Consider the following 55705-nt stretch of genomic DNA (forward strand, 5'->3'; position numbering starts at 1 on the left):
CGCTCGAGACGTGCGTGATCCGCGAGATCCGCGAAGAAGTCGGCGTCGAGGTTCACGACGTCCGCTACCTGGGCAGCCAGCCCTGGCCGTTCCCTCGGTCGGTGATGATCGGTTTCGCGGCCGTCGGCGACCCCGCCGCCGCGTTGACATTCGCGGACGGCGAGATCGCCGAGGCCCACTGGTTCACCCGCGACCAGGTCCGGGCCGCGCTCGGTGCGGGCGACTGGGCATCCGGTGCCCGCGAGGCGTCCGATGCCGAACTGCTGCTGCCCGGGTCGATCTCGATCGCCCGGGTGATGGTCGAGTCCTGGGCGAAAGCCGACTAGAGCCCGAGGGCCTTCTTGACCTGCGAGAGCGACGGGTTGGTGTCGGTGCTGCCGTCCGCGTACTTGACGGTGGGGACGACGTGGTTGCCGCCGTTGACGCTGCCGACGAAGTCGGCGGACGCGGGATCGTGCTCGATGTCGATCTCGGTGTACGAGATGCCGTTCTCGTCGAGCTGCTTCTTGAGGCGACGGCAGTATCCACACCAGGTGGTCGAGTACATGGTCAGGGCGGGAGCTTCGGTAGTCACGGCGCCTATAACACCACGGTCGGTTCGGACTGTTCCCGTGCGGGCGCACGTCACATCCGAGCGGGTGAGATCGGCCCCTGTCGGTGCGCCCTGAGAGTATGGACGGCATGTCAGCGGATGCCTTCCCGGAAACTCGGCCCGACGAGGGTCTGGATCCGCAGCAGTCGGCCGCGGTCCTCGCGCCGCGCGGCCCGGTCTGCGTCCTCGCGGGAGCCGGCACCGGCAAGACCCGGACCATCACGCGGCGGATCGCGCATCTCGTCGCGGGCGGGCACGTGTCGGCGGGGCAGGTACTGGCGGTGACGTTCACTGCGCGTGCGGCCGGGGAGATGCGCGGACGCCTGCGCGCCCTCGGCATCGGGGGCGGGGGCCCGCAGGTGCAGGCCCGCACGTTCCACGCCGCTGCCCTGCGCCAGCTCAAGTACTTCTGGCCGCAGGTGATCGGCGACACCGACTGGCAGCTCCTGGACCGCAAGTTCCAGATCGTCGGGCAGGCCGCGAGCCGGGCGGGACTGTCCACCAGCACCGAATCGATCCGCGACCTCGCGAGCGAGATCGAGTGGGCCAAGGGCTCGTTGGTGGCACCCGAGGATTACGCGGCGGCCGCCGCGCGTGCCCGACGCGACATTCCGGCCGACGCCGCCAAGGTCGCCGCGGTCTACACCGGCTACGAGGAACTCAAGGCCCGCAACTACGACGGCATGCTGCTCGACTTCGACGACCTGCTGCTGCACACCGCCGCCGCGCTCGAGGAGCACTCCGCGGTCGCGCAGGAGTTCCGGGACCGATACCGCTGCTTCGTCGTCGACGAGTACCAGGACGTGACACCGCTGCAGCAGCGCGTGCTCGACGCGTGGCTCGGCGACCGTGACGACCTCACCGTCGTCGGTGACGCGAACCAGACCATCTACTCCTTCACCGGCGCCACCCCGAAGTACCTGCTGGACTTCTCGCGTCGGTTCCCGGACGCCACCGTCGTCCGCCTCGAACGGGACTACCGGTCCACGCCGGAGGTCGTCGCGCTCGCCAACGGGGTCATCGGCGCCGCGCGCGGACGCATCGCCGGAACCCGGCTCCAACTGATCGGGCAGCGGCCGTCGGGGCCGGAGCCCACGTTCGCCGAGTACGACGACGAGCCCGCCGAGGCCGCCGCGGTGGCACGGCAGATCAAGAAGCTCATCGACAAGGGTGTCGAGCCGGCGGAGATCGCGGTGCTGTACCGGATCAACGCGCAGTCGGAGGTCCACGAGCAGGCGCTCACCGAACTCGGGATCCCGTACCAGGTGCGCGGCGGCGAAGGATTCTTCACCCGCCAGGAGGTACGGCAGGCCATCAACGCGCTCCGTCAGGTGGCGGGCCGCGACGACCTCCCCGACGGCGCCGACTCCGGCGAGTCGCTGGTGACCCTGGTGCGGGCGGTGCTCGTCCCGTTGGGTCTCACCGACGAGGAACCCGCCGGTGTGCAGGCGCGGGAGCGGTGGGGATCGCTCACCGCGCTGGTGGCGCTCACCGAGGAACAGCTCGCGCACGACCCGCAGCTCACGCTCGGTGGGCTGCTGACCGAGCTCGCGGCGCGCGCCGAGTCCCGGCACCCACCGGTCGTGCAGGGCGTGACGTTGGCCTCGCTGCACGCCGCGAAGGGCCTCGAATGGGACGCGGTGTTCCTGGTCGGGCTCACCGAGGGCACCCTGCCGATCGCGCACGTCCTCGGCGACTCCAAGTCGCCCGACGACGAGGCCGGGGTCGAGGAGGAGCGGCGCCTGCTCTACGTGGGTGTGACGCGACCGCGGGAGCATCTGGCGCTGTCGTGGGCGCTGGCCCGCAACGAGGGCGGGCGCAAGTCGCGCCGGCGCTCGCGGTTCCTGCACGGACTGATCCCGGACGACTCGCCGGCGTCGAAGGTCGCCGCCCCGCCGCCGTCCCGCAAGCAGCGTCCACGCTGCCGGGTGTGCGGCAAGCAGCTGATGGGGACCGCGTCCACCATGCTGGGACGCTGCGAGGCGTGCCCGTCGAACCTGGACTTCGAGCTGTTCGAGGCGCTCAAGGACTGGCGCCGGGAGAAGTCGCGCGAGCTGAAGGTTCCCGCGTACGTGGTGTTCAGCGACAACACGCTGACGGCGATCGCCGAGCAGCAGCCGAAGGACGATCAGGCCCTCGTCGCGATCCCCGGGATCGGGGCCAAGAAGCTCGAACGGTTCGGCGAGGAGGTCCTCGCGGTGGTCCGCGGCGAGCGCCCGGCGCCGGCGCTGGATCTGACATGACGGCTACGTCGCGGTAAAACCGCAGGTCAAAAATAACTTGTGTGGTCTGTTCGGGTTGCATACTCTGGACTGCACGCCACGGGGAGACTCGTGTGCGGTGACAATGTCGGCAACGAGATGAAAGGGAGGTGGCAACGATGAACGACTGGAACGCAACTGCGGCACGTGCATCGGTGCCCGCATTCGCATGCGCATACCTCCCCGCAGCCGAAGAGGCCGCCGCGAGGTACGCGGCGAGCGCACCGCACGCAATCCGTCTGCGCGCAGCAGAGATCCGCGCAGCAGCACGTGCAGCAGCAGCCCCCGCATCCGTGTCCAGGAGCAGGCACCGAACTCTCATTCGGTAGGCACTCCCGCCCTTCCTCCCGAGGCCACGGATCGCACAGCGAACCGTGGCCTTCGTGTTTCGAGCTTCATCGCTCCAGGCCTTCGCCCGCGGTTCGCGAAACCCCGACAGCCGGCACCAGCCGCGAACGAAATACGCGAACGAAACAGAGGAGAAGACGTGTCTACCGTGACATGCCGAGTACAGACCGAGAACAGCACCGTTTCGAACGGATTGTCAGTCGTCGGCTCGGCACTCCGGGAGCAGTTGCCCTGCCGAGTCGGGAACCCCGACCTGTGGTTCGCCGAGACACCCGCCGACCTGGAGCAGGCCAAGTCGCTGTGCGCGCAGTGCCCGATCCGCAGCCGGTGCCTGAGCGCGGCGCTCGACCGTGCCGAGCCGTGGGGTGTCTGGGGCGGTGAGATCTTCGATCAGGGAGTCGTCATCGCACGCAAGAGGCCACGAGGTCGGCCACGGAAGAGCCCGACGCCCGGGAAGACCCTGGTGTGTGCCTGACAGCGAGCAACGACCGTGCCCGTGGGCATCCATCTCCGGATGCCCACGGGCACGGTCGGAGGCGCAGCAGTCTCGGGTATCGGGGCCTATGCGCCGTCGAGGCTCTCGGTGAGATCGTCGACAGGGGCGTTTCCAGGATCGTCGGTGAACCCGGGCAGCCATCGGGTGAGGATCGCCATGTACGGCGCGTAGGCGTCCAGCTGTGCGCAGATGCCGACGGAGCCGAGTAGCACTCGGAAGATCATCACGTACTCGGCCGGCAGGTTGAGCGCCCGGGCGGTGCGGAACTGTGCACTCGAGAAGTCCGTCGCGGTTCCGGCGGCCTTCTGCAGCCAGGCGCGGGTGAAGTGGAACGACTCGGTGCGGATCGGGTCGGTGAACGGGCGCAGGTAGTCGGCGATCTCCTGATCGGTGACGGTGCGTCCGGGTAGCACGAAACCGTTGTCGCGCAACAGTTCCGTGAGTTCGTCGAACTGCTCGTTCAGTGACAGGCGCACCATCCGGCCCAGCACCGGCGGCAGCCCTTCCGGCATCGGCGCGGTGGCGCCGAAGTCGATGATCCCGAGACGTCCGTCGTCGTGCAGCATGAAGTTGCCGGGGTGCGGATCGCAGTGCAGCAGTCCGACGCGGGCGGGGGAGACGAAGTGGAACTCCGCGAGCAGCGCGCCCGCGGTGTTGCGCTGCTCGGTGGTGCCGCTGCTGATGATCGCCGACAGCGGGGTCGCGGCCATCCACTCGGTGACGACCACCTTCGGCGCGCTGGCCACCACGTGCGGCACCACGAACTTCGGGTCGCCGTCGAACACCTTCGCGAACGCGCGCTGGTTGTCGGCCTCGATGCGGTAGTCCAGTTCCTCCTCGGTGCGGGCGCTGAGCTCGTCGAGGACCGGCTTGATGTCGGTACCCGGCATCACCGAGGTGAACAGGCCCGCGAACCGGGACAGCGTCTTCAGGTCGGCGCGCAGGGCCTCGTCGGCACCCGGGTACTGGACCTTGACCGCCACCTCGCGACCGTCCGACCACACGGCGCGGTGGACCTGGCCGATGCTGGCGGACGCGGTGGGGGTGTCGTCGAACTCGGCGAACCGCTCGTGCCACTTGGTGCCCAGTTGCTGGTCCAGCACCCGGTGCACCTGCCTCGCGGGCAGCGGGGGCGCCTCGGCCTGCAGCTTGGTGAGTGCCTCGCGGTACGGCTCGGCGAACTCCTCGGGGATCGCGGCCTCCATCACGCTGAGCGCCTGCCCGAGCTTCATCGCGCCGCCCTTGAGCTCGCCGAGCACCGTGAACAGCTGCTCGGCGGCCTTCGCGGTCAGCTGCGCGTCGATCTCGTCCTTGTCGCCTCCGGCGAGCCTTCGGCCGAAGCCCATCGCGGCCCGTCCGGCGATACCCAGCGGAATGCTCGCGAGCTTGGCGGTGCGGGCGGAGCTTCTGCGGGGAATGTCGGGCACCAGACCATCATGGCCGAAGATTCGGGGGTTCGTCCAAGAACATTGCCGAACGTGAGCATCCACACCGCGGGTTCCGTGGCCACGGCCGGACCGAGAATCGGTGGCTGACCAGGTCGATCTCCAGGGTCGCGTCGAGGCTCGCGGGCACCGGGTGGGACGCGCCCGACAGCGCGAGCTCCAGCTGCCCGAGGGCGACGGCGGCGGTGGCCATGACGGTCGCCGGGCTCGCGTGCCCGACCCGGCCCAGCAGTTGCGCCGCCACGTGCGGCCATTCCTCGTCGGCGGCGCAGCGGGTGAGGTCGGCGCACCGCAGGCAGCTGGTGCTGCCCGGGAGGACCAGCGGCCCCACCACGCCCCGGCCGTCGCGCAGCCGGACCTGCAGGTGCGGGATGCGGGCGTCGAGGAGCGCCTCCACCAGGCGCGGGTCGGCGATGAGATCGTCGGTGAGGACCACACACGTGCAGTTCCACCGCGTGACGTCGGTGTCGGCGGTGAAGTGGGTGGATCGGGACACCCGGGCCCGGCCCGACCCCAGGCCGGTGGCGATCGTGTCCGCGAGCGGGCCGCGCCCGTGGACGCGGATGGCCGGGGGCGCGTCCTCGCGGGGGACCGAGGCCCGGAGCAGCCCGGCGTCGTCGAGCTCTGCGAGCAGCATCGACATGTCGGTGGGCGTGATGCCGTGCTCGACGGCGCGCCACACGACGTTGGGGCGGGAGGTGCGGCCGTCGAGCAGGTGGAGCACGGCGACGAGCGCCGATGGCTCGACCGATTCGGGTGGGGTGAGGATCAGCGCGGTGTCGGGGTCCCAGCCGATCTGGATGCGGCCGCTGGGACGGATCACGATGGGCAGCCGCGGATCGAGTGCGGGTCGGCTGGTGCGCGCGACGGATACGCGTGTCATGTGGGGGACGATCTCACCTCCGGGCCCGCCGAACCCCCGCACGGGACCCGTTGTCCACAGGTCTGCACGCAGGTTGACGTGGGGTTTCGGGTGCCGGCGCGGATTCGTCCGAAATGCGCCGACGGCGGTGTCGGAGCGGGCCGCTAGCGTGGTGCCCCGTGACTGGGCCAGCGAGTATCGACGGCGACCTGCCGGAGGTCGAGATCCGGCGCAGCGCCCGCCGACGACGGACGGTGAGCGCGCGCCGCGAGGGCGACAAGGTGGTCGTGCTGATGCCGACCGGGCTGTCGAAGAGGGCCGAGGCCGACCTGGTCGCGGAGATGCTCGGAAAGCTCGAGCGCGCCGACCGCCGTGCCGCGGCGCGGGCCGAACGCAGCGACGTCGAGCTGACCGAGCGGTGCGCTCGACTGTCCGCGCGGTGGCTGGGCGGCGCCGCGGCCCCGGTCTCGGTGCGCTGGGTGCCGTCGATGAAGACCCGGTGGGCGTCGTGCACGCCCACCGACGGCACCATCCGGGTCAGCGAGTTGCTGCGGACGGTGCCGTCGTACGTCCTGGACTATGTGCTGGTCCACGAACTGGTACACCTGTACGTGGCGGGCGGGCACAACGACCGGTTCTGGAGCGAGGTGCGCCGCTACCCGCGTACGGAGCGCGCGATGGGCTACCTGGAGGCGTACGCCGTCGTCACCCGGCAGCCGGGTCTGGTGGACGTTGTCGACGACTGCGCAGCCGCCGACGACATCGCGAGCCCTACAGGTTAGGAGTCGCCCTCGGTATCGGTGGTGCCGGTGCCGCTCTCACGGTTCTTCTCTTCCCGCTCACGGGCCTCGGTCTGCTCGAGCTGCGCGATAGGGTCGTGGAAGGTGCCCGAGTCGCCGCCGAGGATCCGGTCGACGAACGCGGCGGGGTTGTCGAGGTCCGAGGAGTCGGGCAACAGGTCCGGGTGCGCCCACACGCCGTCGCGGGCGTCGACGCCGGTGTCGGCAGTGAGTCGACGCCACAGCTGCGCGGCCTCGCGCACCTTGCGGGGCCGCAGTTCGAGTCCGACCAGGGTTGCGAACGTCTGCTCGGCCGGCCCGCCGGTGGCGCGGCGACGGCGCAGGGTCTCGGTGAGGGCGGCGACGCCGGGGAGCCGTTCCCCGAGAGCCTCGGTGACGACGGTCTCCACCCAGCCCTCGACCAGCGCGAGCAGCGTCTCGAGACGTTCGAGTGCCTGCTTCTGCTCGGGCGTGGTCTGCGGCTCGAAGGCGCCCTGTTGCAGGATCTTCTCGATCTGCGACGGGTCGGTCAGCGCGGACGGGTCGAGGCCCTGTGCGGCCTCCTCGATCGCGGAGAAGTCCATCTTGATGCCGCGCGCGTAGTCCTCGACGGTGGCGAGCAGACGCTGCCGCAGCCACGGCACGTGCGCGTAGAGGCGCTGGTAGGCGGCCTCGCGGGCGGCGATGAAGACGAGCACCTCGCGGTGCGGCTGCTCGAGACCCTCGCTGAACGCCTCGATCGCGGCGGGTAGCAGCGCGCCGGTCCCTGCGGGGCCGAGGGGCAACCCGATGTCCGTGGAGGTGAGAACCTCCTTCGACAGCTGGCCCAGTGCCTGACCGAGCTGCGAGCCGAACGTGAGTCCGCCCATCTGGGTGAGCATCCCGGCCATCGGGCCGATCATGTTGCGGGCTTCCTCGGGCAGGCCCTGGACCCACATGCCGGAGACCTGCTCGGCGACGGGGTCGCACAGGCGCTTCCACGTGTCGAGGGTGCCGTCGAGCCAGTCGTTGGGCGTCCATGCGACGGTCCGGGTGGCGCCGGCCGGCAGCGTCGTGGCGCCGTCCAGCCAGAGCTCGGCGAGGCGGGAGGCGTCGGCGACGGCCGACGCGGTGCCCTCCGTGATGGGGGTGATCGTGCCCATCTGCTGGCGCGCGAGGTTCTTCGCGATGTCGTAGTTGACGGGACCGGCCTGGCCGGTGCCCATCGCGCTGCCCATGCCGCTGAGCATCTGGCCGAACTGGCTGAGCATCTGGCCGAGCGCGGCCGGATCGAAACCACCACCGCCGGGTCCGCCGGCGGCGCCGAAGGCGCTCGGATCGAAGCCGAACGGCATCCCTCCCGGTCCACCCTGACCCCCGCCTTGTTCGCGGCCCGTCGGATCCTTCTTGTGGTCCGGGTCGTCGTCGGAGTTGGAGAAGCCAAAGGGCAGATCGCTCATAGTTCAACGGTACAAGGCGCGACCGCGCATGGCCCGTACGGAGATCACGCTCACGGCGAACACCGCCGAGGGTTCCGAGGGTCGTCACCGCAGGCGCTCTATCCTGGGCCTGGTGAACCGACGGATCGTAACCCTGCTGGCAGCGTTGACCCCGGTTGTGGCGCTGGGAGTCCTCGGGACGACGGTGAAGGTGCCGTTCGTCGCGCTCGGTCCCGGCCCGACGTTCAACACGCTCGGCGAGGTGGACGACGAACCGGTGGTCGACATCGAGGGCACCGCGGTGGACCCCACCAGCGGAAACCTCAACATGACGACGGTCGCGGTGCGCGACAAGCTCACGTTGTTCGACGCGCTCGGCCTGTGGGCGAGCGGACGTCAGGGGCTGGTGCCGCGTGAGGAGGTGTACCCGCCGCAGAAGTCGAAGGACGAGGTGCAGGAGGAGAACGCCGCGCAGTTCGCCAACTCCGAGAACGCCGCCGAACTGGCGGCGCTGCGGTACCTGAACCTGCCGGTCGCGGTGGAGATCGGGACGGTCGGCCCGAACGGGCCGGCCGCCGGTGTGCTGCGTGAGGGCGACGTGGTGCTGCGCGTCGGCGCTACCCCGGTCGACACCGTGCAGGGACTGCAGGACGCGGTCGGCGCCGCCGGGGCCGGAACCACCGTCGACATCACGTACGTGCGCGACGGAGTGGAGACCACGACGCCGGTAACGCTCGGGTCCAAGCCGCAGGCCGACGGAGCTTCCGCCGAGGACGCGAACCGCGGCTATCTCGGCGTCGGTGCCAAGGAGGTGCCGAACGTGCCGTTCACGATCGACTTCAACCTCGCCGACATCGGTGGCCCCTCGGCCGGTCTGATGTTCAGCCTCGCCGTCGTCGACAAGCTCAGCCCCGGCGAACTCAACGGCGGCAAGTTCGTCGCCGGTACCGGCACGATCGACCCCGACGGCGACGTGGGACCGATCGGCGGCATCCCGTACAAGCTGACCGCGGCCGAGGAGGCGGGCGCGACGACGTTCCTGGTCCCCGCCAAGAACTGCGACGAGGCTCTCGCGAACAAGCCGGACGGGCTGACGCTGGTGAAGGTCGAGACCCTGAGCGGTGCCATCGACGCCCTCGCCGCGATCAACACCGGCGGCACCGCCCCGAGCTGCTGAGTGGCCCGGCGGCGCGGCTCGGGCGGCCTGGACTGTCCAGCCCGTTCAGGCCGCTCGATCCTCGTTAATCCTCGGTGGCGTCGAGCGTCGCGTACAGCGCGCCGACCAGGTTCGGTGCCAGGTTGTCGTAGGTGAGCAGCTCGATGCCCTCGTACGGGTCGCTGTCCTCGTCCGGGCGCATCTGGAGCAGCGCCAGCGACGGACCGTCGCGCAGGACAGCGGCGATCAGCCGGGCCTCGCGGCGCTCCGGATGGGATTCGGCGGCTGCCCGCGCGGCCGCGTCGGCGGCGTGCCGGTCGGCGAGTAGCGGCGTGAGCGCATCGTCGAGGTCGGACTCGGCGTCGGGCGGTAGGACGATGATCTCCTGCACGAGGGCGCAGCCGACCACCTCCGACGGCCAGCTGGTCGTGGCGAGGAACTCGTCGAGTGCGGGGGAGCCGCCTTCGACGTCGTCGGGCAGGGCGGCCTGCTCGATGGGCGTCAGTTCGGCGCCGTCGGCGAGCTGATCGAGCAGCGCGGGCTCGGCCGCGGCGACCAGTGCGGTGGGGACGATAGCGAACATCGTGGGCGGCTGACCCCAGCCGCCGGCGTCGACGAACTCCACCACTTCCTGCACACATCGGCTCAAAGACTCGCTGGACAGGCTCACATTCGCGCCGTTCCCGGGGAAGTGATCCCCGTAGAACCCGCCATCGCTATCGATCACGTCCTTATCCTTGCACCATGGCGTAACGGAGGCGCGGCTCGGTCGCTGGCGCGACATGGCCGGTCGGTTACGTAGAGTGGGACGAAACGGTCACTCCCAGGTGACGCTGGACGGTGCCATTGGCTGCGGCGCGAAGGCGTCGCCGGATTGTTGGGAGAGTGGCAAGTGGGCATGCGGCCCCCCGCCGGTTTACCTTCGTTGTCGAAACGCACACGTGTGCTGCTGGTTCTGGCGTTGGTCGCCGCAGCACTGTTGCTGGTCGGCCCTCGATTCATCGACATCTATACCGACTGGCTGTGGTTCGGTGAGGTCGACTTCCGGACTGTGTTCAGCAAGGTACTGATCACCCGGATCGCGTTGTTCCTGATCGTCGGGCTGGTCGTCGGCGCGATCGTGTGGCTGGCGTTGCTGCTGGCCTACCGGTCCCGGCCGATGTTCCTGCCCTCGCCGGGCGCGAACGATCCCGTGGCGCGGTACCGCACTGCGGTGATGACCCGCCAGAAGCTGTTCGGGATCGGCATTCCGGTCGTGATCGGCCTGTTCGCGGGTCTGGTCGGGCAGGCGAGCTGGTCGACCGTGCAGATGTTCTTCAACGGCTCCTCGTTCGGGATCACCGACCCGCAGTTCGGCAAGGACATCGGCTTCTACGCGTTCGACCTGCCGTTCTACCAGTTCGTCCTGAACTGGTTGTTCGTTGCGGTGGTCATCGCGTTCTTCGCGAGCCTGGTGACGCACTACATCTTCGGCGGGCTGCGGCTCAGCGGCCGTCAGGGCGCGCTGACGCGGTCGGCGCGGGTGCAGTTGGCGGTCCTCGCGGGCACCTTCGTGCTGCTCAAAGCGGTGTCGTACTGGTTCGACCGGTACGCGCTGCTCTCCAGTAGTCGTAAGGAGCCCACGTTCACCGGTGCCGGTTACACCGACATCAACGCGGTCCTGCCGGCCAAACTGATCCTGATGGCGATCGCGATCATCTGTGCCATCGCGTTCTTCGCGGCGATCTTCCTGCGCGACCTGCGCATCCCGGCGATGGCAGTGGTGTTGCTGGTGTTCTCGTCGATCCTGGTCGGTGCGGTGTACCCGCTGATCGTCGAGCAGTTCTCGGTCAAGCCGAACGCGGCCGACAAGGAACGCGCGTACATCGAACGGAACATCGCGGCCACCCGGCAGGCGTACGGGATCACCGACGAGACCGTCGAATACGTGCCCTACCCGGGCTCGACGAAGAAGCAGCCCAAGGACGTGCCGGCGGACGTCACGACGATCGCGAACACGCGTCTGCTCGACCCCAACGTCCTCTCGCCCACGTTCACCGCGCAGCAGCAGTTGAAGAACTTCTACGGATTCCCGAAGTCCCTCAACATCGACCGCTATGAGATGAACGGTGAGCTGCGTGACTTCGTGGTCGCGGCGCGTGAGCTGTCCCCGTCGAGCCTGCAGGGCAACCAGACGGACTGGATCAACAAGCACACCGTCTACACGCACGGCAACGGCTTCGTCGCGGCCTACGCCAACCAGGTGACGGCGGTCAGCGGCGACACCCAGAACAACACCGGCGGCTACCCGATCTACAGCGTCAGCGACCTGGAGACCAAGCCGGCGGACCCGGCGCTCGAGGTCGAGAACCCGCGCACCTACTACGGCCCGGTCATCGCGTCGTCGGATGCGGACTACGCGATCGTCGGTGGCGCGCCCGGCAGCGCGCCGCGCGAATACGACACCGACTCGCAGAAGTACACCTACACCGGTGAGGGCGGCGTCGGGATCGGTAACTGGTTCAACCGGCTTGCCTTCGCTGCCAAGTACACCGAGCGCAACATCCTGTTCTCCGGTGCCATCGGGTCGGATTCGAAGATCATCTACAACCGCGACCCGGCGGAGCGCGTCAACAAGGTGGCGCCGTGGCTCACCACGGACGGCACCGTGTACCCGGCCGTGGTGAACGGGCGCATGCAGTGGATCGTCGACGGGTACACCACGCTCGACAACTACCCGTACGCGCAGCGTTCGTCGCTCGAGGGATTGGTGCAGGACAGCACCAACCAGGCAACGGGACGGATGCTGCCGAAGAAGGAGGTCTCGTACATCCGGAACTCGGTGAAGGCGACCGTCGACGCGTACGACGGCACCGTCACGCTGTACCAGGTGGACGACCAGGACCCGGTGCTCAAGGCGTGGATGGGGGTGTTCCCGGACTCGGTGCAGCCCAAGTCCGCGGTCACCGACGACCTGCGTGCGCACTTCCGCTACCCCGAGGATCTGTTCAAGGTCCAGCGCGAGATGCTCGCGAAGTACCACGTGGACGATCCGGGCGAGTTCTTCAGTAACAACGCGTTCTGGTCGGTGCCCAGTGATCCGACGGTGGATACCGACAAGAACCAGCCGCCGTACTACGTGCTGTCCGGCAACCCGGATACCGCGAAGCCGCAGTTCGTGCTGACCAGCCCGATGGTGGGCTACCAGCGTGAGTTGCTGTCCGCCTATATCTCGGTGCAGTCGGACCCGGAGAACTACGGCAAGTTCCGGGTGTTGCAGTTGCCGACGAACACCCAGACACAGGGCCCACAGCAGGCGCAGTCGGCGATGACGTCGGATCCGCGAGTGGCGAGCGAACTGTCGTTGCTCAAGCAGTCCAACAAGCTCATCTACGGCAACCTGCTGACGCTGCCGATCGCGGACGGCGGCATCCTGTACGTCGAACCGCTGTACACGCAGCGCAACTCGGCCAATGCCTTCCCGCAGTTGGCGCGCGTCCTGGTCAGTTTCACCGACACGACGGGCATCCGGGTCGGCTACGCGCCGACGCTGGCGGAGGCCCTGGATCAGGTGTTCGGCTCCGGGACCGGGAACGTGGCCACGGCGCCGAGCGGCGAACAGGGTCCGTCCCAGCCGGAACAGAACGGGCAGACTGCCCCGACCACGCCGACGCCGGCACCGCCGCAGGGCGGCCAGGCCCCGAACAAGGAGGCCGCGGTCGCGGAACTGGATGCGGCGCTGAAGAATCTGCAGACTGCGCAGCAGGGCGGCGACTTCAAGGCCTACGGTGACGCGCTCGACCGGCTGCAGAAGGCTGTTCAGGACTACCAGACGGCCAGTCGCTGATCGGTAGATCCCGACCCGAGACGAGCTGAAGGGACCCTTCGTGCGCTGCGAGCGCGCGAAGGGTCCCTTCAGCTTGCGGGCCTAGTTGGTGAGCGCGGCCTTCACGTCGGCGATGGTGCTGCCGTGCTGATCGAGGAGCTGCTGGAACTGGTCGGCGTAGCCGTGCTGGGCGGCGGTGTCGCCGGCGACCTGCAGGGCCTGGTCCACGTATCCGGCGGCGGCGACGCGCCACTCCGCGTGCACCTGGCCGACGACGGCGGGGGCCGGGACGGGCTCGGCGATCGGTGCGGGTGCGGGTGCCGGAGCGGGCTCGGGGGCGGCCTCGGTCAGGTACTGGCCGCAGGTGGGCCAGGCGCCGGGGCCCTGCGAGGCGAGGGTGTTCTCGGCGACGCGGATCTGCTCTTCCTTGGACGCGTTGTGCGGTGAGCCGGTGCCGCCGTTGGCGGTCCAGGTGCTCTGCGAGAACTGCAGGCCGCCGGAGTAGCCGTTGCCGGTGTGGATGGCCCAGTTGCCGCCGCTCTCGCACTGCGCGACGCCGTCCCAGTTGTGGGTGGCGGCGGAGGCGGTGCCGGTCGACAGGCCGAACGGGACGGCGACGAGGGCGCCGGTCATGGCGGCCCAGCCGAGGGCGCGCTTACTGAAGCTGACGTTGGTCATGCGGGGTGGATCCTCTCCTGCGCCGACGCGAGCGGCCTGCGGGCGACGTGGTCGTCTTCCCGGGCGTGCGATCTTTCGCGTCCCTGCCCCTCGAAGGGTTTGGTTGTGTCCGATCCCGCGGGGGCAGAGCTGGCAGCGGCGGGTCGGTCCTCCACTCGAACATCACGAGCTGATCACGAACGTACGTCAGTGATCCGCGGCCGGTCACCTCGATGAAACGGGCCGGTCGACCCGTTTCCCGGCCGGCGGTCGGCGCGTTTCCGCAGGTCGTGACGGCCCGTTGCCGTATCGCGGCCGGAGCGTTACATGCGCGTTATGTGAGATGGATTACCGGGTTTTCGTGAACTGCGTCACGACCGCGGGTGCAATCTCGGATTGCCGGACACTCGATTCGGTCCTGCCGCAGGCGATTTGCCTTCCGTTCCCCGGCTCGTGTAACTTCGTTCATGCAACGCGGGGTGGAGCAGCTCGGTAGCTCGCTGGGCTCATAACCCAGAGGTCGCAGGTTCAAATCCTGTCCCCGCTACCAATGGAGAACCCCCGTCCGGATTCTGGACGGGGGTTCTTCGCTTTTGTGTGTCCCGGAGTGTTACTCGGGCTCGACTTCCATCTCGATCAGCACCCGGCGCAGAAGCTTGCCGGTGGCGTTGCGGGGCAGCTCCTCGATGAAGATGACGTCGCGCGGCACCTTGTAGCGGGCGAGGTTCGACTTCACGTGCGTGCGGATCTCGCTCGCGTCCCGCGCCGACGACGCCGCGGGCACGACGAATGCGCGTAGGCGGTGGCCGAACTCGTCGTCCTCGACGCCGATCACCGCGGCCTCGAGGACGTCGGGGCGTTCGGTGATGAGGTTCTCCACCTCGAGCGGGTACACGTTCTCGCCGCCGGAGACGATCATGTCGTCGTCGCGGCCGTCGACGAACAGCAGGCCGTCGCGGTCGAAGTGCCCGACGTCTCCGGTGGAGAGCATGCCGTCGATGCGCTGCTTGTCGCGGCCGTCGGTGTAGCCCTCGAAGCTCAGTCCGCTCTTGGCGAAGATGCGGCCGACGACGTCGGGTTCGGTGATCTTGTTGCCGTCGTCGTCGATCAGCGCGATGTGGCAGGTGGCCGGCACGCGTCCGGCGGTGCCGGGGGCGCGCTCGAGGTCGTCGGGGGTGGCGATGGTGACGGCGGCGACCTCGGTGGAGCCGTAGAAGTTGTAGAGCACCTTCCCGAACGCCTGCTGGGTGCGGATGGACAGGTCGGGGGCGATGGCCGAACCGGCCGCGAAGATCACCTTCAGCGAGGAGGTGTCGTACTTCGAGAGCACCTCGGGGCCGAGGTCGATGATCCGCTGCAGCATGGTCGGTACCAGCACCATGGTGTCGGCGTGGTGTTCGGCGAGTAGGTGGACGGTGGTCTCGGGGTCGAAGCGACGCTGCATGACGACGGTGTTCTCGAGTGCCAGGCCCAGGCCCAGCTGCGAGATGCCGGTGCCGTGGAATGCGGGCGCGGTCATCAGCATGGTCTGCTTGGGGCGCAACGGGATTCGATCGAGGAACTGTGCGGTGACGAACGGTGACGTGCGCCCGCGGGGCGCGCCCTTGGGGGTGCCAGTTGTTCCGCTGGTGAGCAGGATGAAGACGCCGTGGTCCTTCGGCGCGGGCACCGGTTCGGTGGACTGCCCGGCGATGAGGGCGTCGAGGGTGCGCGGCGGTGTCTCGGCCGGGGGAGTGGGCGGCGCCTGGTCCACCCACGACAGGAATGGGGTGACGTCGGAGGGCAGCGCGTCGGCGATGTCGGCGAACTCGCTGTCGAAGACGAAGTGGTGCACGCCCTCCCTCGCCGCGACGTCGACCAGTTGGGGGCGGGCGAAGCCGGTGTTCATCATGACCAGACGCACCCCGCTCTTCGCGGCGGCGAGCATCGTGAGGATGAGGCCGCGGTGGTTGCGGCACATGGCGCCGACGCAGGAGCCGACGCCGATGCCCTCGGCCTGCCATGCCCGAACCAGCGCGTTGGACTGTTCCTCGAGTTGCCGGTACGTGAGTGGACCGCGTTCGTCGATGATCGCGACGCGACCGTGGCCGTGGGCGGCGCGGGCGTGGACGGATCCCGCGAACGGCCCGTACTTGCTGACGGCCAACAGCACTCCGACGCCCTCGTCGACGCGTGGGAACGGGATGAGGCCGGAGCGCGCCATCACCCGCACCGCGCTGAGTGTGTCGGTGATCTTCGTCAGTGCGTCCTGCATGGTTACCCCCAAAGAGCGACGTCGGTCTACCTGCGGGCAGCCCCAGCCTAATGGTGATGCACCTCACAGTGGGGTGATTGGTCCGGTGCGCTGCTCCCGACGTGTGTACTAGCCGCTGTAGTAGGCGCTAATCTCTCGGGGTGAATTCCCGGACCGATGCTGTCGCGCGCACGCGCGGCATGTTCGTCGGATCGGCGTCCGGCGCGGTCAGTATCGCCGCGCACGGACTCGGCGGCGGGGTCGCCGTCCCCAGTGAGCAGGCAGTGGTGCTACTCCTGGCCGGCAGCGCCGTGGTGGGTGCGATCACCGCGTCGGCACGAACCGTGGGGCATCCGTTGCTGTTCCTCGGTGCTGTGCTCGCGGCCGGTCAGGGCATCGGGCACCTCACGCTCACTCTGGCATCCGACCACGGTCACGGTCTGCACCTGACGCCGCAGATGCTCGCCGCGCACGCGGCGGCCACGGTGGTCGGCGCGATGCTGATCCGGGCCGCCGAGCGCGCGCTGCTGGGCGTGATCACGTCGGTGCTGCGCATCGTCGTCGCGGTGCTGTCGGCGCCGCCCGTCCCGGACGTCCGACGGTGGACGCCCACCGTCGTCCGTCGTCTCGACCCCACGATCGGTTGGATCACCCGGTCGGCCGGCGGCACACGGGGACCTCCGGCTCTTTCCCGGTAGCCGCCGCGCGCACCCTCGCGTGCCCGCGTCGGCTCTCACCTTCACCGCTGTCCACGCCCGGTCACCTCTCGTGCCGGGCGTGCTCGGCGTGTCTTTCTCGGCGCCACCTCCGGAGACCCGCGTGAACCGCGTGGTCCGCGTGCGCCGAACCGAAACCTCTTCAGGGAAAGAGCCTTTGTGATGAATGCTCCCGAGAGCGTGGGGATCACCCCTGCGCATCTTCCGAACGATCCGTCCGCCGAGTCCGACTCGAAGGACTCGTCGCCGCCGGGTGCGCTGCGCCGGCTGGTCCTGCGGCTGCACTTCTACGCCGGCATCCTGGTGGCGCCGTTCCTGATCGTCGCCGCCGTCAGCGGTGGTCTGTACGCCGTCGCTCCCACTCTCGAGCAGTTCGTCTACCGCGACTACCTGCACGTCGAGACGACCGGACCGGCCGCACCGGTCAGCGACCAAGTCGAGGCGGCCCGGGCGCAGCGGCCCGATCTGGCGGTGTCGGCGGTCCGCCCGGCCGTCGAGTCAGGGGACACCACCCGGGTGTTGTTCACCGATCCCACGCTGGGCGAGTCGGAGCGGCTGGCGGTCTTCGTCGATCCGGTCACCGCGCGGCCGGTCGGCGAACTCGTCGTCTACGGCAGCAGTAGCGCCCTGCCGATGCGGACGTGGATCTCGCAGCTGCACCGGAACCTGCACCTCGGTGAGCCGGGTCGCATCTACAGCGAACTGGCGGCGTCGTGGCTGTGGGTGATCGCCCTCGGCGGGGTCTACCTGTGGGTGCGGCGGTACCGGACGGTGCGGGCGCGAGCCGGCGCGGCCACACCCCGGCTGTGGACGGTGAAACACGGTGCACGCGGCCGCAATCGCGCACTCGGCTGGCACGGCGCGATCGGGTTGTGGATCGCGGTGGGCCTGGTGTTCCTGTCCGCGACCGGTCTGACCTGGTCGAAGTACGCCGGTGAGCACGTCACCGACCTGCGCACCTCGCTCGGCTGGACCACTCCGTCGGTGTCGAAGAAGCTGGGCGCCACCGACACTGCGCCGGCAGGTGGGCACGACGGCCATGGCGGGCACGAGGCTCCCGCTGCGGGGACCGGCATGCTGGACAACAACGTCGGACGGCTCGACGACGTGCTCGCGGTCGCCGCGGGCGCGGGCGTGACGGGCGCGGTGGAGGCGTCCATCCCGTCCGCGCCGGACACCGCGTTCACCGTCGCGCAGACGCGGCAGCCGTGGCAGTTCGCCACCGACGTGGTGGCCGTCGACGGTGCCACCGGCCAGATCACCGACACCTCCCGGTTCGCCGACTGGCCCTTGGCCGCGAAGCTCACCTTCTGGGGCATCGGGGTGCACATGGGCATCCTGTTCGGGCTGCTGAATCAGATCGTGCTGGTGGCGTTGGCGGCGGCGCTGCTCGTGATGATCGTGCTCGGGTACACGATGTGGTGGCGGCGCCGACCGACGCGAGGTGCGCAGCGGTGGGGTCGGCCGCCGACCCGTGGCGCCGTCCGCGGCCTGCATCCGGCCGCCGCGGCCGCGCTGGTGGCGTGCACCGTACTCGTCGGATGGTTCGTGCCGCTGCTGGGGCTGAGCCTGATCGGATTCGTGGCCGTCGATATCGTCGTCGGCGTGTTTCAACGCAGACGAGCATCGACCGGCGTGACCGAATGAGCGAGGATCTGTCGCTGCTGCGGCGTGAGTTGTCCATGATCGAGGCGCGGGTCGCGCGCGAGGTCGATCCGCGCGGGCGCGGACCGTTCATCGCGGCCGCCGTGATGATCCTGCTGATTGCGCTCGCCGCGCCGCAGGTCGACGGATTGCGGGCGTGGAACGTGCTCGCCGGCGGGCATGACGAGGTCGCGGCGCTGGCTCGGCTGTTCACCTGGTTCGTGGTGGTGTTCGGGATCGGGGTGTCCGCGCTGGCGGCGTGGACCCGTCGCTGGGTCTTCGCGTGGGTCGCGATGGCCGGCGTGACGGTCGGGACCGCCCTGGGGGTGTTGATGTACTGGTCGCAGCACAGCGTCCGCGACGCCCACACCGGCAGCCTCGGCTACGGCCTGCTCGTCGAGTGGGCAGCGATGGCGGTGCTGGCGGTGCTGTGGATTCCGGTGGTGGCCGGACGGAGCAACCTGCTGGAGCGGTGAGTGAAAAGCGCGGACCCCGTCGCCGTCGGGCGGCGGGGTCCGCGCTTTCGTTGTGCCGGAACCACTCCTGATCGGACCTCGAGCTGGGACACTGCAGCTGCGGACCCGGCGTCGGAAGGCGAGGTGATCGGTGATGGAAATCGGTCGGATGGTGTGGCCATCGGTGCGGCTCGACGAGGTGGTCGAGCGGGTGGCGCGGGTGGAGGCCGACGGGCTGGCGGCGGCGTGGGTGCCGCAGATCTTCGGGTGGGATGCGCTGACCGTCCTGGCGCTGGCGGGGGAACGGACATCGTCGATCCGGTTGGGGACCGCGGTACTGCCCACGCATCCGACGCATCCGCTGCTGCTGGCCGCGTCGGCGCTGACGACGCAGGCCGCGGTCGGTGGGCGGCTGCAGCTCGGCCTCGGGGTCTCGCACCGCTTCATCGTCGAGGACGTGTGGGGTTTGAGCTTCGAGCGTCCGGTGCAGTGGGCACGCGACTATCTGGCGGCGCTGATCCCGTCACTGCGCGGGGAACGGACGCAGTTCGACGGTGTCCGGCTCCGGGCCGAGTTGCCGCGCCCGCTGGACACTTTCGACACTCCGGCGCCGCCGGTGTTGCTCGCGGCGCTCGGCCCGGCGATGCTGCGACTGGCCGGCGAACACGCCGACGGGACGGTGACGCTGATGACCGGGATCCGCACCGTGGCCGAGCACATCGTGCCGACCATCAGCGTGGCCGCGGCCGCCGCGGGCCGACCCGCGCCGCGGATCGTGGTGGGCCTGCCGATCTGCGTGACGGCCGACGTCGATGCGGCGCGGCAGCGGTGCCGGGAGGAGTTCGCCGCCTACACGAACACCCCGTCGTACCGGGCGATGCTCGACAAGGAGGGCGCCGCTGATCCGGCCGACGTCGCGCTGATCGGTTCGCGCGGTGAGGTTTCCGATCGGTTGCGTGCCTTCCACGACGCCGGGGCGACCGAGTTCATGGCGTGGGTCTTCGGGGACGACAACGAACAGGCGGAAACAGGGTCGTGTCTACGGGAGTACGTCGGCGCGTAGGGCCGGATCGACTGCGCACGGCTCGTGCCCTCGGTATGTTCCGATGATCCGTGATCACCCCGACTGTGTCTGTCTGAAAGGAACTCTCGCATGATCGTCAATCTTCTGACCGGTTCGGTGGGCTCGATGGAGTCCTTCATGGGCTTCACGTACATGGGGTCCGCGCTGTTCGGGACCGAGGGGTCGTAACTCCCGCCCGAACGGCAGAAATCCCCCGCCGCCCAGGCGGCGGGGGATCGAAACACCAACCGGGCGTGGCTACTCCGACTCGGCCGATCTGCTGCCGGCCGGCTCAGGGCGGGGCGACTGCGTGCCCGCGATGGCCGCGAGTTTCTTGCTCAGGTCCGCACCGACCTTCGTTATGTACGGTTCGTCGACGATCTGGATGTGGTCGCAGTCGACGTGGACGATCTCGAGGTTCTGCACGGCCTCGCCCCAGCCGCCGTCGGGTCGCCGCGTCCGGAAGGCGGGCTCGAGTGCGATCTGGTCGTCGAGATAGGTGTTGGCCATGTAGAGCACCACGTCGCCGTCGTAGGTTTCGAAGTCGGTGCTGGGAACGGCCCGGTTGTCGAGCCACGACGTGCGCTGGTGTTCGATGATGCCGCTGGGGATCGTGGTGCCGCTCAGCTTGAGCAGGTCCATGAGGATCCCGATCTGTTCCTCGTCGCTGCCGGCGGCGGCCAGCTTGTCGTAGGGCAACGGCGCGTCGAGGTTGTAGGTCTTCTTCGCGAACGCGGCGTAGCGCTGCCAGCGGGCCCGGATCTCGTCGGGAGTGTTCTCGACCTTCTCGCCGGGCATGACGGTGTCGATCAGTCCGACGATCCGCACGTCGGCGCCATCCTGTCGAAGCTGTTTCGCCACGGCATACGCCAGTGCTCCGCCGAAGGACCAGCCGTACAGCACGTACGGGCCGTCGCCCTGCATCTGCCTGAGGAGTGGCGCATACACCTTGGCGCGCTCCTCGAGCGGGCCCTCGACCCGCTCCAGGCCGAACATCGGGGTGTCCGCGGGTAGACGCTTGAGCAGCGGCTCGTACGCCACCGTCGAACCACCCGCCGGATGGAACACGAACACCGGCACCGCATCCGAACCCTCGGCGCGAGGACGCAGCGTGCGCACCAGACCGTCGATCTTCAGACCGTCCTCGAGATGCTGACGCACCGTCTCGGCCAAGTGCTCGATGGTCTCGGCGTCGAGGACGTCGTCGACGGTGATCTCGCCACCGGACCGCTCGCTCAGACGGGCCGCCAACTTCTCGGCAGACTCGTCGTCCAGGATCGGCAACGTCGCGAAGATGCTCTTCGCCGACTTGCCCGTCACCACCGCCCACGACGCGAACGTCAGACGCTCGGCCGCATCACGCGGCGGCACATCGACATCGCCGGACCCGGCAGGCGCCTCGATTACCGCGGCCTCGGGAACCTCCGGCGCTTCAGCTTCGGTCGTGTCGCCCTCGGTTGCGGCAGCCTCGCGCTCGGCCTGCTGCTGCGCGGCCAGGGCCGCGACCTCCTCGCGGTTCTCGACCGCGTAGTGCAGGTACTTCGCGACGTCCTGCATGCTCGCGTCCTTCACGGCCGCCAGCTGCAACTGCGGAATGTCGAACTCGTACTCGACCCGGTTCTTGATCCGCACCGCCATCAGCGAGTCCAGACCCAGCTCGACCAGCGGAATCTCCGCAGGCAGATCCTCCGGCGCGTAACCCATCGACTCCGCGACGATGATCGTCAACCGATCCTCGAGGGACTGCGAGCTGCTGGGATCCCACCGGTCACCGAACGTCTCGACAACCTCGGGAAGCTCCTCCGTCGGCGAACTGGATTGCGGCGTAGCCGGTTCGGTGACGATCGGTGCCCTTACCACCTCGCCCGATGCGATGACGGCCTCGAACAGCAGGGCAAACCCTGCTGCGTTGGTACGGAATTCGGCGCTCGTGCCCGGCCGGCAGTGCACCTGTACCGAGGCCCCGCCCAGGTGTGGTGACAGGGTCGCGGTGACAGTCCCTGCGGTCGGCAGGTCGCCGTGCGTATGTGCGGCAGCGAGAGTCGCTGCCGGGAACAGTTCGCTGGCCACATCCGTGACGAGTGCGTCGAAGTCGGAGAACGCCGACACCGGTACCTCCCACGCGTACCGCCCGTCGGCCAGCGCGACCCGTGCGCCGATGTTCGTTATCTGTCCTTCAGTCATGCGGATTCCCCCTCCTCGTGACGCCCATACCCCGGACGGGGTCTTGCGTCTACCCAGCCGTGTACCCCACCGATTCCGTAACGCGCCCCCAGCGCCGGATCGGAACGGGTGGATCATGACATGCCGAGTGCAGCTCCGGAGCCGGTACGCGGATTCGGTCGTGGACATCCGGCGCACACGGGTCACAATGAGTATGTGAAGGTCGAGATCCTGTATGTCGATGCGTGCCCGAACTCGCGGGAGGCGGGCGAGCGCGTCCTGGCGGCGCTGGCCAGCGTGGGCCGGGCGGACGTGGAGATCGAGTACCGAGTGCTGGCCACGAGCGCGGAGGCCGCGGCATCGCAGTTCGCGGGTTCTCCGACGATCCTGGTCGACGGGGTGGATCCGTTCCCGGCGGAGAGTGTCGCGGACCTGGCGTGCCGGGTGTACCGGATCGAGTCCGGGCTCGCGGGTGTGCCGACGGTGGCGCAGTTGGCCGAGGTGTTCCGCGGCCGTTGACGGGCCGGCGGGGGCCGTCGCCGATTCCTCGACTCGGCAGCGGGGATCAGCCTGTGCGGTGAACCGTCGTGTTAGCCTGCGGCGGGGAGGCCAAGGGGAGATATGCCTGATTCGTTGTACAGCTCAGCCCGCGACAGCCGCCGTCCGAATCTGCGCCGCCGACTACGGCGACTGAAGGTTCCGCTGCTTTTCGTCTCACTGTCGGTGCTGCCCGGACTCGTCTCGTTCCGTGTCTACGGAACGATTCTCGACGCTGCCGTGGTGACAATCCTGACGGCGCTGAGCATCAGCGCGGCGGCGTTCCTCTTCCGTCCACGGTGAATGCAACCGTGCCCCCGCCGATCTGGGATCGGCGGGGGCACCGTTGCGGTTGAGAGTTGTTCTCGCGCAGACTACTTGAGCTCGGCCGAGCTCTTGCCGAGCAGTCGTCGGGCGATGATGAGCTGCTGGATCTGCTGGGTGCCCTCGAAGATGTCGAGGATCTTATTCCACCACCATCGCTACCTGCGCGAACCTATTTTCGCAGTTCATGGCGCTAGTAACCTTCGGCATTCTCGCCATTTTCGGAGCGCTTTTGGGTCTACTGCGGGACCAGTGCGGGACCGACGCGTGTACAGTCAGCGCTACAACAACAAAGAGAGACCCCGGCGACTGCGCTAACAGTCCCGGGGCATGGTCCGACTATGTAGGAGTCGAACGTGTCAAAGCATACCTATCTCAAGAACGAGATCAAGCGAGACCTACGTCTCGCTGAAGAGCTCGCCGCTACCCCGTGCGCAGCCCCCAACGTCGAGCCGTTCGTGAAGGTTCCCGTGGCCGTACTCGAGGCCGGACTGACCCCGCAGGCGTTCAAGCTGTACGCGGCAATCCGCCGGCACGCGGATAACGAGACCCTCGAAACCTACGTGGGGCGCGAGCGGCTGGCCGAATACCTGGGCATGACGAAGGTTGCCAGCATCGACCGGTACACCCGCGAACTCGTCGAAGCCGGACTCATCACCTCCACCGAGCGGTGGAAGTCGAAGCGAGACGGTCGGGACTGGGTCCACAAGAAAGACGCCGATCACACGGTGCGGGGATCGAATCTCTACGCCATCACAGCAGGTCAGAGCGTGTCCCTTTCCGGGGGCCCGGCGGGTCCTTTTCTGGGGACCCAGGTGGCCCCTCGAAAGGGACACGAACTAGACCCCTCTAACCAAACCCCTGTAACCACCTCCGAAAAGACCTCGGTCGGCGGGGCCGCCCGTCCTGCGAAGTCTGTGGATAAGTCGATGTTCGGGGAGAAGACGACGACTGCCCGGCCGCTGCATCCCGAGTGGACGCCGAACAATGCGAACCGGTCGGTGGCGGCTGAGGTCGGCATTGACGTCGAGGTCGCCGCCGAGGCGTTCCGTGCGGAGATGGCCGGCGAGCGACGCAAGGGCTGGGGTGCAGCGTTCTCGGAGTGGCTGCGGTCGAAGCGTTCCGAGGATGCGGTGACGTCAGCTGCGGTCGACGCTGCGGTCGATGCCGTGGCGCAGGCGGTTCGGGCTGCGGCCCCGACCGATGGCATCGAGGTTGAGCAGGTGCGGCCGGGAGCGGCCCCCGAACGGGCCACGGTCGGGTTTTCGCCGGTCGTCGTCGATGGGATCACGTGGGTTGGGCAGCGGCTCGGCAGCCTGTCGGATACCGAGCGTCTGCTGGCGGGTGAGCTACTCGACCGTGGCGTCATGCGCTCAGAGGTGTGGACAACGCTCCAGGACGAACGCAACCGCCCATACGGCGCCCACACCACGACCTGGACGGCGGTGGCGGCATGAGCATCGACGACAAGCTCGAGCAGCTCCTCGCCACCTCCCGCGCACGACTGAGCGCCGAGCTCCACGACCCGCAGCGCGAGAACGCCGCCCACGCCTACGCCCGCAGCCTGTGGGGCCTCGAGGATGACATCCGCGCCCTCGTCAACCAGATCCGCGAAGGAGCTCCGCTGTGAACCGCTTCCGCCTCGACGTCGTCGGCACCTACGTGATTGCCGCACTGGCCTTCGCGCTCTCGTACTCGAATCTGGTCGACCTCGCCGTGCGCGCCGGCTACTCGCCCGCGATGGCGTGGGCGTGGCCGCTCGCTGTCGACGGCCTGGCCGTGGTCGCAACGTCCGCGGTGATGCGACTGTGTGAGGATCGCACCTACGCGTGGATCCTCCTCGGCGCGTCCACCACGGTGTCGGTCGTCGCAGGCGCCGCGGCGCATCTCCTGCCGGCGGGCCCGCTTCCCGGCTGGGCTGGCGCGGCCGTCGCAGTCATCCCGCCGCTCTGCCTGCTCGTCGCCCCGCACCTCGCCGTGCAGCTACGGCGCGAAGCAGCGAGCGACACTGACGCGACCGACGCGGCTGAGCCGACGGATGCCCACGCCGTCGACGCGTCCAACGAGGAGGCGCTCCATGACGCATCGACTGACACCGTTCCGAATCCTGTCGCGGTGATCGCGACTGACGCAGTGACGCTGCAGGGAATCGACGCCGCGGCCGACGCGCCAACCGATGACGCGTCCATGACTACCTCGGTCGACATGCCATGCGTCATCTCGCCTGACCAGCTGCGGCGCACCGTGGCGCATGGCGCGCCAGCAACTGACGCAGCGCTGTTCGACCTGACGCATGACGCGCCAGCGCGCCAGACGCATCGCCCTAGTGTCACCCCGGAGCAGCGCGCCAAAGTGCGCCACCTCGCCGCAACCACAGGCATGTCCGGGTACGAAATCGCTCACGCGGCTGGCACCTCCGCCTCGACGGCGCGGCGGATCATCCTCTCCGCTGGCGGACGTGACGCGTTGCGGGCCGCCGCGAAGCGAAACAATCAGCAACCGACCGGTCTGGTTGAATGCCGAGCATGAAACGGACAATCGCTGCGATCGCTTTATCCGCCGCCGCCGTGCTGGTGCTCGGAGGGTGCTCCAGTTCGGATGACGGCCCATCTGAAGACGAGCTCCGCGCGACAGCCTGCGAGTCATTCGCATCTATCACGCCGGGCTTCTATGAGAGCAGCGATGCGGTTAGCACACTCTCTGACCCAGGTGCGAGCACATCGGACCGGGTGGATGCACTTCGGGCACAGCTCGATCAATCGTCGAGTTCCAACAAGCGGACGCGGCCCTACGACTGCAACGACGCGCGTGACGCGAAGTGGTTCGACGACTTCTATGCATCGGTGGTCGCCGAGCAGCGCGACGGGAAGTAGTCCACCCAGAGCGCCCCGGCCACAAGCCGGGGCGTTTAGCGCTTCAGCACCCGCGCGCTAGCTGCAGCTCCCAAGTGACGAAGTCGAGCGCCTCGCGCACGGCCGGGTCCTCTGGGTCGTAGCCTTCGCCGCTGATCGCAGCAGCCTCGATTGGGTCCATGTCCAGTTCGACGTAACGCACGGCTGGGCGGTTCCTGAAACGACAAAAAGCCCCCAACCATTCGGAAATCCCGAATGGTTGGGGGCCATTGTCATGTCTGCCGTTCAGTCCATTCTAGGGCTGGGTTGCGATGACGATTGGGCTTCCGGTAGCGAACTGTGCGATCAGTTCAGTCTTGCCCGATCCGTTGGTGCGGGCGGATAGGGTTACTAATGGCCCACTGTCTGGGCCGATCTGTACCTTATCCTCTGCAGTCATCGTTCCGGTGAAGGTCGGAGACGCCTTCGGCACCAGCTGTGCCACTTCATTCCAGCCCATTAGGTGTCCTCACCCTTCTGCCACACCTTCATCGTGTTCAGATCGATCCACACGTCCCCGCCGAACTGGTCGGATGGCAGTGGATAGGCTTCCTCGTCACCTTCCCGAGGCTCACCAAACCCTGCGCGCACCAAGCGTTTCGAGCGTTCATATGCGCTGACGGCACGCCACCCTAGCGCGTCGAGGCTGTACTCGCTCTCGTCGACCTCCACCGTGTGGGTGTGATTGAGCGGTGCCTTCTCGGCCAGCCCGGGAACGGTCGGATCCTCTGCAGTGCCACCAAGATCGCCGGCAAGCTTCACAGTGCCAAGCTTGATGTCTGTAGCAGGACCAGAACCAGATGGCGTAGACGCATACATCGCCCGGACGCGTTCGATCAGGTCTTCAATCACAGGACTCACGGCCCCATCACCTCCACTTCAGTGTTGCCTAGCATGAGCGGGACGGGTGTCGATCCGAGGTGCAGGCGCGAGGTTGCTGGGTTGAGAGCGATGGTGGTGGTGCCATAGCTGATCGTCGAGGACGACATGTTCGCCGTCGTGGACGGGACCGCGCCCGCCGTGGGCCATTCCCGGGTCGCGGCGGTGATGGTCGCCGCGAACCCGCCCGCGTAGTCGACCCGCTCGACGTCCGGGCCCGGCCATGTCCACGAGATCCCAGTCGCTCCGGTGGCCCCGGCAGTGCGCATGATCATCGAACCCTCGGGCGCATGCGTCAACCCGGGCACCGGGTGGTTGCTGGTCCCGGCCTGAGACCCCTGGTTGTAGGCGTGATCGAAGATTGGGTTCGCGAGGTTCACGCCACGAAACGCGAGGACCGCTGAGAGGTGGGTGCCAGAGGCGTTCGAGGTGAACGTCGGCTCGGCGACACCATGTGGGGCGCAGAAGATGAGCATGCGTCCAGCGGTGCCGCGTGGCTGGTCGACGAGCCGCGTCCAGCCCGTGGGTGTTCCGACAGTGGTCGATGCGGTGCCGCGGGTCTGTACGAGCATCACCATGTAGTCGCCGGTCTGGATGCCGGATGGGAGGGGCTGCGCCCAGAAGATTCCGTTGACCCCAGCCGTCGCTGATCCGACATAGGTGACGGCCATCAGATCTTCACCCACAGTCGGCCGCCGCCGGGATCGGTCGCAGAGGCGACGGCAGCCAGGCCGAGCCACACGAAGTTGGCGGCTGGGAACGTCGCCGATGCGGCGTGCCCGTTGTTGCAGTAGTAGCGGCCGTGGTTGTAGGTGACGACCTCGCCGCCGTTGTAGTACTTGGCTGGATTCCAGGCCCCATCCTCGACCATCCTCTTGCCGAGCATCTCGATCACGCTGTTGAACACGTCCTCAGCCAGCGCGCCGATAGCCGTGCGGGCCGCCGCCGCATCCGCGGCCTTCATCACCGCGCGGCCGGTCGCTGTCGTGTCCGAGATGTCGGACGAGGAGAGCGTGACCGCACCCTTTCGGCCGGCCACCGAGGTCACGTCGGACGCCGGATAGACCTTCTGCATCCACGACGACAGCGACGTCGACGGTTCGGCGATGAGCTGCCACTCGGTACCGAGGTCGGTGCGGTTGCACCAGTCTCCGCGCTGCCCGGCCAGAGCGAGCATCGCTGCCTGCGAGGCGACGTTGCCGAGGAAGTCCACCATCGCAATCGCCGGGAGGTCCGCCTGCGGGATCTTGCCGTTCGCGTCGAGGTTTGCCTTCTTCGCCAGCGCAGTGTCGGTGTACGACTTGGTCACCGCATGACCGGCTGCCGTCGGTGTGCCGACCGACAGTGCGCCCGCACTGTCGCGTTTCGCGAGCGTGCCCGCTGTCGCGTTCGGTGTCGCCGACTGCACTGCGGGGACCGCCGGAGCCTCCGCGGTACCGCCGAGGTCGCCGGCAAGCTTGATCTTCCCGGACACCGTCGGTGTGGCCTCGGGGACAGTCCCTGCAGCCTCAGCCGCCGATGCGGCAGCAGCAACTGCTGAAGCGTCGGCGGCAGTTGCGCGTGTGTCGGCGAACTCCGCCGACGCGACCGCAATGCCGGCGGCCTCCACTGAATCGTCACGGGCCTTCTCCGCTGCGGTCGCCGAGTTACCGGCGTTCGTTGCGTGAGTGCCGGCGGTATTCCGATGCGCCAGCGCAGCGTCCCGCGCAGCCTCTGCTGCATCCTTAGCGGTCTGGGCATCATCCTTCGCGGCAACCGAACCATCCCGCGCCACCTCAGCGGCAGCCTTTGCCGCCTCCGCTGCAGCCTTGGAATCCGCGGCAGCCTGTGAGTTCGCCAGCGCGGCGCCGGCGTACCCGGCCGCATCATCCTTCGCGGCAACCGAACCATCCCGCGCCACCTCAGCGGCAGCCTTTGCCGCCTCCGCACCGTCGCGTGCAGCAACGGCCTCTCGGACGAGCTCCGCGACACGGGAAACAACCGGTTCTGGATACTCGACGGACGCGTCTGCGACATCGGCGAGGTTCAGCTTGCGATCCCCGTTGGCATCGGGCTCGGCCGGACTGAACGTGATCGTGTTCGCGGGTACCTTCGCGCCCTTGATCCCAACTCCTGGATCCTCTTCCAGCTCGGGAATCGCAGTCCACACGATCGGAACACCACCAACGACGGCGGGCAGCATGACGCCGTCCCGTGCCTGCCGATCCTTCAGTCGACCATGAACGACCGGGTACATCATCTCGCGCACCGACAGCAGATAGTTCCCCGCCGCGTCAGGCACATGGATCGCCTTGGACCGGTCGCCGGCATCGAACCGCGCGCAGAACACGACGCGACCCTTCAGTGAGACCTGTTCAGGCAGCGCATCGGCGTCGTCCGGCGAGTCGTAGTCAGTGATCATCCATGCGCCGGTGATGTGCTGGAACTCGATAGTCATGTGGCTCCTACTCCGGATTTCCGCCGGGCTCGCCGGGATTCGGCAGGGCTTGGCTCATGGTGTTGCTCGACAGCTTCCGCAGCGTGAACTCGGTCCAGTCGGCGCCGCCGTAGAACCATCGCCACTTGCCGCTGTAGCACCAGACTTCGGCGTAGCAGCCGATCTCGTCGGGGATTTCAACTGTCATGCCGCCGCGAATGATCTTGCCGCTGGATCCGGCCGGGTAGTCGATCGACTGCTTCCGGATGAGCTCACCGTTAGCCCGCCGGGCTTCGATGTCGAGCCAGATGAGGTTGTCGCCACCAGTAGGCGTCTGCCATGCCCGGGCCTGCGCGTCGATCTTCCACAGTCCTGGTTCGTCGAACTGGATTCGACCGGTCGGCGAGACGGGTGTGAGCCCCTTGCTGTCGCCGTACTTGAAGTCAAACTGCATCCGCATCCGGTGCGGGCCGCCCGCGTCAGCGCCGAGCCACTGGTTCTGAGACATGATGAACGAGCCGTACCCGATGATGCCCTCGAGCGCGTTTGTGCGTTTCCGGGTGTCCTCGAACGTCCGCCCGAACTCGCGGAGGTACTCGAGGTTGTCGATCGTGTCCGGGCGGCGCACGAGCGGCTTCGGGAGAATGCGTAACTCCGCCATCTACACCACCCGCATCAGCCGGATTCGCAGCTGCGCGAAGTCTCGACGCACCTGCCACCCGCCGATGTTCCCGGCCCGCTTCACGGCAATCATGTGAATCGTGGCCTCAGTGTTCGGGGCTACCGTCCCCCATGTCTCGCCGGGGTTCATGGATCGGTCAGCCCAACTGACCACGTTGACGTAGCTCGATCCGCCGACCAGGTCCGGCGAATCGCCGCGCCCGTGACCGATGAACGAGCCCGACACCGGGTCGCCCAGGAGCACTTCAACGTCGATCTGCTGGCCGGTCACCCGCTTGATTTCGACACCGCCGACGATGTCCGGGCGATACCGGTAGGGGCGCGGAGGGATCGTGACCGAGGTGAGCACATGCCGGGTGTCGGAAGCGCCCTTGGTTACAGTCTCGAACGAGTTGCTTCCAACAACGTATTCCTCGACGGGCAGCATCGCGTTACGCCACGTCATCTTCCCTAATGCGGCGTCGTGCACGAGGATCTGAGCATCCGTCGGCGGCGTCGTCTGGCTCACGTCGATTGACGTGTAGATCGGGCCCGCGGGGCCGACCGGGCCTGGCGGCCCCACCGGTAGCGGCGGGAGGTCAATGCCGACCGAGTACGGGCCGCCATCGGCGCCCTGGATGCGGACGCCCGGCGCGCCCTCCTGGACCACGCCGTCGACCGTCACTGTTCCGCCGGTCATTACCGGGGCCGGGCCGCGATCTCCCTTGGTGCCAAACGCGTTCTCGTACACCCGGAACGTCGTTCCGATCCATACCCATAGGTTGTCGGTTCCAGTACAACGGTAGGTGAAGTTCAGTTCGTTCTCGCCAAGGGTCATAGCCAGGCCCTCGAGCTCCGCCAGGGTGCGGGTGCCCTGGTGGACCATGCCGGCCGCGCCACGCTCTCCCTGCTCACCGTGGTAGGCGGGGAGTCCTATCACCGCACGCTCGGCCGCGCCATCCTGCCGGCGCCGCACGTGGAGATACGTCTCAGTCATAGGAGGTAGGCCCGGCGTCTGCGGAATGCCGTACACCTCGAGGTCTACATTGATGCGTTCAATCGGGTCTTCAGGCATCGCCTGTCACCTCCATAACCTTCTGTCGAAGCGACTTCCATGCCTCAGGCGCGTTGGCGCCGAGGGCGACGACCCCGGTCGGCAGGTGTCGCAGCTTGACGGCCTCGCCGTCGCTGAGCGTGACCATCTCGACGTCCCCGAAGTCGGGGACTGATTCGATCTGTGCGCGAGGGACCCATTCGCCGCCGTCGTAGACGCGGCCGTTGATCCAGTTCAGAACTGCCTGCGCGAGCAGCTCGACCTGCCCGGGGAACATGCGCGTGAACGTCCCATCCGAGAGCGGGGCGGCGAGCATGAACTGCGAGAGGTCGGCGACCCATGGGTCATCGAGCTCGAAGATGCCCTCACTCATGGCCGGCCACCTCCTTGCGCTTACGCCGGCGGTCGCGCTGCTGTTCACGCCACAGCGCACACAGCATCGGGACGTAGACGATGGCGCCGAGTGCGTAGATCACCAGGCGGATCGGCTGCCGTCCTGGGAAGTCCATCGAGATCCACGTTGCAGCGCTGATCTGGATTAGAACCAGCGACAGGACGGCGCACTTAGCGAGGTAGATCCGCCCGAGTTCGCTCTTCTCCCACGGCGATCGGATGACATAGAGGAGCGTGAACACGGTGGCCATGCCCGCGAGCGCGAGGAGCGCGATATCTGCGGCTAGCGTCACGATGCACCTCCCCATGCCTGGCGCAGCAGCTCTGTATAGCCGTTGCGCTCGAGCTCGTTCCGCAGCACTCTCGCCACCTTCTTCGCTTCCTCGGATTCGATCTCGACCTGGCGCAGCTTCCGCTCGGCGTGGGCGTGCCCCTCAGCCGCCTCGACTGCCTGCTGCCGCGCCTCGTCGACGTCCTTGCTCCATGGCCACCTCATGGCGCCTGCCCTACTGCGTCGCGGAACGACTGGCTCGCGTGGGCGGCCAGTTGGGATGCAACCTTCTGCTCGGCGATCGTGTCGGCCAGGGTCCGAATGGTGTCCTGGTCGGCCTGCTCGCGGCCTTGAGAATGGGTGATCGCGTCGTCCTTGAGTCGCACGATCTCCCGATGCGCAGGGCCCCAGACGATCCAGCCGCGCACAAGTGCCAGCCCATGAAGAAGGGCGAGCATGATGACCACGGTCACGACGCTCGCCCCTTCCCATGCTGACGGAGTGAAGATCTGCATCACTCTCCTCGAGGGACGTTCCTGCGGGCATACTCCTCGAGCTCGTCGATCTGTTTGCCGGTCACACCATTCGGGGTGAACTTGATCCCGACGACGGTGCCGAAACTGACGAGCACCAGCACGCCGGTCGTGATGTTCGCGGGCACGTCGACGCCGGCGGACACGACAGCCCACAGCAGTGCCACGACCAGGCCAACGGCCGCGGTTGCGGTGTTCGCGTAGCGCTTGATGATGGGCTGGTCGGCCAGCTTCGCGCGAAGGATATCGGTGATCAGGTTGGGGTTCATCACATCACGTCCTTGAATCCGGGGATGCCGAGCTTCTGGCCGATCACCGCGAGCGCGTCGACGACCGTGCGGCCGCCGAGCTGCGGCCAGCCCGGGTACTTCCCGAGCTCCGCGCTGCCGGTGAGCTGGTTCCGGATCTCCTGCTCGATATTCATGCCGCCTCCTGGCGTAGGTGTAGGGGTTGGTGCCGGCGCGTAGATCCCGAGGTGCCCGGACCGGAGCTTGGCCGCGAAAGCCTCGTTGCGGGGGTCGCCTTCGCGCCAAGCCATCTGGAAATGCATCTCATCGGGGGTGTCCCAGGAGCGTCCCCAGAACACCGACCCTTCGAAGAGCGCGAGGCCGCGATTGACCTTGTCGACCAGGTCGCGGGGCATCGTGTACGGGCCCATCGGTAGGCGCGGTGCGTCGATGTCAACGGCGGTGCCGGACAGGTGGTTCGAGTTTCCGACGTCGTTGGTGTTCGACCATCCCCAGACGGGCGAGATGATCTCGCGGACGTTCTGGTCGTACCAGCGCAGCCACGCGCCGAGGATCGTGAGCGGTGCACCCTTACGCAGCGGCGCGGTGTCCACCAGGAACAGATTGGGGATGCGGACGATGTCGCACTCGTTGCGGTCGCACATCCGCCAACCGTTCTCCGAGTACTCGTAGCCGTAGGGTTTACGGAAGCTCATGGATTCCTCCTCATGAGGGGTGGCGATCCAACGGGCAGTTAGCCGCCGAGGATCGCGCGCGTCAGAGTGCTGTTGAACTTGCGGAGCTTGCCGAGGGCGAGTGCGCCCGGTTCCCGTTCGGCCTCACCGGATCCGAACTGCAGCGTGAACCCGACTCGCGATGGTGACTCCTCGTACTCGATCTCTTCGAGGGAGTCGACCTGGATGCTGCCGTCGGGTAGCTCGTACGAGGCCTGGTCTCCTAGTTCGAGGTCGCGGCCGACGTAGTTGCCGTCGGCGCCGTTGGTGACCGTGATCTTCTGCGAGGTGTAGCCACGGTTGTCCCACGCTGCGGACTTCATCGCTGCAGCCAGGTCGAGCGAGAGTGCGGTGCCTTGGCCGGCGACGAATGTCTCCTGGAACCGCAGTGGCCCGGCCTCGTTCGCGAGCTTGAGGTCTTCCTGCGAGTGGAACGCCATGAACTTGTCTTTGAGCTGGTCCGTCAGGACGCCCAAGGTCAGCCCGGCGATTCCGAACGCCGTACCGATCGCACCAGCAATAAAGTTGCCCGCGTTCACGACTAGGTCGTTGAGCCAGCCCGGCGACTTGCCGCCGCCAGTCACACGCGTCGCCATCGGAATATGCGTGACCTGCTCGACTTCTGCTGCCGGGGACCACTTGCCAGCTCGGTAGTGCGCCACCGGCTTGTCGGGACGCTTCCAGACGAAGTCCACGATGAGTGTGTTGCGGTCGAGTTTGAACAGCTCTGGGAACGGCTGCTCATCCTCGCCGTGAATGTAGAGGTCGATCTTCGGGACGATGTTCTCGGTCTTGCAGACCTCCTGCATCACGTCCCAGTACTTGTCCATCCGAGCATCGGTGATCACGCCCGGGGACTTGTCGCCGATCAGCCCGCGCGGGTTGATCATCAGCGGCCAGAACGCATTGCGGAATATGTTCCACGTCCGCATGTCGAACAAGTTGCCCTTCGGGATCGAGTAGAGCGATCCCTGCAGGCGGACGAGCTGGCCAGCCAACTCACCCTTCAAGACCGTGATCGCACGGCCAACGCCCGTGGTGGAGTGCGGCTGCAGCTCTGGCGGGAGCCACCACGCCGGCCACATGTGGATGTGGTTGAAGTACTCGAGGGCGTGGACGGCCTCGACCTGGATCCAGCGTTTGCCGCGGCGCCGGACCCGGCTGTACGAGACCGTGAGCCAGAACGTCCGGTAGCCGGGCAGGTCGACCGAGATCGGCCTCATCGCATACTTCGACTGGCCGTAGAAGTATTCGGTCCAGTGCTCGTTCTCGGGCACGAGGATCGACAGGCCGCCAGGGATCAGCTTCTTGTGGTTGAACTTCAGCTCGCGGAAGTCGCCGCATGGACCCCAGATTTCGAGGTACTTCGAGTAGAACCGCACCTTAGCGCGCGGATGACCGAACCGGAGCCGGTCCGCCTCGTCCTCGTTCTCATGCTGGGCGAAGAGCTTACGACTCACAGCAGTCCCTCCTGGAATCTCGGGACCGTGCCCCACAGCTTCGTCGCGGCACTACCGCCAGCGACCGAGAAACGGACCGTTGTCACCACGCCCGCGGGGATCGGCGAGGGCTCCATTGGGGCCTGCATCAGCGGCCACAGGTTGCGCTCTTTGCCATTCGCCGCCCGCGCGCGCAGGCGCTGCATCCCGTACTCGGTGTCGATCTTCAGCGTCTCGCCTACGAAGATCGGCGGGAATCTCAGATCGACCGGGCCATCGATGCCGTCATAGAGAAGCTGCAGCATCCCAGGCCCGGTGAACATGAACTTCGGCCAGCCATCAACCTCCGGGCCCGGATGGAGCTCCATGTGACCACTGGCAATCAGACCGTTCTTGTTCACCCACTCACTGGCATCTCCGTTATATGCGCGCGCGAATGGGTGATCTGCATGCAGCAACACATCGAACGCTGCGTACCTGTCTACTGCCGGGTCGGATCCGTACGCGGGCTTGATCGACCCACGCCGTACGGCCAGCATCCGCCACCCGAGGGTGGTGAAGACGCATAGCCAGCCCTGGCGGTCGCGGCTGATCAACTGCCGCAGCCAGTCCCGGCGGCGATGGAACTCATCGACGGTCCGGCCTTCGACGTAGATCGGCAGATCCAGCTCGCCGTGATCGAACGTCGAGTCGACATACTCCTCGCCGACCTGTCGGGCGCCCTTGTCGAAGATTGCTGCGGCCTCGGCGTGCCCGAGCCCTTCCGGGCCTTCGCCGAGCGTGAATCCCTGCGTGCCGGCGGACGCCCCGCCGGACAGGTGGAGAACCACACCGTCCGGCGAGACGTAGTAGACGATCGTCGTGTTGTCATGAATCGGCTCGACCATCACCTACCCCCAACCTCCGACGAACGCGTCGGATCGAGTCAACCTTCGAGCCTCTCGACTCATCGCGTGCGCCGCCTCGTCGTCGTTGTTCGCGACCATCTGTTCGATGTTGACCAGCGGCCCGGACGGGCGAGCTGTGATGCGCTGCAGTTCGCCGAGCATCGAATCCAACTGAGACGGCGACACTCCACCGCCATTGGCCCCTGCACGCAGGGCGGCCAGGTCCCGCATATCCACCTCGTAGCGGCGGCGATCAGCGGCTGTCTGCACCCACTCGGTATCACCAGAGAGATTCAGTGCCGCCGCACCATTCGGTAGAGCGCCACCCATATCCCGCAGGAACGTCGGAACCTTGATGCGTTCGATGATCTCGTCCGCCCACTGCTGCGTTCCCGGTGTCGCCGCCGGGGTCAGCAACTCCTGCGGCATGGTGTTCGACGGGATCGGCAGATTGAACTGGTCGATCATCGCCTTCGCCCACTCGGGAGTTCCCGGCACCTCCGGCCCCTGCTTCGCAATCTCGGAGTCGGAGAACGATCGCGGCGTGGCCTGCAGCATCCCACCGGCGTCGGATGCAGTCAGGGACAGGATCTTCTCTCCAGGGACCCCGAAGAAGTCGAGAGTCCCACCGAGCGTCTCAGTGACCGCAGACTTCGCGGCGTTGCCGAGGATGTCGCCGATGGTTGACGAGTCCCCGCGCTGCTCCTTCTGCGCCGCAGCAAGAGAGTTGATCGCCTTCTGCAGATCCGCATCCGCCCGCTCGCGATCGCGATCGGTCGCCTCCGGATCGTCGTAGACCTCATTACGTTTGGCGTCAGCCTCATCGATCGACCACTGCAGCTCCTTCAGTTGGATCTCGTCATCAGTCAGGGATGACGTCAGCTCCGGTGCCGGCGGCGCGGGGGTTGCATTCGCACCCGTCTCGGCTGCACGCTTCTTCGCTTCGAGCGAGCGGACCCGCTCTTCAGCGCGCGCAACCTTGCTCTCTGCCTGGTCCCGATCGGCCTGAGTCTTCTTCGGGTTCCCGTTGGTGCGCTCCCGAGCCTCCTGGGCCTGCGTGATCGCGATCCGTGCCGAATCGAGCGACAGTTCATCCTTCTCGGTCCACGTCGCCTTCTTCTCGCTGCGGCCATATCCGCCGTACCCAGCCCCCGAACCGGAGCCATCGCCCGGAGGATTGAACGCAGAGGCGGGAAGGTGGAACTGCTTCTCGTACTGCTGATCGTCCGGGCGCGATGCGCCGCTGCCGTACTTGACGCCGTCCGAGTTCGACTCGAATGGGACGCCGTCAAGCATTGACGTCATGTGCGAGTTCGGGCCGCCACCGCCGTTGTGGACGCCGATGTTCAGCGCCGACGACGGACCCATACCAGGCCGGAAGCCGAGCGAGGGGAAGTCCGACTCGGTCGTGTACCAGCGAGTGAACCCGTCCAATCCCTTGAGAAGGGCGTAGGCGAGGGACGAGTACGACGAGCAGTCCCACGACGGATTGCCGACCTGCCCGTAGCCGTACGGCTTGCCGGCCTCCGGAGCCAGTCCAGCGTGTGCCCGCTGGCTGGCGATCCGGCCACCGGACTCGAAGCCCGGAAGCTTGGGGAACGTGCCCGCGTTGATCATCGCAAGCTCGCGGTCGTACCGATCGGATGAATCCGAGTTGATGACCCATTCTTCGCCATCGACCATCGCGATCCCGCGGCCGTCCTTCGTCACCGCGTAGATGCCGTCCGTGCGCTCAGTGCCCGGACCGGTGGCCGGCATCCGGCCGCCGCCCGCGAAGGCAGGTAGACGCCCCCCATCCGCGTTGCCGCCCAACTGAACCGCCGGTAGTGGCCCGGCAATATTTGCCGCACCGAATGCCCGGAGACGTGCTTCGGCGCCCTGCGAGTCGGCAATGATGGTGAACGTCTTGTTCGGGATGATCTTGTCGATCACCGTCTGGATAGCGTCGAGGGCGGCCTGGTTCGGGGCGGTGAGCTTGACGATTCCAGGCTTGCCGTTAATATCCTTGTCGATCTTGACTCCGACCTCGTCAAGTCGGGCCAGCGCATCAGGCGTCAACGCCTCGACCGGGATCTCGATCCCCTCGGCGTTCGCCTGGAGGAGACTCCGAACGACTGTCAGCTGCTGCTCTACCGAATCCGCGCCTTTGAGGGAGGCGAAGATCCCGATGTCCTTCGGCACGAGTCCGGCCTGCTCCGCCATGCGCCTGATCTCGTCGGCCTGGAGACCGGTAGCGGCGGCGAGCTGCTTGAACTGCTCTTCGTTCTGGGCCCAGATAGGGGCCATATCCGCGCCGGAGGCGGCGGCCTGAAGAGTGGCTTCCTTGATGTCGCTCAGGGACGTCAGGAGTCGGTCGCCGTTGGTTGTCGAAGTATTGACCGACCCGTCGGCGTTCTTCAGTGCCTGAGCCCAGCCCTGGGTCTGGTCCCATGCCTGCTGTGTCGCCTCGGCAGTATCGCGGACTTGGCGGTTGTAGGACTGCATCGCGGCACCGACGTCGACCGGCTTGCCCGACAGGATGTCCAGCGCCGTCTTCAGCGCAGACGTCCGATCCGCTGCTGATGCCGAATCGTCAGCGAGGGTCTTCACTGCTTCCGACAGGCCGAAGAACCCGGGCGTGGTGTTCTGTGCGACAGTGCGTGCGTCCATGATTGTCTGGCGCATCGCGTTCAGGTCGTCGGAGGCCTTGATGCCGCCGTCGCCCATCTCGCGCAGCTTCCCGGTGACTGCCGACCATGTGGAGTCATCGGCCATCGCCTGAGCGACCTGCTGATCGGTCATCCCAAGCTCTTCAATGGCCCCCTGCGCCGCCTTCGCAGCATCACGCCGTCGCTCCATCTCTGGAGTCCGGTCATCTGCGTAGCCGCGACCCGCCGTGAACGGGTTAATGTCGCCGACCACATCCGAGAAGTAGTCGTTCCAGCGGGGGCCGGTCTCCGCCGCGTCGGCGAAGGACTGTGCGAGGTCGGTGACCTGGCTTGTCATGTTCGCGATGGCGAGATCGTCGAACGACCCCTTCGAGCGCGCGAAGATGTCACCCAACTCGGACTGGGACTTCGAGATCCGCTGGATCGAATCCTCGTAGGCCTGGGTTGCAGCCTTCCCTGCGTTGACCGACGACATCCAGGCCGTGACACCCATAGTGACGGCCGTGAAGCCGAGAGCCCACGGTCCACCGAGCGCGTTGACGATACCCTTGGCTGCCTGCCCGAACCCGCGCGCCGCACCCACAGCAGCGCCGCCGACAACACCAGCGAACGACGCAACATTCGCCGATGCGAGCCGGAACTGGGAACCGAGCCCTCCGGTCGCCGTCGCTAGGGCACGCTGACGGTCCGCGAACGCCGAGGTTCGCTGCGTGACAGACCGGTAACCTTCACCGATCTTTCCGACTACCGCAGATCGGGCCTCGAGGGTCGAGAATGCGGCAGCGACGTTGCCGATCTGCTCCTCGTTCTCCGACAGGGTGTCGCCGAAATTCGAGTACTCGTCGGAACTCTCGGACGCCAGAGACTTCTGGACCTCCATCTCGTCCCGGAAGCCCGCCAGCTTCTCCTTGATGCCGTCGAAGAACGAGCCAGCTGTGTCGTCGAGCCCGAAACCCTTGATGGCGGCGAGTGCACCCATACCGACCTGCACGAACCCGGGGAGTGCCAGGAAGGACTTACCGACGGTGGCCACGGCGTCGCCAGCGGTTGACAGCCCATCCACGATCACCGGGGTGGCGGCCTCGATCTTCTCCGCAGCGCCCTTCGCGAACGATTCGAGCGGGCCGTCGATCAGGTCATACAGCTCGAGCGCCAGATTCTCAGCAGAGTTCTGCACCTTCGAGATTGCGCCCGGAAGACCTTGAGTCTTCGCCGCAGCGACCTCGGCTGCCGCGCCCTGCCGATCAACCGCGGCGCGCATGTTGTCGAAGCTCGCGACGCCGTTCTCGGCGGCAATACTTGCCATGCGCATCGCGTCCGAGCCGAACAGGGTCGCGGTCGCGGCCTGGTACTGCTCCTCGCTCATTTTCCCGGACGCCGTCTTGAGCTGCTCGAGCAGCGACCGCATCCCGATGAACTTGCCCTGCGCGTCGTAGACCTTCAGGCCGAGTTCTTCGATCGCGGCCTGGGCGGGCTTGCCCTGGTCGGTCAGCGCGAGCAGTGACGTCTTGAGTAGGGTTCCGGCATCGGACCCCGAGATGCCGGCGTTCGCGAGCATGCCCAGGGTGGCGCTGGTGTCCTCGATAGAGACGCCGAAGCCATTGGCCACGGTGCCGGCCTGCTGCAGCCCGTACGCGAAGTCCGTCATCTCACCAGACGACGCGTTCGACACATTGGCCAGGACATCGGCGACATGGGCTGCGTTACCGGCGTCCAAGCCGAATGCCTGCAGTGCCTGTGACTGGATCGTGGCCGCCGATGCAGCATCGATCTGGGCCGCCGCTGCGAGCTGCAGGGTGCCCTTCGCCGCATCCATCGACTGCTGGACCGAGAAGCCGCCCTTGGCAAGTTCGGTCATCGCCGCTGCTGCATCGGATGCAGACGCGTTCGGTAGCGAGGCGTCGTTGCCGAGCTCCTTCGCCCGCTGGCCGACGGCCGCCATCTGGTCGGCCGTCGCCTGCGAGACGGCCTGCATGGTGTTGAGGGTGTTCGTGTAGTCGTTGCCGATCGAGATGACCTTCTGGAACGCCACCCCGGCGCCGACACCGACACCGATCAGACCGCCGATCTTCGACGCCACACCGACCGCGCCGCGCAGCCCGGACTCGAGCTTCGTGTTGAAGCCCTTGAGATCCGGCGCGACCTCGATGTCTATCCGACCACCGGGCATGACGTACCTCCTTGAGGTCGAATGGAAACGAGGGGTTAGCCGCCAGCTAGTAGCGCCGCGAAATCGCGGCTGCCGAGCTTGCGGCCCGGATCCGGCACTGATGGGGTGTGGAGTTCGACGGCCGCCTCGTACAGTTCGCGGCGCAGATCGGCGATCGGTCCGGGCCGCCACGCCACCGGCGGGATCAGTGGCTGCTGCGGCGGCTTGATGCCCCGCTTCTTCCGCAGGGCGCGTTCGGCTTTCACCTCGGGGTCATCGGGATCGGTGATCCATGAGGCATATTCGGAGCGGAGGAAGAAGTCGAAGCGGTCGAGGAACATCGCCATGTTCTCCGCTTCGAAACTCCACTCGTCCGGCAGCTCCTCGATCAGGACCACGAGATCCCGACATGCGAGCGTGCGTAGCTGCTCACGCAGATCGAGGTGGTAGTGGTGCCGGAAGCCCGCATAGGTGGCGCTCCAGCCCTCCTTCGTGAGGAGGAGTGCTAGAGCGCCTTGAAGTTTCCCTCGGCGTCGAGCATTCCGGCGTGCTTGTAGATCTGGTTGATCAGCCGGTCGGCGACTCCCGCGTTCTGCTCACCGATGTCGATGGCCAACTGGCGGGCGTCACCAGCAGTGAGGATGAACGCGAACCGCTCCTCCCATAGCTCCGTGATCGCATCCAAGGAGGCCTTGCCGTCCTTCCCGACCTTGTACTCCTTCTGGAGGAGGTGGGAGAACTCGAGCACCTCGGCACCGGTGTAGTCGCACCGGATGTCGTAGGGCTTGCCGAACAGCGATACCTTGACGGGCGGCTGCTCTTCGACGGCCCATTCGTCGGTCAGTTCGATCCGCTCGTCTGCAGCGTCGTCAACCTTGGGGGCGTTCTTGGGCATGGGTGCACCAGGCCTTTCGTTGTCAGGGGTGGGGCGCGCCGGGCCCTGGTGCCCACCCGGTAGGGGCGGGCCCGGTGCACGTGGGGGTGACAACCCCTACCGGGTGGGTTCACAGAGCCGGGACGGCCCTAGGGTGCGAGCGGGTTGAAGCTGGTCAGCGGGACAACCTTGTCGAGAGCGAGGAGTTCGAACTCGAAACCGTCCAGGCTCTCGCCGCCGAACACACGCGGCGGCGGGGTCGTCAGGGTGACCCGGCTGCAGTAGAAGCCCGCGGTGCCGTCGTCGTCGCGGAGCAGGAGTTGAATGGCGAAGTCCTCATCCTGGCCCGGGTTCCACTGGAAGACCTTGGAACCGGTGGAGGTCTCGGCGATCGATCCACCCTGCAGTGCGGTGAGGACCGTGGCCTTCGAGTAGTCGGTCGCGCGCAGCTTGATGCGCTCCTCGAGCGGGCCCTTGACGACCTTGTACGGCGCCTCGCGGCGGTTCCACACCGGCAGCGTCTTGATGTCCCGGCTCGGGTTGACCTCGAACCCAGCCTCGATGCCGCCGAACGCATCCCAGGTGATACCGGGGGCGGTACCGCTGACCGGTGCATTGGCGAACGGGTCAGTGGGCATCGGGGTGCCGGCGGGCGCGCGGTAGACGTCGCCGTCGAGCCAGACGTATGCCTTTTCGGGATTGGCGTGAGTGCTCACGTGTTTCCTCCTGATTCCTGCTCACGAGTGGTGAGCACATGCGGGAGTCCCATCCCGGGCGTGCCAGGCAGGCACCCGGGATGGGACGACTGTGGGGCGCGGCATCCCTACTGGCGGGGCGCGCGCATCTTCAGTTCCACGCGGACGACGGCGCGGAACAGTGGGAGGCCGGCACCGCGCACGGTGTCGACCATCGTGATCGGCCCGTCGACCCACCGGCCCGACCATGCCGAACCGCGGAACGAGACGGTGCGGGCGCGGCCGACGAGCTGGCCAGCCATCGCAGCGATGTTCCAGGTGAGCTCTTCAGGATCGGTGGTGCCGCCGAGGATCTCGATCTTCGGGGCCCACGCATTGATCTGCACGATCGGTTTACGGAGCATCGGGTCGATTCCGACATTGCCGGGCGCGGCGAGGGTGACGAACGGTCCGGCGATCGGATCCGGGACATTGCGCGTCGACACCGAGGTGCCGGGCACTAAGTCGGTGAACTCCGGCTTCGACAGCAGGAACTGACGAACAGCGCCGGGCGCGAACGGGATCGGCGGAGTCATCGCTATCGCCTGCCTCTCGGTCGCCACCCGCTGTACTTGCCTTGCTGACGCGCTGCGTCGGTCAGGGCCGCGTGGGCGGGAGTGTCGCTGGTGCCGTACTCCTTGAACACCCCATCGGGGTCATCGTCGACGACGAACACTCGATCGCCATTGGTTTCGACGCCGATTCCATCCCGATACTCGCCGGTCAGGACGGGTGCCGTGGCGCGGGCATCGTCGGCGATCTGCTCGGCGATCTCCTGCCGGCGCGCCGTCGAGATACAGCGGGCTTCGCGGGCTGCGATATCACGGAAGATCCTCACCCGGGCTGCCATCGTCAGGGCTTCTGCGTGACGCCTGCGTTGCCGGCATCGTCCGCACGGGCCTTCGCCACCTCGGCGACCGGCCGCGGGGAACGGATGTCATTGCGGTTCTGGTAGGCGCGTGAACCGCGTGCGGCCCAGCACTTCTGTCCGTCCTCGACGTACTCGACGATATCGTTGTCGTGCTCTGCCTTGTTGGCCATGAGTTACTCCTTCATATCGGATGCGTTGCGCACAATGGCGGCGATGTACGCGACGCGGCGCGAGCCGCGTGCCGGACGCCGGGGCCGCGGGGTGCCAATGACGTGATAGACGGTGCCGTCAGCGCCGCGGAACCGGTCCCGGCGCTGCGGCATCACCGGGATACCCGGGTTGAGCAGCAGCACGAACCCGGATGTTTCGTGGCCGTCGTCGAACTCAACGTTGCCGACGTCGATCGACGACGACGTCAGCTGCCGCTGCTGCAGCAGCCCCGTCCACTCAATCTCACGCGGCAGGCCGGGAATCCGGTTCCCGGTTGCTGGATCGATGGTGGGGTCACTGTCGACCAGCAGCACCCACTTCTCCGGAAGTCTCGCCATCAGCCGAGCCTGATCGAGAAGGCGCCGCCGTCACCCGCGCCCGACGGCTGCAGCGGTTCGAGCTCGTCGTCGGTGAAGTACACCAGCGATGCGTCAGAGTCGGCGTACGTGGTCGAGATCTCCGGGTACTGCTCACTGCGGACCCTGATGCCGATGCGGAGGGTGTCCAGTGCGCGGCAGATAGCAGTGACGAGGGTTCCGCGCACGAGGCCGAACCGGAGTGCGCCGCTTGCGATTCGCTCGTCGATATCCTCGACGAGCGCCCGAAGCTTGTCGGATGCGTACTCGATCAGGGAATCGACTTGGGCGATCTCGGGCTCGGCGAGGGTTTCCCCAAGCCGAGCCTCGACATCACTCCGTTCGACCAGATTCAGCGCTGGCGCTGTCATTCTTTCCTCCAGCCGCCCGTCGGCCGGTCGGCTTCGGGGTGTCCTCGGTCGGCGCGACGAGACCGTCGGCGACCAGGCGGGCGACGTCGTCGTTGGTGACGTCCGACGGAACGATGGTGCCGCGGTAGAGGTACTTGACCTTGCCGTCGGCGCCGTTCACTCCCACGAGAGGAGCGGTGACGATGTGGCTCATAGTTGCCCCTCTCAGGCCGTGGCGCCGGTGATCTTGACGGCCGCGGCGGGCTCGCTGACGTACGGGACGAAGACGCGGCGGGCTCGGACCTTCCACTGGTCGTTGTCCTCGTCGCGGATCGACTTCGTCTCGATCGTCTCGCCGGTGTATCCGCCGCCGAGCTTCTCGTCGGCAATGCCGCCGAGCGCGTTGGTGTCGAGGACCCATGCGCCGGGCGCAGGCAGGTTCGGAGTCGGCAGGATTGTCAGGCCTGCGATGACCGGGAAGTCGCCGGTGTAGACGGTGTTCGAGGCGTCCTCGCGGGCCCGGGCGGTCTGGATTGCCGGATCCGACGCGAGGTACGCCCAGGTGACGTCGTCGACGACGAGAACGTTGGGGTCGTAGCCCTTGTTCGCGCCGATGATCTTCGCCTTGGCGAGCATGATGTCGCGCAGGATCTTCGTCGACGTCGACCACACGCCATCGGTGGCCGCCTGAGTCTGCGTGACCTGAGAGGCGATCAGGGACAGGGCGATCGAGTCACAGTTCTTCACCGCGGTGTTCACCAGGCGGGTCAGCGCCTTCTCGACAGCGGCGAAGTTCGAGCGCTTGATCTTCTCGTCCGTGATCGGCACGTCCTGGCCCCACTTGTTGACCTTCACGGCCTGAGGGACGCCTTCGGCGAGTCCAGTCTGTGGATATTCGCCGCCGGGCGAGATCATCTCGACAGGGCGTTCGGTGTACAGCGGGTCGTCCTGATCGAAGACGATGGCGCCGCCCTGCACATCGGTGCGGGCGGTCAGCAGCACGTCCGAGATGAACCGCTGGGACGCAAGCTCGGTCGCGCGCCGGGAGACCAGGGTGGGCGTCGCCAGGAAGCGGCTGACGGTCTGGAAGTCGCCGGAGTACGTGGGCGGCGCCGGGGGGTAGGTGATGGCCATGCGGCCCCTCCTTTGTGGTCCGGAGTCTCACGACTCCAGGGGATGAATGGGTGGGTCAGCGCAGGACGACGCGGACCTTGCCGGCGGCTGCTGCCGAGACGGCGACGCCGACGACCTGCGAGTAGTCGGTTCCGGCGCCGATCGCCGCGACCGCACCGGCGGCGGCGGAGATCACAACGGCGCCAGCGGCGATCGCGCCCGAAGCGGTGAGCTCGTGCTCGCCGACGGCATGGATCGTCACCTTGTCGCCGGACACGGCGTCAAAGGCGGCGACACCGAGCCACGCAGACGACGCTGCGCCTGCCGGTGCCACGGTGCCGTTGCCGGAAACTGCGACGAGCTGGCCGCCTGTGATCGAGGCGGATGCCTGCGAGACAAGGGCTGCGCCGGGCTTCCGGATGGGGATGTATTCGGCCATGTCAGGGCCTCACTTTCTGGGTCCGTAGATCTGCTCGTACAGAAGGTCGTCTTCCGTCTGCGGCGGTCCGCCTTGTGGGCCGGCATGGGGAAGCGGTGCGGGAACGCGGGGCGCGTTCGGATCGACCGACGGGACGAGGGTGGGCTTGAGCGACTCCCAGTCGGCGGCGAGCTCCTCGGCGGTGTCACCGTTGAGTCGATCGACCCATGCGGCGGGAACACCGTTCGCGAGGGCGAAGCGCAGACGTGCCGCCTCGGCAGCCTTCTCGCTCGCGTCACTCTGGGCCACCTGCCGCGCCTCAGCGGCGGCCTGCGCTTCCTGCTGGGCGCGTTCGAGCTCGGTTAGCTTCGCTGCGTTGATCTCGTCGATCTGCTGCTGCAGTTCCGCGGCCTTGCGATCGGATTCGGCTCGAGCTTCGCGCTCGGCCTGAAGTGCTCGCAGCCCCGGTTCGCCGAGTGGCGAATCCGGAGCCTTGGGCTCGACCGGCTGCGGAGCAGGTGACGGCATTGGGGTCGGTTCGCTGGGTGTGCTCATGGGTGGGTTCCTCCATCGCGGGGGTTGTCCGGATGCGGCATCGCGCCGGCCGGAAGCATGTGGGTACGACGAAGGCCCCGGAGCAGATGCTCTCGGGGCCTTCGTTGAGTGGAGCGAGTTACGTGGTTGCAGATCTAAGCTCGTCGATCGCGACTTCTAGCGCTTCGGCATCGATCTCGTCGGCTCCGGGCCGGTTGACGATCAGGTCGAGCGCCGCCTGTTGGTAGTCCGCCGGCATTGGGAGGCTCTTCTCGGCGGCCTCCTCGAACGCCATGACCACCGCAATCTGGTACTCGCCGGCATGGTAGGCGCTCAGGGGGGTGTCCCCGTTATCGCGTGGCATGAAGTAACGTCCGTCCGCCACGAGGGCGTCGGCGAGCTCCTTCACGCTGTTCACATTCCCCATCGTAGTTTGCCCTTCCCGTTCTTGATCGAGTTCAGGGCTTCCTTGTTCGGGTATCCGGTTTGGAGGGTGGGCGTCGGCTTGCGCGCGGCGACGAGAACCTCGACCGGTATACCGTTCACCACGCGCCGGAAGAACAGCTTGCTACCGATCCGCTCGACCGAGTACGGGGCAACCAGCGTGAGGTCGATGGCAGCGAGCACCTCGTGATCCGTCCAGCCCGTGAACTCCGACTTCCCCTTACCTGCTCCATCGCCGTGGCCGCCGCCCTTGTCATCGCCGACGATGATGTGCACCGCCTTGCTCGCGACGTCTGGACGATCCTTCGGCAGGAAGTGCACGGCACCGCCGGTGAGCATCTCGGGATACGACTCGGGGACCTCGTCATCCGGGACCCGCCACGACCTGTCGTCATCACCGACCGACACCGCCCGCCCGTTGATGGGCGGCTTCGTCGGCCCCTTTCCACCGCCATCAGCAGCCCGAACGAGGCCGTCGCGTCGCGACGTTGATGTGAAGTTGGGGGAAGTCGCACCAGCACGCGGTGCTCCGGGGCGGTCGAGGACGTACCCGTTCATCCGGAGCAGCTTCAGCGCTTCCTCACGGGATCCCGCGAGTTCGTAGATCGCTTCCGGCATCAACCGGGGCGTGGTCTTCGGACTGCGGCCGCGGGTGATGATCGCCTTCCCGGCGAGACCGCGTTTGGTGACGCCTTCAGTCGTCGTGTGCAGCTGCTGGCCGTACACGTCGCGGCGCTGCAGTCGGCCGGCGACGTCGAGACCGTGCGCACCGCGGCGGGCGTTGACGACCTGGTTGATGTCAGCGCCATCCCGGATCGCTTGGGCTCCCGCGATCGTGAACTGCTTGTCCTGCTGCTCCTCAGAGAGGCCGTCGAAGTACGCCTTCGGGTCGGTGCGGAGATCGTCGGAGCGATCCTCGCGTGACGGGATGTGCCGGCAGTCGCACCCGGGATGCCTACGGAACCCGACGTTGTAGCGGTAGAACTTCCCCGCCAACACCACGCATCGGGAACATGCGGGTGGGTTGAGCATCCGCACGTATCCGACTCGCGGCCGCGCGGTGATCGACAATCCAGTCGACACACGGGCGGCATCCGCGATCTGCGTCTGCACCCTCCGCACGAGCGCCGCAAGCCCGGAATCCCACGCCTGCGCAACGCCGGCACCTTCAGCCACGCGACCCTTCGCGGTAATGACGGCGCCGTACATCAGCGAGTCCAGCGCGCGGCCGTCCGACGCAACCCCAACGAGACCAGCAGTGACAGCCTCAACTTCAGCGGCCACAGGTGTGCCAAGCTCGTCGAGCACATCGACCACGTAGCCGTCAGCGGAAGCGGCAGCACGCCCTTGGGCGACGATGACCAACTCCACCAACGCTTCGATGTTCTGGTCGAACCAGGCGTCGAAGTCCCGTGGCGGGCGTGAGCCCCATATGTCCGTGGCGATCGCGAGCGCCTCGAGCGTTAACTCCTGTTGGCCGCGGTAATACTCAACGGCGGCATCAGGAATCATCGCCGGGCCCCGGTCGTGCGAACCGTGCTATCGCGCCGGCTGCAGAGGCTTCGTCGTCCATGCGGCGCATCTGTTCTCGCTGTGTCGCCGAGTACCCGAGGTCGATGCGCGTCTGCTCGAGCGGCACGATGCCAGACTCATACTTCTTGACCGCGGCGTCCGCCTTCTGCGCGACCGTCGGTGTCGATGGATCGCGCCAGACCGTCTCGATCTGGTAGTCGCGATCCTCGAGCTCGGGCGACCTACGCAGGTACATCAGGTTGATGCGTTGCGCCTCCTCCCAAGCTCCGCCCAGGAAGGTGTGTTTCCGCTCGACCCGCTTCACCAGCTGCGTCTCCGACGAGCGGATCGCGTCAGCCGATGTCGGGTTGTCGCCAACGAAGCCCATGTAATGCGGTGGTAGCGCAGCGATCTGCGAGGTGAGCTGCGCGAGGAGCTTGATCGTGTTGTGGAAGACAGTCAGGTCCGCCTCGTCGAACTGGCCGACCTTGATGTTTGGGTTCTCGTTCGCCCATAGTCGCGACTTGACCTTCGACCAGGTCGAGAGCGGGTTTCCGTTGCGGTCGACGAAATCGGACTGCTTCAACCCGAATGCCCATCGTCGCGGCATGGCGTGGAACTCGCCCGACACCATCATGTCGGTGGCCATCTTGTTCGCCGCGTCGGCGAGCGGGATGATGTCGCGGAACTCGGTTGTGCCGTCTGGCCGCAGGATGCGGGGGCGATTCACCAGAGGGACGACCGGGACGATCCCGAAGTTGTGCGGGTCAGAGAACTCACCCTTAGCCCACTTGCCGGCCTTCTTGACGAACTCCTGTGTCTCACTGGGCGTGAACACCAGGACGTGTTCGACGTCGTCGGCGTCCTTCCACTTCTTGATCGCGCTCGAGACCCTGCGGGTCTTCGGATCCCGGCGGGCCCACACCTGGAACGGGGACTCGATCGTGTTCCGAGGCGGCTTGTCTGGCTCTTCGTTCGCGCTGATCAGCACGTACGAGCGCGACAGCGCGATGGAATCGAGATGCCCCTGCTGGGACTGCTCGTCCATGTCGTTGTACTGCCAGCCGGCCCACAGATCCGAGTCCTCGACATCAGAGTCCGCGTAGCGGAATCCTTCGACATCGAGCCGGGACTCGTAGGCGTCTGCAACGAGTCGGGCCCAGTTGAGGACGAGCTCGGCAACGGTATCGCCGATCTCCTCCCGCATAGCCTCGGACATGTACTTCAAGGGCTGCTCACCCTCGAGGTAGTTGTCGTACTTCGTCAGATTGGCAGCGTCGGCCGCGAGGCCCTTTTCCAGGATCGGGATGAGATCGACAGCTTCAGGCATCTGCTAAATCACCCCTCTACATCACGATCATTCGGCTACTGACGGGATCCGCCCATCCGGCCTCGCGGGCGTCGGCGGCGGCTTCGTGGGCGAGGATTGACGCCATCGCGGCGTCGATCTTCTGGTGGTCGGCAGGCTTGCCGAGGATGTACTTCTGCCCCGGCTTCGCGACCTTGCGAGCGTTGGCGATGTGCACGGCAGTGATAGGGCATCCGTCCTGCGTCGTCCGCCCCGACGCGAGGTCGGTCTCGAACCGGCGGATGGAATGGAACATGCGGTCGACCTTGTTCGTCGGCCACTCGAAGACGTGCTCATCGCCGTATTCGAGTGCCCAGTCGCCGATCTCGGAATACCAGTCCTGCGGGTCGAAGTAGAACCGCTCGACTTTCCATGTCGAGAAGATCTCGTCGACGGCCGCATGGACCTCCCCACGCGGGATCTGATCACCCCACTCGGCGGGATTCCAGATCGTCGGCCGGCGGTCTGGGCCATAACGCGGAGTGAACTGATGACCGTCGCGGGTCTCGCATCGAAGCGCGGTCCAGTCGTTGTTCTCCGAGCCGTCGCCGCCGACCGAGATGGGCGTACCTGGATCAGGATTGGGCAGCCAGAGCCGCGTCATACTGCGCCTCCCACAACCCATCTCGAAGCCACGATCCCTGGCCGTAGACCAGCCTGTTCCCGAAGAATCGCTCGGCCTGGGCAGGATCCGTCTCATTGAGCTCGAGAGCTTCGGCCTCGATCGAGTCGAGGTTCACCCATGGCGACCCGGCGTAGACGTACTTCAGGATCTTGCGGCGGTCACGCTTATTGCCCCACGAGAGCCCCTTCGGCGGGATTCGGTAGAACTTGAAGATGTCCGTTGCTCGCGACTCGTACGTTCGCTGTGCGGTCGAGTTCTGCGACGGGTCCCACGCGTTCGTGGTCTCCATCGTGCGGCCGCCCATGCCGGCGGCACCGCGGCGCTGAGTCTCCGCAACGCCGACCATCTTGTTGTTCACCGTGTACAGCCCGGTCTCGTCATGCAGCACCCAGGAGACCGGGTTACCCAGTCGGCCACGAGCACTTGACGTCACAGCATCGATGCGGTCGAAATCATCGCCGCCGACCTCACCAGCAATACGAATGAATCCCTCGCGAGGGAACATCAGATCCGAAAGCGGGCCAAGGCGAATCATCGCCGTGAGCGGACGGTAGACGTTGCCGACCTGGTCCTCGTTGTTCGCGGTCAACTGGATGACTGGCGAAGGATGCCGCATCCCCATTGGCTCGCCGGGTAGGTACTCGTACTCCCAGCCGCAGTTGCAGCCCCAGTCGGAGCAGGCGTAGCCGTCGCCCTTCTCGGCCCAGCCGTAGAACTGCGAGGGCCCGACTGCCTCGAGGCATGTCATCGACGCGGCCCACGGACCCTTTCCGGTCTTCTGGGGAGCCACGATCTGCGCACGCCGGTAGGTGAACGCCTGGTTGAACAGGGGCTCGGCCACGCCGGCCTCGTCGACACCCCACTCGACTCCCGGGCGCACCTGGTAGTACTTCGCCGCACACCAGAACTGCCAGTCAGACCAGACGAACTCAGCTCCGCGCTTGTAGCCGTCTGGCACTCTGCAGTGTCGCCGAATCCAGGCCTCACCCAGGTCTCCCAGAGTCGGGAAGTCAACGAGGAAACCGTCAAGCTCCTCCACCGGACACCGACCGCAACCGTCGCGTCGGCCCCGAGCTCGTATCCGCGGCTGCCGGCGCCGACTTCTCAGCGCGAACCTCGGCTACCTCATCGGCAGAGATCGTCCAGCCGTTCTCACGCATTCCTGCCGGCGTCATGCCGATCTGGTCAGCGAAGCGATGCAGGACCGAGGCGTCAGCAGCAGATGCCTCGGCCGACTCGGCGCGGACCTTCCAGCGGACCCACATCGCGATCGTCTCCCACCGCCACGGCTCCTTGATCCACTGCGCCGCCTGTGGGTACGTCCACGCCTTGCGCCATACGGCACGTTCGCGCGTCGAGCCCTTCGGGAACGGCCAGTCCGGAGCCTTGTCGGTGAACCCCTCGCTCGGGAGGGTGACGAACGACAGCCCGCGGCGATCGCTCCGCGCCGAGGCTGGATCAATCTGTGGGCCAGACCTGTTGCGAGCTCCTCCACGTGCCATCTGCGATCACTCCTTCAGCGGCGTCGCGCCACAGTCGGGGAGCCGTCGGCGTCGCGCCTCCGGCAATGTCTGAACTATCCGCGCGGTTTTGCGCCCTCCCCCGCGGTCAGGGAGACGTGCCCCTTGGGGGTCATCCCCCCTGGGTGCGCCTGCCGGCGGTCGCCCGGTTGCATCCGACGTGCTCGGGACCGCGGTACCTGGTGCGGTCGCGGTCGTCGTGGCCGAGGTCCCATTGCTGGCTGGGCTGGATGGGCCGCCTGCAGCGCCAGCAGTACGCAGCCCCGGCTGCCACCCTCGGCGCCCATGCGGCTCTGTTCTGCTGGTGCTGGTACCCATATCCGCGTGCCGCGCTGGTGCCTCGCGCCTGCTCGGCCTGCCTGGTGTGCTCTGGGCACATGGCGGCTGGCTGTATGCGGTGACACCCCGGACGTGAGCAGACGCGGTTGCGAGCGCGGGCCATCAGCTCCGCCGCCTCCCGAGCTCGTTGATCTGACCCGCGAGCCAGGTCGTGTAGGTGACGCCCGTGCCCGGCTTGGTGCGCAGCGCGTAGCTCTGGTGATCACCGCGGCGTAGGTACCCCTCGAGGTCGTGCCCAGCCTGCGCGTAGATACGGTGCACCTCATCCCGATCGCGCCAGTTGATCGCAACCTGCTGCCACTCCTGCCGCTGCAGCCGGCCGACGAGGTCAACGCCCCAGCCGAGCAAGTTCGAGACGCTGAAGGCGCGGGTCTGGTCGGCGACGGTGCGCAGCGGTGAGTTGGCGGGGCAGCAGCAGATCGCGTCAGTAGGGTCGGCGGCCCAGTATGTCGGCAACCGGTGGTGGATTGTGCGGTGTCCTGCAATCCCCCAGATAGACGGGGCTGACGATGCCCAGTTCGGCATGAACGGGTCGGAGATCAGCCCGCACCCGACAACCTCGAGGCGTGGATGCTTCCCGGCAGCTACCTCGGCGGCCACGTTCCCAGCAAGCGCTGCGCCGCCCGAGTAGCCGAGCAGCAGCACCGGATTCGGGTCCTCGTCGATCATGCGCAGCAGCAGCTCGCGGCCAGTACGCAGGGACTCGTCGAATGCCGGACCCATCGGTAGCGGGACAACACCGTAGCTGGCCGGCCAGGGGACCTCGCGGACACGGAAGCGAGTCGGGTCCAGGTGGCGTGTGACCGCGCTGCACATGTTGCCCTGCATAGGCTCACCGATGCCCCGGCAAGCGAGAACGCTGATCATGCTCACCCCTCCTGAAGTTGAACCCACCCGAGCAGCCGCACCACCACTGCCGGCAAAAGCAGCGGATCAGTGTGCGGCTTCGCTCCCGCCGCGTACGGGTTGCCGCGGCGGAGTGACGTGAACCCGGGTGGAAGAGTGTCCCGCCCACGCAGCGCTCGTCAGGCCAATGTCGATGACTGCGTGGGCGGAAGTCTGCGCGCCCCACCGATCCTCGGGGGAGGTTGATCGGTGGGGCGCGGTATCCCCGGGCGCTGGCAAGCTGCTCGCGGGGTGGCCGGGACTGCCGCGTTGGCGGCTGGTCGCGCCGGGAAGCGGCAGCGACTGAAGGTGTCCCGGAAGCAGAATCCCCGCCAGGCCCGGAGGACGGCGGGGAGTTAGGGCGATCCGGGATCTTCCCCCAGATACGCCGAAAGGGTGCGACGACCTGATCGGTCAATTCTCGCACCCTTGCAGGCGTCAGCCTACCATACGAACCTCCCGTCCGAGGTCAGCGCGTAGCGGTGTGCCGTTGGCGTCCAACACATCCCCGAGTCGGTAGATGAACTCGCCCCGCTTGTCGCCCACCCGGACCGGCTTCACCTTCTTCGACTCGCTCAGTTGGTCGACCCTCCGCTTGGTCATCGGAATACCCGCGTTCGTGGCAGTGCTGGCGCAGTCCTTCGCCGACAGCTCCAACGCCTCAAGCTTCGGGATCAGCGCGGGGTCGATGTAGAGCACCGCCCGATCCTCGGGGATGTCGCACGCTCGCCGGCATTGCCGCACTGCGTACCGGATCTCGTCCTCAGCCTCCTCGCAACCGGGCGTCATGGCGAGCGACGTCACGTACCGATCCAGCCACGCGGCGATAGCGGCCGCCTCGCCGCCGCCGTCATAGCTGCGCGCTCGGTGCTCGCAGACGTGGCGCGCCCATGAACCGAGGGTGGCTGTGAGTAGGTCTCTGGCATCAGCCGCGGCGACATTGAAGGGCAGCGGCTGCTCATCTGATCCGGAGGCGATGCCCGACCCGTCGACAGCGCATGCGCTCTGGCGAGTGAGCTGCACGGCCAGATCATCCACCACGTCAGGGACCTCGCGAAGGAGGGACTGCAGGCTCTCCATCTCGGCGCGCGTCATGAAGAACTGGTCGGTCACATCTGCCCCCACTCGTGTCCACAGACAGTGCACGTTCGGATGACTTCAAACCCCTGCTCCTCGCAGCGGATTAGCTTCCTAGGCTCGGGTCGGTGGACGTAGCCCGACATTTCTGCGAATCGCTTCTGCCGAGCGTGCGCCGGGTCGCCCTCGCTGAATCCACGTGGAGCGCGAAGGCGGTGACAGTCGACAGCGTTGCAGTGAGGGCAGGACGTCCACGCCGTGAAGGTCTCCGTCATGCGCACCCCCTGATCTCACCGACGATGTACTCGATGTCGTAGCCCTTGCGCTTCGCCTCCGTGGCGAGTTCGTCGCGCCGGTTCTCGACGTAGTCGCGGTCGGGCCAGACCGCGCCGACGGACTGATGGAAGCCCTTCCGCTTCGCCAGGACGACGTATCCGACGATGGGGTTGGTGTTGGTCATGGGGTCCTCCTGGCGGCTGCGGGTGCCGCCCAGTCGACCATGTGGCGATGTCATCAGTTCCCCCTCGGGTGGTGTCGGTGGCAGTACCAGATCCAGGTGGTCAGGTATGCCACGGCGTCGCTGGTGGGTCGTCCGCAGTCGTTGCAGTGGTGGGTCATGGCCGCTCCTGGATGTATCTGCAGATGCGGCAGCGGTAGGTCCCTGGGTCGATCAGCCTGGATTTCGGGATGGGGCGGTTGAATGCGAGCGCCCACAGGTCTGCGGTGGCTGGGACGCTGAAGCTGATGGTGCTCTCGCTCATTCGTGGTCCTTGGTGTCGAGGGTGATGTGGACGCCAGCGGTTTCCCCGATCTCCGCGAGACGCTTTGTGGCGGTGAGTGCGACGACTTGGCTGTCGTCGTTCCAGCAGATGCCAGTGAGGGCGTCGAGGATGGCGCGGGCGAGCTTGTCGATGTCGGGGCGTTTGACGGCTGGCGGTGTGGATCGCTTGGGAGCCGATTTGGGGCGCGGCATAACGAAGTCCAGCCCGACACTCACGGGACCGGTCATTAGGCCGTCAGCGTTCGAATGAGCGGCCAATGCGACGCGCTCCCGCCACGGTCCGACCGCCTTCGATGACTCGATGAGGATTCCGCGGCCGACATGACGCTTGCTGCCCTGCGGCGCAGGGGCTCCGGGAACGAAGAGCTTCACGGCGCCACCGGCCCATCGCCAACCCCCGACGATCGGATCAGCGACTGCACCCGGCGCGGCTTCGCCTCGAGCGCTTTCCGATCCGCCATCCGCTCCCGGAACTCCGCCTCCTGATCCGGCGACAACTCGAACGGCTTCCGACGCCCCGCCTTGACCGCCCGCACCCACCGGTGCGCCTCGGGTGGCAACCAGCCCATCTCCTGCAGGACATGGCAGGCGTCGTCCATCGAGTCCCGCTCGGCTTGCGTCATGCCGTGCAGCGCTTCGGTGTACGCCAAGCGGGCATGCTTGACCACCGACGCCGGTAGCGGCTTGAACCCGGACTCTTCGACGCGGTAGGCCCGCGTCACGCCCGACAGCAGGTCGTCGCAGGACAGGCCCGTACCGGAGAACACTTCCGCCCACGCGAGGATCGTGGACTCGCCGCCATTCGGAAACCACGGGTCGTTGGCGGCGCACTTCGCCAGGACGAGCGACGCGGTGCGCTTGTCGTCGTCGGTGATCATGCGAGCTCCTTCGGCTGGTCGATGAGGCGGTTACCGAGATCCAGGTAGTTCTGAACCTTCTCGTCGGCGCGGGACAGTCCGCCGGCGCGTTGCGGTCGAGTGAGGTGGCCGTCGAGGTACTGGCCGACGAGCTGCTTGGTGATCGGCTTGCCCATCTCATAGATCGCCACGAGTGCGTCCTCGACGATCTGCGGGTCGGTGTTGCGGGTGTGGATGGCCCACTTCGCGATCTGGCGGACGGCGACGAAGTTGAACGCCTTGCCGACTCGCTCGTAGGCGTTGACTGCTGCCGTCTGCTCCGGGGCTTGGTTGGCGGCCGCGAGCGTGCTCGCCCCCGTAGGGGATTCCCCTGTTCCCCTGTTCCCCTGTTCCCCTGTTCCAGCAGGTGATTTTCCTTGCGTACGCACTGAATTTCCTTGCGTCTGCACTGCGCTTTCAGTGCGTCCGTGAAACCGCTGGTCAAGGCGAGATCGGGCGTCATCAGGGGTCGGATTCCGGCGACCGGCTCGACGCTGCGTCTTCTGGTGCTCATCCCAGCTCGGAACGGCGAAATACTGGCGTCCTTCGACCTCGTAAAAGGTCACTTCGTAGGCGTTTGCAACTTCAGAGAGAAGACTCTGAAGTTCAGAGACAGTGATCTGATCTTCATCGCAGAAGGCAAACCCAAGCAGTCCATACAGATTCGTCTCGCCGATTCCGTA

General features: G+C 67.0%; 62 protein-coding genes, 1 tRNA gene and 1 pseudogene (2 of these 64 running past the window's edge). 17 read left to right on the forward strand and 47 right to left on the reverse strand.

Annotated features, from left to right (window positions below; all coding sequences use genetic code 11):
• Positions 1 to 326 carry the final stretch of an NAD(+) diphosphatase gene (nudC, locus tag J2X34_RS21840; RefSeq protein ID WP_397484711.1) on the forward strand. The gene continues 640 nt to the left of window position 1, outside the view, so the window shows 326 of its 966 coding nt (coding positions 641-966); its start codon lies off the left edge, out of view; the stop codon is at positions 324 to 326.
• On the opposite strand, the gene J2X34_RS21845 is transcribed toward nudC, so the two are convergent.
• Positions 323 to 547, reverse strand: coding sequence for a mycoredoxin (locus tag J2X34_RS21845; RefSeq protein ID WP_114721985.1), 225 nt, complete (start codon positions 545 to 547; stop codon positions 323 to 325). The two genes, nudC and J2X34_RS21845, sit on opposite strands and share 4 nt — an antisense overlap.
• Positions 548 to 672: 125 nt before the next feature.
• Here J2X34_RS21845 and J2X34_RS21850 point away from each other — a divergent pair, with 125 nt between their 5' ends.
• Together J2X34_RS21850 and J2X34_RS21855 are read left to right on the forward strand one after the other, a co-directional pair.
• Positions 673 to 2835 carry an ATP-dependent DNA helicase UvrD2 gene (locus tag J2X34_RS21850; RefSeq protein WP_181818772.1) on the forward strand — a complete coding sequence of 721 codons (2163 nt, stop codon included), beginning with the start codon at positions 673 to 675 and terminating at the stop codon, positions 2833 to 2835.
• 505 nt (positions 2836 to 3340) lie between these two features.
• Entirely contained in the window at positions 3341 to 3676 is a 336-nt protein-coding gene (locus J2X34_RS21855; RefSeq protein WP_397484712.1) for a WhiB family transcriptional regulator, read from the forward strand.
• Positions 3677 to 3762: 86 nt separating this feature from the next.
• Here the strand turns inward: J2X34_RS21855 and J2X34_RS21860 are convergent, their stop codons facing one another.
• Together J2X34_RS21860 and J2X34_RS21865 are read right to left on the reverse strand one after the other, a co-directional pair.
• Positions 3763 to 5124, reverse strand: a complete 1362-nt coding sequence (locus J2X34_RS21860) for an ABC1 kinase family protein (RefSeq protein WP_429519762.1) — start codon at positions 5122 to 5124, stop codon at positions 3763 to 3765.
• A gap of 7 nt (positions 5125 to 5131) precedes the next feature.
• Complete coding sequence (locus J2X34_RS21865; RefSeq protein WP_174911856.1) at positions 5132 to 6025, reverse strand: hypothetical protein; 894 nt, start codon at positions 6023 to 6025, stop codon at positions 5132 to 5134.
• Positions 6026 to 6183: 158 nt separating this feature from the next.
• On the opposite strand from J2X34_RS21865, the gene J2X34_RS21870 reads away from it, so the two are divergent.
• Positions 6184 to 6786: a M48 metallopeptidase family protein gene (locus J2X34_RS21870; protein ID WP_258557881.1), complete on the forward strand. Its 603-nt coding sequence runs from the start codon at positions 6184 to 6186 to the stop codon at positions 6784 to 6786.
• Here the strand turns inward: J2X34_RS21870 and J2X34_RS21875 are convergent.
• Entirely contained in the window at positions 6783 to 8222 is a 1440-nt protein-coding gene (locus J2X34_RS21875) for a zinc-dependent metalloprotease (protein ID WP_174911851.1), read from the reverse strand. The two genes, J2X34_RS21870 and J2X34_RS21875, sit on opposite strands and share 4 nt — an antisense overlap.
• 112 nt (positions 8223 to 8334) lie before the next feature.
• Here J2X34_RS21875 and J2X34_RS21880 point away from each other — a divergent pair, with 112 nt between their 5' ends.
• Positions 8335 to 9378: a YlbL family protein gene (locus J2X34_RS21880; RefSeq protein WP_217487149.1), complete on the forward strand. Its 1044-nt coding sequence runs from the start codon at positions 8335 to 8337 to the stop codon at positions 9376 to 9378.
• Between the two features lie 64 nt (positions 9379 to 9442).
• Here J2X34_RS21880 and J2X34_RS21885 read toward each other — a convergent pair whose 3' ends face one another.
• Complete coding sequence (locus tag J2X34_RS21885; RefSeq protein WP_258557888.1) at positions 9443 to 10027, reverse strand: PPA1309 family protein; 585 nt, start codon at positions 10025 to 10027, stop codon at positions 9443 to 9445.
• A 222-nt stretch (positions 10028 to 10249) separates the two neighbouring features.
• On the opposite strand from J2X34_RS21885, the gene J2X34_RS21890 reads away from it, so the two are divergent.
• The gene (locus J2X34_RS21890; RefSeq protein ID WP_429519763.1) at positions 10250 to 13183 is read left to right on the forward strand and encodes a UPF0182 family protein; all 2934 of its coding nucleotides are present in this window, start codon (positions 10250 to 10252) and stop codon (positions 13181 to 13183) included.
• An 81-nt stretch (positions 13184 to 13264) separates the two neighbouring features.
• On the opposite strand, the gene J2X34_RS21895 is transcribed toward J2X34_RS21890, so the two are convergent.
• Positions 13265 to 13840: a transglycosylase family protein gene (locus tag J2X34_RS21895; RefSeq protein WP_429519764.1), complete on the reverse strand. Its 576-nt coding sequence runs from the start codon at positions 13838 to 13840 to the stop codon at positions 13265 to 13267.
• A gap of 452 nt (positions 13841 to 14292) precedes the next feature.
• On the opposite strand from J2X34_RS21895, the gene J2X34_RS21900 reads away from it, so the two are divergent.
• Positions 14293 to 14369, forward strand: a tRNA-Met gene (locus J2X34_RS21900).
• Positions 14370 to 14429: 60 nt separating this feature from the next.
• On the opposite strand, the gene J2X34_RS21905 is transcribed toward J2X34_RS21900, so the two are convergent.
• Complete coding sequence (locus J2X34_RS21905) at positions 14430 to 16073, reverse strand: acyl-CoA synthetase (protein WP_429519765.1); 1644 nt, start codon at positions 16071 to 16073, stop codon at positions 14430 to 14432.
• Positions 16074 to 16213: 140 nt separating this feature from the next.
• Here J2X34_RS21905 and J2X34_RS21910 point away from each other — a divergent pair, with 140 nt between their 5' ends.
• The 4 genes from J2X34_RS21910 to J2X34_RS21925 all read left to right on the forward strand — a co-directional run bounded on the left by J2X34_RS21910 (position 16214) and on the right by J2X34_RS21925 (position 19930).
• The gene (locus tag J2X34_RS21910; protein ID WP_114721995.1) at positions 16214 to 16750 is read left to right on the forward strand and encodes a hypothetical protein; all 537 of its coding nucleotides are present in this window, start codon (positions 16214 to 16216) and stop codon (positions 16748 to 16750) included.
• 180 nt (positions 16751 to 16930) lie between these two features.
• Positions 16931 to 18415 carry a PepSY-associated TM helix domain-containing protein gene (locus J2X34_RS21915; protein ID WP_114721996.1) on the forward strand — a complete coding sequence of 495 codons (1485 nt, stop codon included), beginning with the start codon at positions 16931 to 16933 and terminating at the stop codon, positions 18413 to 18415.
• Positions 18412 to 18888: an Rv2732c family membrane protein gene (locus J2X34_RS21920; RefSeq protein ID WP_114721997.1), complete on the forward strand. Its 477-nt coding sequence runs from the start codon at positions 18412 to 18414 to the stop codon at positions 18886 to 18888. Before J2X34_RS21915 ends, J2X34_RS21920 begins: the two co-directional genes overlap by 4 nt.
• Before the next feature lie 133 nt (positions 18889 to 19021).
• On the forward strand, positions 19022 to 19930 hold the full coding sequence (locus tag J2X34_RS21925) for a TIGR03564 family F420-dependent LLM class oxidoreductase (protein WP_429519766.1): 909 nt from the start codon (positions 19022 to 19024) through the stop codon (positions 19928 to 19930).
• A gap of 258 nt (positions 19931 to 20188) precedes the next feature.
• On the opposite strand, the pseudogene J2X34_RS21930 reads toward J2X34_RS21925, so the two are convergent.
• A pseudogene (locus J2X34_RS21930) lies at positions 20189 to 22087 on the reverse strand (thioesterase domain-containing protein); the annotation flags it as partial.
• 222 nt (positions 22088 to 22309) lie between these two features.
• Between J2X34_RS21930 and J2X34_RS21935 the strand changes: the two are divergent.
• From J2X34_RS21935 to J2X34_RS21960, 6 genes are all read left to right on the forward strand, one after another.
• On the forward strand, positions 22310 to 22612 hold the full coding sequence (locus tag J2X34_RS21935; RefSeq protein WP_429519767.1) for an alkylmercury lyase: 303 nt from the start codon (positions 22310 to 22312) through the stop codon (positions 22610 to 22612).
• Between the two features lie 102 nt (positions 22613 to 22714).
• Positions 22715 to 22933, forward strand: coding sequence for a hypothetical protein (locus J2X34_RS21940; RefSeq protein WP_114722597.1), 219 nt, complete (start codon positions 22715 to 22717; stop codon positions 22931 to 22933).
• Between the two features lie 491 nt (positions 22934 to 23424).
• Positions 23425 to 24411, forward strand: a complete 987-nt coding sequence (locus J2X34_RS21945; RefSeq protein ID WP_429519768.1) for a helix-turn-helix domain-containing protein — start codon at positions 23425 to 23427, stop codon at positions 24409 to 24411.
• Positions 24408 to 24584, forward strand: coding sequence for a hypothetical protein (locus tag J2X34_RS21950; protein ID WP_429519769.1), 177 nt, complete (start codon positions 24408 to 24410; stop codon positions 24582 to 24584). Before J2X34_RS21945 ends, J2X34_RS21950 begins: the two co-directional genes overlap by 4 nt.
• Entirely contained in the window at positions 24581 to 25483 is a 903-nt protein-coding gene (locus J2X34_RS21955; protein ID WP_429519770.1) for a DUF2637 domain-containing protein, read from the forward strand. The genes J2X34_RS21950 and J2X34_RS21955 overlap by 4 nt, the downstream gene beginning before the upstream one ends.
• On the forward strand, positions 25480 to 25827 hold the full coding sequence (locus J2X34_RS21960) for a hypothetical protein (RefSeq protein WP_429519771.1): 348 nt from the start codon (positions 25480 to 25482) through the stop codon (positions 25825 to 25827). The genes J2X34_RS21955 and J2X34_RS21960 overlap by 4 nt, the downstream gene beginning before the upstream one ends.
• A gap of 43 nt (positions 25828 to 25870) precedes the next feature.
• Here J2X34_RS21960 and J2X34_RS21965 read toward each other — a convergent pair whose 3' ends face one another.
• From J2X34_RS21965 to J2X34_RS22155, 39 genes are all read right to left on the reverse strand, one after another.
• The gene (locus J2X34_RS21965; RefSeq protein WP_429519772.1) at positions 25871 to 26008 is read right to left on the reverse strand and encodes a hypothetical protein; all 138 of its coding nucleotides are present in this window, start codon (positions 26006 to 26008) and stop codon (positions 25871 to 25873) included.
• A gap of 296 nt (positions 26009 to 26304) precedes the next feature.
• Positions 26305 to 26706: a hypothetical protein gene (locus tag J2X34_RS21970; protein WP_429519773.1), complete on the reverse strand. Its 402-nt coding sequence runs from the start codon at positions 26704 to 26706 to the stop codon at positions 26305 to 26307.
• Positions 26703 to 27410 carry a hypothetical protein gene (locus J2X34_RS21975; RefSeq protein WP_429519774.1) on the reverse strand — a complete coding sequence of 236 codons (708 nt, stop codon included), beginning with the start codon at positions 27408 to 27410 and terminating at the stop codon, positions 26703 to 26705. The genes J2X34_RS21970 and J2X34_RS21975 overlap by 4 nt, the downstream gene beginning before the upstream one ends.
• Positions 27395 to 29161 (reverse strand): hypothetical protein, encoded by a 1767-nt coding sequence (locus tag J2X34_RS21980; protein ID WP_429519775.1) that lies wholly within the window; start codon positions 29159 to 29161, stop codon positions 27395 to 27397. The genes J2X34_RS21975 and J2X34_RS21980 overlap by 16 nt, the downstream gene beginning before the upstream one ends.
• Before the next feature lie 7 nt (positions 29162 to 29168).
• Complete coding sequence (locus J2X34_RS21985; RefSeq protein ID WP_429519776.1) at positions 29169 to 29801, reverse strand: hypothetical protein; 633 nt, start codon at positions 29799 to 29801, stop codon at positions 29169 to 29171.
• Positions 29802 to 30875 (reverse strand): hypothetical protein, encoded by a 1074-nt coding sequence (locus J2X34_RS21990; protein WP_429519777.1) that lies wholly within the window; start codon positions 30873 to 30875, stop codon positions 29802 to 29804.
• The gene (locus J2X34_RS21995) at positions 30868 to 31227 is read right to left on the reverse strand and encodes a hypothetical protein (protein ID WP_429519778.1); all 360 of its coding nucleotides are present in this window, start codon (positions 31225 to 31227) and stop codon (positions 30868 to 30870) included. The genes J2X34_RS21990 and J2X34_RS21995 overlap by 8 nt, the downstream gene beginning before the upstream one ends.
• Entirely contained in the window at positions 31220 to 31540 is a 321-nt protein-coding gene (locus J2X34_RS22000) for a putative phage holin (protein ID WP_429519779.1), read from the reverse strand. The genes J2X34_RS21995 and J2X34_RS22000 overlap by 8 nt, the downstream gene beginning before the upstream one ends.
• On the reverse strand, positions 31537 to 31743 hold the full coding sequence (locus tag J2X34_RS22005; RefSeq protein ID WP_429519780.1) for a DUF7620 family protein: 207 nt from the start codon (positions 31741 to 31743) through the stop codon (positions 31537 to 31539). Before J2X34_RS22005 ends, J2X34_RS22000 begins: the two co-directional genes overlap by 4 nt.
• Positions 31740 to 32033: a hypothetical protein gene (locus J2X34_RS22010; protein WP_429519781.1), complete on the reverse strand. Its 294-nt coding sequence runs from the start codon at positions 32031 to 32033 to the stop codon at positions 31740 to 31742. The genes J2X34_RS22005 and J2X34_RS22010 overlap by 4 nt, the downstream gene beginning before the upstream one ends.
• Positions 32033 to 32320 (reverse strand): hypothetical protein, encoded by a 288-nt coding sequence (locus tag J2X34_RS22015; protein WP_429519782.1) that lies wholly within the window; start codon positions 32318 to 32320, stop codon positions 32033 to 32035. The genes J2X34_RS22010 and J2X34_RS22015 overlap by 1 nt, the downstream gene beginning before the upstream one ends.
• Complete coding sequence (locus tag J2X34_RS22020) at positions 32320 to 32994, reverse strand: M15 family metallopeptidase (RefSeq protein ID WP_429519783.1); 675 nt, start codon at positions 32992 to 32994, stop codon at positions 32320 to 32322. Before J2X34_RS22020 ends, J2X34_RS22015 begins: the two co-directional genes overlap by 1 nt.
• 38 nt (positions 32995 to 33032) lie before the next feature.
• Positions 33033 to 34472, reverse strand: coding sequence for a hypothetical protein (locus J2X34_RS22025; RefSeq protein WP_429519784.1), 1440 nt, complete (start codon positions 34470 to 34472; stop codon positions 33033 to 33035).
• Positions 34469 to 35341: a hypothetical protein gene (locus J2X34_RS22030; RefSeq protein ID WP_429519785.1), complete on the reverse strand. Its 873-nt coding sequence runs from the start codon at positions 35339 to 35341 to the stop codon at positions 34469 to 34471. The genes J2X34_RS22025 and J2X34_RS22030 overlap by 4 nt, the downstream gene beginning before the upstream one ends.
• Positions 35342 to 40156, reverse strand: coding sequence for a phage tail tape measure protein (locus J2X34_RS22035; RefSeq protein WP_429519786.1), 4815 nt, complete (start codon positions 40154 to 40156; stop codon positions 35342 to 35344).
• Between the two features lie 35 nt (positions 40157 to 40191).
• Positions 40192 to 40533 (reverse strand): hypothetical protein, encoded by a 342-nt coding sequence (locus tag J2X34_RS22040; RefSeq protein ID WP_429519787.1) that lies wholly within the window; start codon positions 40531 to 40533, stop codon positions 40192 to 40194.
• 107 nt (positions 40534 to 40640) lie between these two features.
• Complete coding sequence (locus J2X34_RS22045) at positions 40641 to 41030, reverse strand: hypothetical protein (RefSeq protein ID WP_429519788.1); 390 nt, start codon at positions 41028 to 41030, stop codon at positions 40641 to 40643.
• Positions 41031 to 41158: 128 nt separating this feature from the next.
• A complete protein-coding gene (locus tag J2X34_RS22050) occupies positions 41159 to 41725 on the reverse strand; it encodes a hypothetical protein (RefSeq protein ID WP_429519789.1) in 567 nt (188 codons plus the stop codon).
• 107 nt (positions 41726 to 41832) lie between these two features.
• Positions 41833 to 42279: a hypothetical protein gene (locus J2X34_RS22055; RefSeq protein WP_429519790.1), complete on the reverse strand. Its 447-nt coding sequence runs from the start codon at positions 42277 to 42279 to the stop codon at positions 41833 to 41835.
• Positions 42280 to 42281: 2 nt separating this feature from the next.
• Positions 42282 to 42593 carry an HK97 gp10 family phage protein gene (locus tag J2X34_RS22060; protein ID WP_429519791.1) on the reverse strand — a complete coding sequence of 104 codons (312 nt, stop codon included), beginning with the start codon at positions 42591 to 42593 and terminating at the stop codon, positions 42282 to 42284.
• A 2-nt stretch (positions 42594 to 42595) separates the two neighbouring features.
• The gene (locus J2X34_RS22065) at positions 42596 to 42784 is read right to left on the reverse strand and encodes a hypothetical protein (RefSeq protein ID WP_429519792.1); all 189 of its coding nucleotides are present in this window, start codon (positions 42782 to 42784) and stop codon (positions 42596 to 42598) included.
• Between the two features lie 3 nt (positions 42785 to 42787).
• Positions 42788 to 43162 carry a hypothetical protein gene (locus J2X34_RS22070; RefSeq protein WP_429519793.1) on the reverse strand — a complete coding sequence of 125 codons (375 nt, stop codon included), beginning with the start codon at positions 43160 to 43162 and terminating at the stop codon, positions 42788 to 42790.
• Positions 43162 to 43551, reverse strand: a complete 390-nt coding sequence (locus J2X34_RS22075; RefSeq protein WP_429519794.1) for a hypothetical protein — start codon at positions 43549 to 43551, stop codon at positions 43162 to 43164. Before J2X34_RS22075 ends, J2X34_RS22070 begins: the two co-directional genes overlap by 1 nt.
• Positions 43514 to 43744 (reverse strand): hypothetical protein, encoded by a 231-nt coding sequence (locus J2X34_RS22080; protein ID WP_429519795.1) that lies wholly within the window; start codon positions 43742 to 43744, stop codon positions 43514 to 43516. The genes J2X34_RS22075 and J2X34_RS22080 overlap by 38 nt, the downstream gene beginning before the upstream one ends.
• A gap of 11 nt (positions 43745 to 43755) precedes the next feature.
• On the reverse strand, positions 43756 to 44664 hold the full coding sequence (locus J2X34_RS22085) for a hypothetical protein (RefSeq protein ID WP_429519796.1): 909 nt from the start codon (positions 44662 to 44664) through the stop codon (positions 43756 to 43758).
• 55 nt (positions 44665 to 44719) lie between these two features.
• Positions 44720 to 45082, reverse strand: coding sequence for a capsid cement protein (locus J2X34_RS22090; protein WP_429519797.1), 363 nt, complete (start codon positions 45080 to 45082; stop codon positions 44720 to 44722).
• A gap of 9 nt (positions 45083 to 45091) precedes the next feature.
• Positions 45092 to 45616: a hypothetical protein gene (locus J2X34_RS22095; protein ID WP_429519798.1), complete on the reverse strand. Its 525-nt coding sequence runs from the start codon at positions 45614 to 45616 to the stop codon at positions 45092 to 45094.
• A gap of 118 nt (positions 45617 to 45734) precedes the next feature.
• The gene (locus tag J2X34_RS22100; RefSeq protein ID WP_429519799.1) at positions 45735 to 46013 is read right to left on the reverse strand and encodes a hypothetical protein; all 279 of its coding nucleotides are present in this window, start codon (positions 46011 to 46013) and stop codon (positions 45735 to 45737) included.
• Positions 46010 to 47551 (reverse strand): hypothetical protein, encoded by a 1542-nt coding sequence (locus J2X34_RS22105; protein ID WP_429519800.1) that lies wholly within the window; start codon positions 47549 to 47551, stop codon positions 46010 to 46012. The genes J2X34_RS22100 and J2X34_RS22105 overlap by 4 nt, the downstream gene beginning before the upstream one ends.
• Positions 47541 to 48881 (reverse strand): phage portal protein, encoded by a 1341-nt coding sequence (locus J2X34_RS22110; RefSeq protein ID WP_429519801.1) that lies wholly within the window; start codon positions 48879 to 48881, stop codon positions 47541 to 47543. Before J2X34_RS22110 ends, J2X34_RS22105 begins: the two co-directional genes overlap by 11 nt.
• A 16-nt stretch (positions 48882 to 48897) precedes the next feature.
• Entirely contained in the window at positions 48898 to 49503 is a 606-nt protein-coding gene (locus tag J2X34_RS22115; protein WP_429519802.1) for a terminase, read from the reverse strand.
• Complete coding sequence (locus J2X34_RS22120; protein WP_429519803.1) at positions 49475 to 50482, reverse strand: terminase; 1008 nt, start codon at positions 50480 to 50482, stop codon at positions 49475 to 49477. The genes J2X34_RS22115 and J2X34_RS22120 overlap by 29 nt, the downstream gene beginning before the upstream one ends.
• A gap of 67 nt (positions 50483 to 50549) precedes the next feature.
• Positions 50550 to 51026 (reverse strand): hypothetical protein, encoded by a 477-nt coding sequence (locus J2X34_RS22125; RefSeq protein ID WP_429519804.1) that lies wholly within the window; start codon positions 51024 to 51026, stop codon positions 50550 to 50552.
• A 459-nt stretch (positions 51027 to 51485) separates the two neighbouring features.
• Positions 51486 to 52250: a hypothetical protein gene (locus J2X34_RS22130; protein WP_429519805.1), complete on the reverse strand. Its 765-nt coding sequence runs from the start codon at positions 52248 to 52250 to the stop codon at positions 51486 to 51488.
• A gap of 456 nt (positions 52251 to 52706) precedes the next feature.
• A complete protein-coding gene (locus J2X34_RS22135) occupies positions 52707 to 53381 on the reverse strand; it encodes a hypothetical protein (protein ID WP_429519806.1) in 675 nt (224 codons plus the stop codon).
• A 235-nt stretch (positions 53382 to 53616) separates the two neighbouring features.
• Positions 53617 to 53805, reverse strand: a complete 189-nt coding sequence (locus J2X34_RS22140) for a hypothetical protein (RefSeq protein ID WP_429519807.1) — start codon at positions 53803 to 53805, stop codon at positions 53617 to 53619.
• Positions 53806 to 54102: 297 nt separating this feature from the next.
• Positions 54103 to 54498: a RusA family crossover junction endodeoxyribonuclease gene (locus tag J2X34_RS22145; RefSeq protein WP_429519808.1), complete on the reverse strand. Its 396-nt coding sequence runs from the start codon at positions 54496 to 54498 to the stop codon at positions 54103 to 54105.
• The gene (locus J2X34_RS22150; RefSeq protein WP_429519809.1) at positions 54495 to 55004 is read right to left on the reverse strand and encodes a hypothetical protein; all 510 of its coding nucleotides are present in this window, start codon (positions 55002 to 55004) and stop codon (positions 54495 to 54497) included. Before J2X34_RS22150 ends, J2X34_RS22145 begins: the two co-directional genes overlap by 4 nt.
• Positions 55001 to 55705, reverse strand: partial view of a hypothetical protein gene (locus J2X34_RS22155; RefSeq protein ID WP_429519810.1) — the 3' portion only. 111 nt of this gene lie beyond the right edge of the window; only the last 705 of its 816 coding nucleotides appear in the window; the start codon falls outside the window, past its right edge; the stop codon is at positions 55001 to 55003. Before J2X34_RS22155 ends, J2X34_RS22150 begins: the two co-directional genes overlap by 4 nt.

It is taken from the genome of Rhodococcus sp. BE178, from assembly GCF_050433545.1.
GTDB lineage: Bacteria > Actinomycetota > Actinomycetes > Mycobacteriales > Mycobacteriaceae > Prescottella.

Bases quoted from the DNA above. Each gene is read 5' to 3' on its own strand.
- J2X34_RS21845 (WP_114721985.1), bottom strand. From the start codon at position 547: ATGTACTCGACCACCTGGTGTGGATACTGCCGTCGCCTCAAGAAGCAG.
- J2X34_RS21850 (WP_181818772.1), top strand. From the start codon at position 673: ATGGACGGCATGTCAGCGGATGCCTTCCCGGAAACTCGGCCCGACGAG.
- J2X34_RS21865 (WP_174911856.1), bottom strand. From the start codon at position 6,025: ATGACACGCGTATCCGTCGCGCGCACCAGCCGACCCGCACTCGATCCG.
- J2X34_RS21875 (WP_174911851.1), bottom strand. From the start codon at position 8,222: ATGAGCGATCTGCCCTTTGGCTTCTCCAACTCCGACGACGACCCGGAC.
- J2X34_RS21895 (WP_429519764.1), bottom strand. From the start codon at position 13,840: ATGACCAACGTCAGCTTCAGTAAGCGCGCCCTCGGCTGGGCCGCCATG.
- J2X34_RS21905 (WP_429519765.1), bottom strand. From the start codon at position 16,073: ATGCAGGACGCACTGACGAAGATCACCGACACACTCAGCGCGGTGCGG.
- J2X34_RS21915 (WP_114721996.1), top strand. From the start codon at position 16,931: ATGAATGCTCCCGAGAGCGTGGGGATCACCCCTGCGCATCTTCCGAAC.
- J2X34_RS21920 (WP_114721997.1), top strand. From the start codon at position 18,412: ATGAGCGAGGATCTGTCGCTGCTGCGGCGTGAGTTGTCCATGATCGAG.
- J2X34_RS21925 (WP_429519766.1), top strand. From the start codon at position 19,022: ATGGAAATCGGTCGGATGGTGTGGCCATCGGTGCGGCTCGACGAGGTG.
- J2X34_RS21940 (WP_114722597.1), top strand. From the start codon at position 22,715: ATGCCTGATTCGTTGTACAGCTCAGCCCGCGACAGCCGCCGTCCGAAT.
- J2X34_RS21950 (WP_429519769.1), top strand. From the start codon at position 24,408: ATGAGCATCGACGACAAGCTCGAGCAGCTCCTCGCCACCTCCCGCGCA.
- J2X34_RS21960 (WP_429519771.1), top strand. From the start codon at position 25,480: ATGAAACGGACAATCGCTGCGATCGCTTTATCCGCCGCCGCCGTGCTG.
- J2X34_RS21980 (WP_429519775.1), bottom strand. From the start codon at position 29,161: ATGACTATCGAGTTCCAGCACATCACCGGCGCATGGATGATCACTGAC.
- J2X34_RS21985 (WP_429519776.1), bottom strand. From the start codon at position 29,801: ATGGCGGAGTTACGCATTCTCCCGAAGCCGCTCGTGCGCCGCCCGGAC.
- J2X34_RS21990 (WP_429519777.1), bottom strand. From the start codon at position 30,875: ATGCCTGAAGACCCGATTGAACGCATCAATGTAGACCTCGAGGTGTAC.
- J2X34_RS21995 (WP_429519778.1), bottom strand. From the start codon at position 31,227: ATGAGTGAGGGCATCTTCGAGCTCGATGACCCATGGGTCGCCGACCTC.
- J2X34_RS22005 (WP_429519780.1), bottom strand. From the start codon at position 31,743: ATGAGGTGGCCATGGAGCAAGGACGTCGACGAGGCGCGGCAGCAGGCA.
- J2X34_RS22010 (WP_429519781.1), bottom strand. From the start codon at position 32,033: ATGCAGATCTTCACTCCGTCAGCATGGGAAGGGGCGAGCGTCGTGACC.
- J2X34_RS22015 (WP_429519782.1), bottom strand. From the start codon at position 32,320: ATGAACCCCAACCTGATCACCGATATCCTTCGCGCGAAGCTGGCCGAC.
- J2X34_RS22020 (WP_429519783.1), bottom strand. From the start codon at position 32,994: ATGAGCTTCCGTAAACCCTACGGCTACGAGTACTCGGAGAACGGTTGG.
- J2X34_RS22035 (WP_429519786.1), bottom strand. From the start codon at position 40,156: ATGCCCGGTGGTCGGATAGACATCGAGGTCGCGCCGGATCTCAAGGGC.
- J2X34_RS22045 (WP_429519788.1), bottom strand. From the start codon at position 41,030: ATGCCCAAGAACGCCCCCAAGGTTGACGACGCTGCAGACGAGCGGATC.
- J2X34_RS22055 (WP_429519790.1), bottom strand. From the start codon at position 42,279: ATGACTCCGCCGATCCCGTTCGCGCCCGGCGCTGTTCGTCAGTTCCTG.
- J2X34_RS22060 (WP_429519791.1), bottom strand. From the start codon at position 42,593: ATGGCAGCCCGGGTGAGGATCTTCCGTGATATCGCAGCCCGCGAAGCC.
- J2X34_RS22065 (WP_429519792.1), bottom strand. From the start codon at position 42,784: ATGGCCAACAAGGCAGAGCACGACAACGATATCGTCGAGTACGTCGAG.
- J2X34_RS22070 (WP_429519793.1), bottom strand. From the start codon at position 43,162: ATGGCGAGACTTCCGGAGAAGTGGGTGCTGCTGGTCGACAGTGACCCC.
- J2X34_RS22075 (WP_429519794.1), bottom strand. From the start codon at position 43,551: ATGACAGCGCCAGCGCTGAATCTGGTCGAACGGAGTGATGTCGAGGCT.
- J2X34_RS22080 (WP_429519795.1), bottom strand. From the start codon at position 43,744: ATGAGCCACATCGTCACCGCTCCTCTCGTGGGAGTGAACGGCGCCGAC.
- J2X34_RS22085 (WP_429519796.1), bottom strand. From the start codon at position 44,664: ATGGCCATCACCTACCCCCCGGCGCCGCCCACGTACTCCGGCGACTTC.
- J2X34_RS22090 (WP_429519797.1), bottom strand. From the start codon at position 45,082: ATGGCCGAATACATCCCCATCCGGAAGCCCGGCGCAGCCCTTGTCTCG.
- J2X34_RS22095 (WP_429519798.1), bottom strand. From the start codon at position 45,616: ATGAGCACACCCAGCGAACCGACCCCAATGCCGTCACCTGCTCCGCAG.
- J2X34_RS22105 (WP_429519800.1), bottom strand. From the start codon at position 47,551: ATGATTCCTGATGCCGCCGTTGAGTATTACCGCGGCCAACAGGAGTTA.
- J2X34_RS22110 (WP_429519801.1), bottom strand. From the start codon at position 48,881: ATGCCTGAAGCTGTCGATCTCATCCCGATCCTGGAAAAGGGCCTCGCG.
- J2X34_RS22115 (WP_429519802.1), bottom strand. From the start codon at position 49,503: ATGACGCGGCTCTGGCTGCCCAATCCTGATCCAGGTACGCCCATCTCG.
- J2X34_RS22125 (WP_429519804.1), bottom strand. From the start codon at position 51,026: ATGGCACGTGGAGGAGCTCGCAACAGGTCTGGCCCACAGATTGATCCA.
- J2X34_RS22130 (WP_429519805.1), bottom strand. From the start codon at position 52,250: ATGATCAGCGTTCTCGCTTGCCGGGGCATCGGTGAGCCTATGCAGGGC.
- J2X34_RS22140 (WP_429519807.1), bottom strand. From the start codon at position 53,805: ATGACCAACACCAACCCCATCGTCGGATACGTCGTCCTGGCGAAGCGG.
- J2X34_RS22150 (WP_429519809.1), bottom strand. From the start codon at position 55,004: ATGATCACCGACGACGACAAGCGCACCGCGTCGCTCGTCCTGGCGAAG.